Source organism: Pseudomonas sp. 8 R 14, from assembly GCF_900005955.1.
In the GTDB taxonomy this organism is placed as follows: Bacteria; Pseudomonadota; Gammaproteobacteria; order Pseudomonadales; family Pseudomonadaceae; genus Aquipseudomonas; species Aquipseudomonas marginalis.
Genome location: NZ_CVTH01000040.1, coordinates 1 through 54863, shown reverse-complemented (window position 1 = coordinate 54863; position 54863 = coordinate 1). Strand labels below are relative to the sequence as shown.

Genomic DNA, 54863 nt, shown 5'->3' with positions numbered 1-54863 from the left:
GTGCAACGCGATGGTCAGCTCGATGACGCCCAGGCCGGCACCGAAATGCCCACCGGTCTGGCCGACCGTGTAGAGCAATTCCAGGCGCAACTCATCGGCCAGGGTTTCCAGCTCGGCTTCACCCAGACGACGCAGGCCGTCCGGCGTGGCAGCACGGTCGAGCAGGGGCGTGGACGGGCGCTTGCGGGGAATCTCTTGAAACGTCGTGGGCATCAGGCGAATCGTTATAGGTATAGAAGAGGCGGCAGTTTACCTCAAGCATCGCAAACTGCCCACGCAGAGCGCCGAACTTGGCCGATATGCGGTTGCAATGGCCGCCGTAATCAGTGGCGGCGTTCGACGATATACCGCGCCAGGTCACGCAGTGGCTCGGCCGCCGCGTCGAAAGGTCGCAGGGCGTCCAGCGCCTGGTCGCGTAGTTCCACGGCGTAGGCCTTGGCGGCTTGCAGCCCGAGCAGCGCAGGATAAGTCGGTTTGTCCCGTGCGATATCGGCGCCCTGGCGTTTGCCCAGGGTGGCGGTATCGCTTTCCACGTCGAGAATGTCGTCCTGCACCTGAAACGCCAGGCCAATGGCCCGGGAATAGGTCTGCAGCGCCGCCAATTGCGTGGCTTCGGCATGTCCGCTGGCCAGCGCGCCCAAGTGCACGGCGGCTTCGATCAGTGCGCCGGTCTTGTGGCGGTGCATGTGCTCAAGGGCTTTTTGATCCAGCTTGACGCTGACTGAACCCATGTCGATCGCCTGCCCGCCCACCATGCCCGCAGGGCCGGCAGCCAGGGCCAGTGCGGTGACCATGCGCAGGCGGATCTCGGCGTTGACGCTGCTCAGGCGTGGGTCCAGCAACGCGCTGAACGCCAGGCTCTGCAAGCCATCACCGGCGAGGATCGCATAGGCTTCATCAAAGGCTTTATGGGTGGTGGGCTGGCCGCGACGCAGATCGTCATCGTCCATCGCCGGCAAATCGTCGTGTACCAGGGAATAGGCGTGAATCAGCTCGACCGCACAGGCGGCACCGTTGGCCTGTTCGGCCGGCGCGCCCAGCGCTTCACAGGCCGCATACGCCAGCAACGGGCGCACGCGCTTGCCGCCATTCATCACGCTGTAGCGCATGGCTTCATACAGACGCTTCATTTCCGGGCTTGGCGCAACAAACAAGGGCTCCAGCGCCGCATTCACCCGGGCTTGGCTACTGGCCTGATACGCGTCGATCATTCCGGCTGTTCCGCGTCGAAAGGTTCTTCGGCCAACTCTCCGTCACGCTCCAGCAATACCTGGACCTTCTGCTCCGCCTGCGCCAACGCGCTCTGGCAGTCACGGGTCAGGCCGATGCCTTGCTCAAACGCCGTCAGCGAGTCCTCCAGCGACAACTCGCCGTTCTCCAGACGCTCGACCAATGTTTGCAGGTCGGCGAGGGATTGTTCGAAATCGAGTGCAACTTTTTTGCGGGCCATGGCGGCTATTCCGGTAGACGGTAAACCGGCGCGACACTAGCAGACATGGGGATTCTGGGCAAATGAGTGGGGCGTCACTCGCCCCCTGTATTGACCTGATAACGCGTGCTGCGGCCGCCTCCGGGGAGACGGACCAGGCAGTTTTTTTCCAGCAGGTCCGCCAGGTGTCGCGTCGCTGTCGCCTTGGAGACCTTGGCCACCGCCTGGTACTGCGCCGCGCTGATGCCGTGTTCGAAGCCCTTCTCACCACCGTCGAGCAGTCGATTGAGGACCTTGATCTGTTCAGCCGACAAAGGGAGGTCGCGGTGTTGCTGCCAGAACCGACTCTTTTCCAGCACCCGGTCAATCCGCCCCATGGCCTGCTGCACGCTGCGTAACAGGGTTTTAAGGAACCACTCCAGCCAGGCAGTGATATCCAGGGAGGCCTTCTGGCTGGATTCCAGCGCGTTGTAGTAGCCGGTGCGGTCTTCGAGGATGCTGGCTGACATGGCATAGAAACGGATGGCCTGGTGTTCACCCTGGGCCAGTGCCAAATCGGTGATAGCGCGTGTCAGGCGACCATTGCCGTCATCGAAGGGGTGCAGTGTGACAAACCAGAAGTGCGCGACGCCGGCGCGTACCAATGGGTCCAGTTCCGGCTGATCGCGGCTGGTTTCGAACCACTCCAGGAAATCCGCCAGTGCCTGCTCCAGTCCCAGACGTGGCGGGGCCTCGAAATGCACGGTCGGCCGATCAAGCCGGCCCGACACCACTTGCATCGGCTCATCTCCCCTCAAGGATCCAATATTGAGCGCTCGAGCGGCATAGCCCGCTTCCGGGGCCGGGAACAATAAGTGATGCCAGTTCAATAGGCGGGCGAGGGTAAACGGCTGGGTGAATTGTTGAGTGGCATCCATCATCAACTCGGCGAGGCCTTCGCTGCGGCGGCTTACCTGACCGTCTTCCATCGCTTCCAGGCCCATCCGCCTTGCCAGGGACGAGCGCACCGAGCCGACATTCAACTGCTCACCCTCAATCGCCGAGGACGTCAGGATATTTTGCAGCAGCGCATCCAGTTCATTCTGTGCGCTGACTGCCTGGCTGACGGAGCCGAGCATGCCCAACAACTTGCCCTGGGCTTGTCCGCACTCGCGCAGCAAAGCCGCGAGGCGACCGGGTTGCCAGTGGAAGTGAGGCCAGTCGGCGCGTTGCCAGATCCAGTGCGGATGAGCCATGGTGGGATGCCTGGGGTGCGTGAGCCGAATAAAGAGGTTATTCGGCTCATTTGGTGAGCCGATTGTGCTGCGGATTTGGCTCAGGGTCTAGTCTGGTGATCGGTGTTTTTTGTAGTTTTTGTGATGTGAAATTTTGACTTATGCCCCTAGACCATATGGCTATCAGCAACCATTAGAAGATTACCTATCTGGCATCTAACAGTGGAAGCGTGGTCATTTGTCGTTAGAATATCAAAGGCAATATTTTGGGGTCTCAGCCCGTAATTAGCTCGTAGCTGATTTTTTTGCGAACCTTTAGTGAGTTGTAATACTCGTTGTCCTAGACACCGGACACACAAGTTAATCCCAGCGAGCCTATCTATTGTATGCGATCCATAAACCCCACCTACCCAACAGTGGGTTAACGATTTACCGTGGCATTTCTGGCGAGCAGTTCCACGGCAGCAAGGCTTCATAATCTTCAAGCGACGAAGCCTGAGGCAGCCACGTATAGGGCTCCTGGCCGTTGACCTTGGCGGTCTCGACCAAGCTGTAGATCTTTGCGCTGGCGGCGGCGCCGTTGACGGTATCGCTCGCCAGGCCAAGCAGGGTTGGGGCAGCAAGGTTATTGAACGTCTTTCCCAGGATTTACGCGCAGCCTTCCCGAACATGAAGGGTTTTTCTCCACGTAATTTGAAGTACATGCGTGCCTTTGCCGAAGCTTGGCCGGATTCGGAATTTGTGCAAGAGGTGCTTGCACAATTGCCTTGGTATCACCAACTGGCGCTGCTGGACAAACTCCCTGGCCCCGAAACCCGTCGCTGGTACGTCGGCCAGGCAATTGAACACAACTGGTCGCGCAACACGCTGGTCATGCACATCGAAAACCGTTTGCTGGAGCGCAGTGGTAAAGCTGTCAGCAACTTCGAAATCCATCTGCCCAAACCTCAATCCGATCTGGCGCGTGAATCGCTGAAAGACCCTTACCGCTTTGACTTCCTCAGTCTGACCTTGGGTGCGCAGGAGCGCGATATTGAAAACGCCTTGATCAAGCACGTCACCGACTTTTTATTAGAGCTGGGTGCGGGTTTCGCTTTCGTTGGTCAGCAGGTGTTGCTGGATGTCGGCGGTGACGAGGTCTTCGTTGACCTGCTGTTCTATCACTTGAAGCTGCGCTGCTACGTCGTGATCGAGCTCAAGGCCGGCAAGTTCAAGCCCGAGCATCTGGGCGAGTTGAGTTTCTATCTCGCCGCCGTGGATGCCCAACTTAAGCATCCACAGGATGGCCCGACAATTGGTCTGCTGCTGTGCAAGAGCAAGAACGAAGTGGTAGCCGAATATGCGCTTCGCGATAACAACCGGCCCATAGGTGTGGCGCAGTATCAGTTGGTGGAGTCCTTGCCAGCGGAGCTGCAAACCAGTTTGCCGAGCATAGAGCAGATAGAGCGCGAGCTTGCCAAATAACAACAAAGCCTGCTTTTGAAGGCAGGCTTATCGCGAATCTCGGCTCACTTACTTCTGATGCGCCGTCAACGCCGCATACCCATTCATCAGGTTGCGATAGTTGGGAATGCGCTGGGACAACAGATTGCCCAGGCCTTCGATATCGTTGCGCCAGTCGCGGTGCAGCTCACAGGCTACCGAGAACCAATTCATCAACTGTGCACCGGCCTGGGTCATCCGGCTCCACGCCGCCTGCTGCACCGTGGTATTGAACGTGCCGGAGGCATCGGTCACCACAAACACCTCAAACCCTTCCGCCAGTGCCGACAAGGTCGGGAACGCTACGCATACATCCGTGACCACGCCGGCGATGATGATCTGCTTGCGGCCGGTGGCTTTGATTGCCTTGACGAAGTCTTCGTTGTCCCAGGCATTGATCTGGCCGGGGCGGGCGATGTACGGCGCGTCCGGGAACATCTCTTTCAACTCCGGTACCAGCGGGCCGTTGGGGCCTTGTTCGAAGCTGGTGGTGAGGATGGTCGGCAGGTTGAAGAACTTGGCCAGGTCGGCCAGGGCCAGCACGTTGTTCTTGAACTCGTTGGGCGAGAAGTCCTGAACCAGGGAAATCAGGCCAGTCTGGTGGTCGACCAGCAGGACTACGGCGTCGTCTTTGTTCAAGCGGTTGTAGGTTGGAGTGCTCATGGTTGAATCCTTTTTTGTTCAGGTTGGTTGGGCGTTGCGTTCAACATGGGCACAGATTAATGGGTGGATGCTGGGGGATAAATCGGCTGGAATGGGTAATACCGTCAACTCAAAGGCGACAATTCATGGGTTGTCAGTAGGACTGATCCTTTTAGCGGTCGGGAAAGTAAGTCAAAAAATCTCACGCGTGAGCTATTGAGTGTGGCAAAAAATGCCTGTAGATTTTCTCACGCGTGAGTTTTTCACAGCGAGGTCAGTACCATGGAAAGCAGCTCTCCATCGAGTCCGCCTAACGGGCCCGATACCGATTCAGCAAGCCTCAAGGGAGAGCGCTTGAAGCCGTCCGCCAAAAAGCCATCGAGCTTTTACATGAAGCAGATGCGTGCAGGCCTGGCGGCCGCCGGCTACGTGAAACACGAGACTTGGGTGCTTCCCGAAAACCGAAGCCTGCTCAAGCAGATGGAGAAACAGCTTCGCCAGCCGATTCTGGCTGGCTCATTCATGTCGGAGAATTTCATGAGCGCAGGTACCAACTGGAATATCGATCGCCTCTTCACCGCTCTTCAGGCCCTGGACGACGTGGTGTCCAAGGACATTACGCTTTCTCTGGTTCAAGGCTCCGAGTCCAGCATCAAGCTGGAAATGAACGACTTCGGTGGCCTGCCGATTTACATCGCGGTGGTGGGCGAGCAGATCATCGTTGACACCGTGCTGGTCGATGTCGAGTCCATCAACGATGTCGCTAAATTCAATGACGCGGTGTTGCGCAGCCGGGAAATGTTCCCGCTGTCCTCCATCGGCATCGAGTCCATGCCTAACGGGCAAGTGGTCTACAACATGTTCGGTGCATTGAGCTCCGACTCCAGCCTGACCAATATCGTCACCGAGGTGAAAACCCTGGTCGACAACGTGCAGCGCGCCAGCGAAGCCTTCGAACGTTTCTTCAATTAAGTATTCGGGAGTATCCAATGACTCAGTCCATCTGGAGCAAATTGTTCACCGCGCTGCGTGGCGGTGCCAACGAAGTCGGCGAATCGATCGTCGACCAACAGGCCCTGCGCATCCTCGATCAGGAAATCCGCGATGCCGACACCGCGCTGGCCAACGCCAAGCGTGAGCTGGTGAGCATCATGGCCAAGCACAAATTGGCGACTGATCGCGTCAATGAGTACGACGCCAAGATCAAGGACCTGGAGTCCAAGGCCGTAGCTGCCCTGCAGGCCAATCGTGAAGACCTCGCCCTGGAAGTGGCCGAAGCCATCTCGACCCTGACCAACGAGCGGGATGTCGAGCATAAGCAAGCCACCGAGTTCGGTGGCTATGCGGAAGGCATGCGCAAGGACATCACCAAGGCCGAAAGCCGGATCAAAAGCCTGCGTCAGCAAGTGGACATGGCCAAGGCGCGCGACAGCGTACAGAAGGCCCAGGTCAGCGCCTCCATCGCCAGCGGCGGTGCCAACGGCAAGCTGGAAACCGCCGTCGGTACGCTGAATCGTTTGCAGGCCAAGCAGCAGCAACGCGCCGCTGAACTGCAAGCCCAGGATGAACTGGCAGATGCATCGACCGGGACCGACCTGGAGCGCAAGCTGCGCGACGCCGGCATCACGCCGAACGAAGGCAGCGCCAATGCGATTCTGGAGCGTTTGAAGCAAAAATCGGCCGAGTAAGCAACGTCGCCGCAGGAAGGGCAGTGTCTGCCCTTCTTTTTTTACGTCGAGGTCAGGATGGGCGCCCTGAAGGGTTTCAAGACAATCGCAGGCCTGGCGCTGTTCATGGTCGCGCTGCAACTGCTCAATGCAGCGACCGGTTACAGCCTGATGACGTTCGGCCTGATCCCGAGAACGCTGCAGGGGCTGCCGGGCATCCTCACCTCACCCTTTTTGCACGGCTCGTTCGCCCACCTGAGCGCGAACCTGGTTGCCTTTTTGATCCTGGGCACCCTGGTGATTATCGAAGGGCTCAATCGGTTTGTGACCGTCAGCGCGATCATCATCCTGCTGGGCGGTTCGCTGGTCTGGCTGTTCGGTTTTGCGGGTGTGCACGTGGGGGCCAGCGGCTGGGTGTTCGGGTTGTGGGCCTACCTGTTGTCTCGCGCCTGGTTCCGCAGGAGCTGGAGCAACCTGATCACTGCCGGAGTGGTGGCGGTACTGTATGGCGGACTGGTCCTTGGCTTCCTGCCTCGCCAAGGCGTTTCCTTCGAAGGGCATCTGTTTGGTGCCTTCGCCGGATTTATTGCCGCCAAGGTACTTCTCTCTCAACCACGCAGCAGGTTTAATGCCGGCTGAACGCACTTGAGCACCCAGGGAGTCAGGGACGCAATGCCGATTTTTCTTTTGTTGCGCAGGTACGCCGCTTCCCTCTTTCACCGCTTCGGCTGGGCAGGCCTGGTCATCGCCTTGGGGGTACACCTGAGCACGGCTTATCTGGGCCTGGTGGTTCTGGGCGAACAACACCTCACCGCGCCCGCCACGTTCGTTTACTTCTATCTCACCACCACGCTGACCGTCGGCTATGGCGATCTATCGCCGCAGACCTCTTTGGGACGCTTGTTCGTGGCGACCTGGGTCATGCTCGGAGGCATTGCGCTGCTGACGGCAGCCATCGGCAAAACCACCAGCACTGTCATCGATGCATGGAGAAAAGGCATGAAGGGCAAAGGCGATTTCACCGGCAAAATCGGCCATACCGTGCTCATTGGCTGGGAGGGCGCGTCCAGTGAACGGGTCATCGAGTTGTTGCTGCAAGACGAAACCTCGAACGACAACCTGATCGTCATCTGCGATTGCACCCTCGAAGAAAACCCGATGCCGGGCAAGGCGGCCTTTATCCGGGGTGAGAGCTTGTCCTCCACAGCGCTGTTGCTGCGTGCCGGTGTGCCCGGTGCCGAGCGTGTGCTGGTGCGAACCCCGTCTGACGATCTGACGCTGGCCACCGTGCTGGCGGTGAATCAATTGAATCCGGTCGGGCATGTGGTCGCCCACTTCAATGCAAGTGAGATCGCCGCACTGGCCAGTTCCTACGCCCCCAGCCTGGAATGCACCTCAAGCATGGCTATCGAAATGCTGGTGCGCGCCTCTCAGGACCCGGGCTCGTCGGTGGTCATTAATGAGCTACTGTGCGTGGGGCAGGGGGCCACCCAATACTTGATGAGATTGCCCGAGGCGTTTGAAGCCACGTTCGGCGATCTGTACACCCAGATGAAAGAACGCCACAACGCCACCCTCATCGGCTATCGCGCCAAAGGTGCCCCGCAACCGTCGATCAACCCGCCCAGTGCCACGCGCGTTGAAGGCGGCGAGCTCTTCTACATTGCCTCCACCCGCCTCAAGGAAATCTCCAATGGGATGGTTTAAACAGTTGATGGGGCTTGAGGCCCCGCAAGCGAATACACACTCGAAAGGCGCTGCCGAACCGCTGCCGACCACCGGGCCGCTTGGCCTGGCGCCGGGCAAAGGCGTGATATTCGACACGACCCTGAAGTTGTTGCTCGAAGGGAAGACCACGGTGGTTATCCCCGGCTCCCAGGAAATCTGGAGTAACGGCACCGTTGACCTCGGGCAGTCGACCTGGCTGTCGCGCTACTACATGAACGACGAAGATTACTGGCTGCAGGTGCACACCACGGGCGACATCGCCGGGCAGGTCGAGTCTGTGATCCTGTTCAACTACCTGAGCTACGTCACTATCAGCAGCGAAGCTGAATTGCGCCGGCTGGCGGGGCCGCAGAGTCCGATCGGGTTGCCGACCTACACCCATAACGGCGTCGAATACGCGCGCGTGTGGGGCAGCGAGGCTGGCCAGACAGAATTGGTGGCCATGAGCGAGCAGGTGATAAACCCCGAGGACTCCTACAGCGTCGAACACCGCTCGATGCTATATGCCCGTGACACCGGCCTGACCGATCGACGGGAGTTTCTGCTGTTCTCTGTCGAAGAAGACGCTGAAGGCACTGTCAGCCTGAGCACCTCCCTGGGCATTTCACTGTACACAACCGACCTGAATGCGCTCTAAAAAAGGAAGAAATCCATGCTAGAAGCTCTCTCCATCTCCCTGAACAAAGCCGCCGTGCTCGGGTTTGTCACCTACATCCTGGGGGCTGCCGTGCTGTTTGCGCTGTTCCAGTTCATCTATACCCGCGTCACCCCGCACAAGGAATTCGAGCTGATCCGGGCGGGCAACGTTTCCGCAGCGGTCGCCCTGGGCGGTGCCATCGTCGGTTTCGCCATTCCGGCCAGCAACGTGATTGCCTATTCGATCAGCATCCTCGACTTCGTCGTCTGGGCGGTGATCGCAGCCGTCGTCCAACTGTTGGCGTTTCTGCTCACCAGTCTCGTGCTCAAGGGCACTTCCGAGCGCATCAAGAGAGGCGAGCTCGCAGCGGGCATCTATGTGGCGGCGGTGGCCATCAGCGTCGGCATGTTGAATGCCGCCTGCATGACACCTACCCAGAACTGATTGCGCACGGAGCTCCCGATGAAACGAAGCAAGTACGTCCAGCTTTCGCTGGCAGCGTCGGTCGCCATGGCGATATCCGGTTGTGGGCCGACGGAAAAAACCTACGATTTGCAGAAGAAGTACAACTTCCAGTCGGTGCAGCAATGCGCCGATGAAAAACTGCCGGTGGACGTCTGTTCGGACGCCTACATGACGGCCCTGGCCGAGCATCGCCGCATCGCACCGGTATACGCCAGCCAGGCCGATTGCGATGCCGACTTTGTCGCCGGCTGGTGCCAGCTGGACTCCAATGGCCAGTTCATTCCCAAGCTGGGCGGTTTCGAACTGACCGCCGAAGGCCAGGTGACACAATCCCAGGTAGACGCGGCCAACGCCCAGGCGGGTAACGCTCAGGCAAGCGGCGGCTCCGGCTTCTCCACTAGCAGCCTGCTGACCGGTCTGCTGATCGGCAACATGCTGAGCAGCAATCGCAACAGCTACCGCTCTGAGCCGGTGTACCGCTATCGCGATGATCGCGGTGAGTACGGCAACTCGACGCTCAACCAGCGCGTCTCCAATGGCGCGACGTTTGGCCGCTCGAATCAAGCCCGGTACGGCAGCAGCAATTACACCAACACGCTGCGCACCTCCAGCCAGTCGAGCTCCGTGGCGTCGGCCACCTCCCGTGGCGGCTTCGGCAGCAAGGCCAGCGCACGCAGCGGCTGGGGCGGTGGCGGGTCGAGCAGTTAAGGAAACCGGGCCATGAAGAAAATCCATTGTGCAGAACGTCATGACTGGAAACAGACGGCTGAAAACCTCGGCTTTCTGTTCCATACCATCGACAACGAACCCTACTGGGACGAGCGCGCGTATTACCAGTTCACGCTCAAGCAAATCGAGCACGACCTCGAAGACCCGACCACCGAGATCCATGACATGTGCATGGACCTCGTCGCCCGCGTGGTCCAGAGCGAAGAACTGCTCGAACGCCTGAGCATTCCCGCGCCCTTCTTCGACATGATCAAAACCTCATGGCTCGAAGGCCACCCGCACCTGTACGGGCGCATGGACTTCTCCTACAACGGCACCGGGCCCGCCAAGCTGCTGGAACTCAACTACGACACACCGACCAGCCTCTACGAGGCCGCGGCGTTCCAATGGGGTTGGCTCGAGCAATGCATCGAACGCGGCCTGCTGCCCAAGCATGCCGACCAGTTCAACAGCATCGACACCAAACTGCACCAGGCCTTCGCCCAACTGCAAATCAACCAGCCGTTCTACTTCGCCTCGATGAAAGACTCGGTCGAAGACAAAGGCACCACCGACTACCTGCGCCTCGTCGCGGAAAAAGTCGGCATCGAATCACGCCACATCGACATCGAAGACATCGGCCTGACCAGCGAAGGCCGCTTCGTCGACCTCCAGGACCGCTGGATTCCCCACCTGTTCAAACTGCACGCCTGGGAATTCATCTTCCACGAACCCTTCGGCGCCGCGATTGCCGAGAGCGACACCCAGTTTTTCGAGCCTGCGTGGAAATCCATCATTTCCAACAAAGGCATCCTGCCGCTGCTGTGGGAATTCAACAAAGGCCACCCGAATCTGCTCGCGGCCCACCTGGATACCGAACCGGGTAAAGCTGTGCCGAAGGGCTGGGTGCGCAAGCCATTCTTCTCGCGGGAAGGGGCGAACATTGAGCTGCAAACGGCCGATGGGCTGATTGTTAAGGAGGACGGGCCCTATACGGATGCGCCGTTTATTCTCCAGGAGTTTGCGCCGTTGCCGCGGTTTGGGGACAGCTACACGTTGATTGGGTCTTGGGTGATTGGGGACCAGGCGGCGGGGATTGGGGTGCGGGAGGATAATAGTTTGATTACCAAGGATTCGAGCCGGTTTTTGCCGCATTTGATATTGGATTGAGGCTGGAGCTTAAAGGGCCAGCAGGGCTGATCCCTTTCATTTGCAGGACGTTTCCGAGAGAATTCCAACTGCATTGCGCCAGCGGGAATGGTTGACTAGGCTGCGGATCGTCACTGCCTATTCAGTGATCGGGTTTAGTCGCCCTTGCCTCGCTAGGCGCACGCCATCTCAAAGACAGGTGTCTTCTCATCTGCACTTTATGGTGGCTGTGCGCAGGGCACCCTCGGGTGCGCCGGTGCCTAGCGGCCGGTCGACTAACCTGCGTACAGCCGCCACCTCTGATTGTTTAGTCGCGAAAGGACGGTGGTAATCACTTACTGCTAGAGGTTTTGCTATGGATAACGTTATTTCGGATTCACAGTCTTCGCGTGCAACCAATCCATTTGTCGTAAATGAAGAGTTGAGCTTTGAGGATGCCTGGGTGCGTGTGGCTGAGTTGCTGCAGTGTGCGGTGGCGACTTCGCAAGTTCTTGGGGAGCCGGTGGCTGCACCGCAGAGGGCGGTGATGCATCTGGTGGAGATGGCGAAGATGGTGGCGGATCGGGCTGTGGAGTGCATGCGGCCCGCATAAGGCGACTGAGAGAAGGGCCGGATATGACAGCCCGCTTTTGATTACTCAATTGTCCAACAGCTGTTGGACAATTGAGTCTCGATACTTATCAGGCATTAAAAAGCCGGCTTGTGGCCGGCTTCTCTGTGACCGCCTCAGCTTGTTTTTGACAAACCTCAGCAGTCTTCAAATCGCTCAGCCCACATTGCGTCGGGCTGAATAGTAGGGGCATCTGCGGGAACTCCTCCGCATCGCCGAGCAGGGTGGATAGCGCAACGCAACCCCCTGCCAAATGTGCGGCGCATGATACCCACATTCACTTCAATTGCCCACCTCCGGATCCGATTTAGAGCCTTCCCAGCCCAATAAATGCTCATCCAGCGGCACCGGCGGCCTACGGTTATTCAACGTGGACCACCAGAACACCCACCCCACAATCTGGAAGTTCTGCTCAAACCGTTGCTCGTGGGTCAGGTATTCGTCCGGATGTTCACCGGCATTGTGGCTGCGCATGCGCAAGCCACCTCCAGGGCGGTTGTAGAGGTATTTGATGCGGAGCATTCCGTCGTGTTCGACCGCGTAGATTTCGCCGTCGATGATTTGGGTGCGGCCTTTGTCGATGGCGAGGGTGGCGCCTTGTTGGATGATGTCGATCATGCTGTTGTCGACCATGTAGGCGCCCAGCGCGCGGTCGGGGTTGACGTTGAGGGTTTCGAGGGTGTGCAGGGAGACGCGGATGCGTTCGGTTGAGGTGAAGGTGGGGTGGAGGGGGATTTCCACGTCGATTTTTTCCGGGCGGCAGGCGGGGCCTGTGAGGTATTTGCCAGTTTCTTCGCGGGCGGGGAGTCCTTTCCTGGTGCCGGGGCCTTCCAGCAGGAAGTTGGCCGGTGGGTGTTTGGGGCCTTCGCCGGTGCGTAGCCAACGGCTGGAGATGCACAGCAGTTCTGCGATCTCGTTGAGTCGGCCCATGGGTACACCGCGTTTGAACCAGTTGTTCACGTGTTGAGGCGTGACACCACGGTTCTTGGCGAAGTCGGAGGCGGAAAGATGAACTTCCCGTAATAGCGCTTTTAAGCGATCACCTGATGTATTCATAAACGCAGAGTTTACTGGCCGAGAAAACACATCAAATAAACCATGCGTTGAGTTAGGCCTGTAGGTTTTTGCTTAGTTGTGGCTTATTACTTCGGAATTCACAGATGATTAAACTAAGTTTATAAGATGTTGAACTTGTCGTTTAATTTTTCCCACAAAAAAAGCCCCGAGTAATCGGGGCTTTTTCAATTGCCGAGGCAATGAGTAGCCGGTATCAGCCTTTGTAGGCAGCGACCGACTTCATGATTTCGGCGCGGGCGGCGTCTGCGTTGCCCCAACCGTCGATCTTCACCCATTTGCCTTTTTCGAGGTCTTTGTAGTTCTCGAAGAAGTGCTTGATCTGTTCCAGCAGCAGTGGCGGCAGGTCGGTGTATTCCTTCACGTCCACGTACAGCTGGGACAGCTTGTCGTGTGGCACGGCGATCACTTTGGCATCACCACCGCCGTCGTCGGTCATGTGCAGGATGCCGACCGGGCGAGCGCGGATGACCGAGCCTGGGGTAACCGGGTAAGGGGTTACGACCAGCACGTCGAGGGGGTCACCGTCGTCGGCCAGGGTGTTCGGGATAAAACCGTAGTTGGCCGGGTAGAACATCGGGGTGGCCATGAAACGGTCAACGAACAGGCAGTCGCTGTCTTTGTCGATTTCGTATTTGATCGGCGCGTGGTTGGCCGGAATCTCGATGGCGACGTAGATGTCGTTCGGCAGGTCTTTGCCAGCCGGAATCTTGCTGTAGCTCATTGGGCGTTGCCCCCGTAGTTGGCCATATGACATGGCCGGATTGGCCTAAAAGTGGCGGCGATTATAGGCATATTCTGCCGGCGATGCCATGCGCCAGACGTCGTACGGTCATTCGCCTTGTGGCTGATAACGCGGGTCGTGCGCTTGCAGTTGGGTCAGGCGGGCCAAGGGATCCTGGCGGTAAAAGCGGCTGAGTTGGGCGTACACCTGTGGATAACTATTGACGAGTAAATCCGGGGCGCTGAAAAAATATTCGCTGGTGACCGCAAAGAACTCCGCCGGGTTTTCCGCCGCGTACGGGTCTATCTCCGTCTCGGCGTCGGGGTTGGCGTCCAGCTGGCGATTGAGGTCGTCATAAGCGCCCTGCATTACGCTGGCCCACTCCTGCACGCGCATGTCGTGGTGCAGTGGCGGCAGGCCATTGGCGTCGCCGTTGAGCATGTCGAGTTTGTGGGCCAGTTCGTGGATCACCAGGTTGTAGCCTTCCCACTGACCGCTGGCCAGTACGCCGGGCCAGGCAAGAATCACCGGGCCTTGCTGCCAGGCTTCGCCGCTGTGTTCGCCGTCCCACTCGTGTTCGATGCCGCTGCTGTCGCGATGGCGCTGGGGGCTGAGGAAGTCGTCGGGGTACAGCACGATTTCATGGAAACCCTGGTACCAGTCGAGGTCGCCCAGGTTCATCAGCGGCAGTTGCGCCTGGGCGGCGAGCAGCAGGCGTTGTTCCTGGTGCAGCTCGACGCCGGGCAGGGCGGTGAGGTGTTTTTCGGCGAGGAACACCACGCAGGCTTCGCGCAGCCACTGGTCCTGCTCGGCACTGATGCCGTCGAGGAAGGTCAGGTGGTGGCGCACCCGCTGCCAGGTGTCATCGGCAATCGGGTGCTTGGCCAGCAGGCGTCGGCGCCGCCAGGCGCTGAGGGACCACATGCCGGGTTACTGCGATTTGGCTTCTGAAGACGTGCGACCAAAGCGGCTGCGGAACACGCCAATGATCATCGGCACCAGCGACAGCAGGATGATGAACACCACCAGCAGCGAAAGGTTTTTCTTGATAAATGGCACGTTGCCGAAGAAGTAGCCCAGGGTCACCAGGCCGCCGACCCAGAGAATGGTGCCCAGCACGCTGAAACCGAAGAAGCGTGCATAGGGCATTTTCGCGATGCCGGCAACGAACGGCGCAAAGGTGCGCAGGATCGGCAGGAAACGCGCGAGGGTCACGGTTTTGCCGCCGTGCCTGTCGTAGAAATCGTGGGTCTTTTGCAGGTAGTCGCGGCGGAAGATTTTCGAGTTCGGGTTGCTGAACAGGCGTTCTCCCGCCGTTCGCCCGATCACATAATTGGTACTGTCGCCGAGGATTGCCGCCAGCATCAGCAGCCCGCCCAGCAATACCGGGTCCATGCCACCGCCTGCTGCCACGGCGCCGGCGATAAACAGCAACGAATCACCTGGTAGGAACGGCATGACCACCAGGCCGGTTTCGCAAAAGATGACCAGGAACAGAATGGCGTATATCCACGGACCATAATTGGTTACCAGCATGTCGAGGTACACGTCGAGATGCAGGATAAGGTCGAGCGGGTTGAAATCCATGGATGGCACCTGTGTGAACGGCCCGACTCGGCAGGCCTGTGCGGAAGCTCGGGTAATAAGGCTACACGTGTATGTAGTGTTTCTTACAACCCTGAAAGGTCCGCATTATACGGATTGAGAGGTGAAAAGCGTGTTGGTTTTGTAGCGGGGGATGTCGCGGGGGGACGGTCCACAGATCGCCAGAAAGGCACTGTGGGAGCGAGTTTGCTCGCGAAAGCATTCGGTCAGTTATAAATAGTCTGACTGAACAGCCGCCATCGGGGTGTAGCCCCCTCCCACAAGGTGTCCATGGTGTCAGGGCGTCAGTCTTCGCTGATCGGCAAGGTGTAGTTCTTGAACTCGGTGTCTTCACGAAACCCGATGGACTCGTACGTCTTCTGCGCCACCTGGTTATCACTGCTGGTCGATACCCGCAGCCGCACTGCGTGGGTTTCCTTGGCCATTTTCTTCGCCGTGCGCATCAGGTTATCCGCCACCAGTTGCCGGCGCGCGTCTTCGGCCACATAGATGTCGTTGAGGATCCACACGCGTTTAAGCGACAGCGAGGAAAAGCTCGGGTAAAGCTGGCAAAACCCGAGCACGCGTTTGTCGTCGTCATCGGCTAGGGCCAGGTAGATCACCGACTCCTTGCGGCGCAGGCGCTTTTCCAGGAAGGCCCGTGACGAATCCGGAAAGGGCAGGGCCCCGTAGAACTCGCGGTACTTGACGAACAACGGGGTCAACAGGTCCAGGTGTTCCAGGGTCGCTTGAGTAATCCGCATGCCAGGCCTCAACTTCCAAATGGGGTATGACCACACGAGCGGCCGTGACTTGATGCTGCCTAAAGGCGCGAAAAAGCGCAATCGTGCCGGGATCAGTCGGTGGATGGGCTGAGCAGGAAATTGCCCTTCATCAGGTCCGGGTCGTCGGATTCAAGGGTCTGAACCTGCGCCTCGTCCTTCAGGTTGACCCCCGACAGCTGCCGGCGACACGCCTCTCGCATCAAGTACAGCAGGCGATGGGCCGCCATGCCATAGCTCAGGCCTTCCAAGCGCACATTGGAGATGCAGTTGCGATAGGCATCGGTGAGGCCGACCTTGGGGTTGTAGGTGAAGTACAGCCCCAAACTGTCCGGCGAACTGAGCCCCGGCCGTTCGCCGATGAGGATCACCACCATCTTGGCGCCGAGCAGTTGCCCGATTTCATCCGCGACCGCCACGCGGCCCTGTTCCACCAGGATCACCGGCGACAAGGACCACCCTTCAGCGTGGGTCTGCTCTTCCATGCGCGTCAGAAACGGCAACGTATGTTTATGTACTGCCAGCGCCGACAGACCGTCCGCCACCACGACCGCCAGGTCCATGCCGCCCGGATGCTCAGCCGCGTAATCCCGCAGGCTTTGGGCCGATTCGTCACTCAAGCGCCGCCCCAAATCCGGGCGTTGCAGGTAGCTGTGCCGGTCGGTTGCCGCGCTGTGCAGCAACAGGCTATCGCGCCCACGCTCGGCCAACTGACTGCTCAGGCCTGCATGGTCGAAGGGCAGGTGCACCGCGTCCCGTGCCTGGGCGTGGGCAAATTGGAAATCAAGTTGGGCGTTGGTGGGAATGCTGGTGCCGGTGCGGCCCAGGGCAATTCGCGCCGGGGTCAGGCGGCGCAGTTCCAGCCACGGGTTTTCAGGCAGGTCGAGTTGCACGGGCGGCTCCTTCATCCCAATTGCGCCAGGGCGTGGCGAAACGCCGGTGGCAGGCTGTTGCCGAAGCGCACCTTGCCGTCGGCTTGCGTAAAGATGCCCATTTTGGCCAGCCACTGTTCAAACTCCGGCGCCGGTTTTAAACCCAATGTCTGGCGAGCGTACAAGGCGTCGTGGAACGAGGTGGTCTGGTAGTTGAGCATGATGTCGTCGGAGCCGGGGATGCCCATGATGAAGTTGATCCCGGCGACGCCCAGCAGGGTCAGCAGGGTGTCCATGTCGTCCTGGTCGGCTTCGGCGTGGTTGGTGTAGCAGATGTCGCAGCCCATGGGCACGCCCAGCAGCTTGCCGCAGAAGTGGTCTTCAAGGCCGGCGCGGATGATCTGCTTGCCGTTGTACAGGTACTCGGGGCCGATAAAGCCGACCACGGTGTTGACCAGAAACGGCTTGAAATGCCGGGCCACCGCATAGGCGCGGGTTTCGCAGGTTTGCTGGTCGACGCCAAAATGCGCGTTGGCCGACAAGGCACTGCCCTGGCCGGTTTCGAAATACATCAGGTTCTGGCCCAAGGTGCCCCGGTTCAGGCTCAAGCCCGCCTCGTAACCTTCCTGCAGCACGCTCAGGCTGATGCCGAAACTGGCATTGGCCGCCTCGGTGCCGGCAATCGACTGGAACACCAGGTCCAGCGGCACGCCGCGGTTGATGGCTTCGATGGAAGTGGTGACGTGGGTCAGCACACAGGCCTGGGTGGGGATTTCGTAGCGCTGAATGATTGCGTCGAGCATCTCCAGCATGGCGCAGATCGAGGCGATGCTGTCGGTGGCCGGGTTGATGCCGATCATGGCGTCGCCGTTGCCGTAGAGCAGGCCGTCGAGAATGCTCGCGGCGATACCCGCCGGCTCGTCGGTCGGGTGGTTGGGTTGCAGGCGGGTCGACAGGCGTCCGCGCAGGCCCATGGTGCCGCGAAACCGGGTGACCACACGGATCTTCTGCGCCACCAGTACCAGGTCCTGCACGCGCATGATCTTCGACACCGCCGCTGCCATTTCCGGTGTCAGCCCCGGCGCCAATGCGCGTAGGGATTGTTCATCGGCGGCGTCGCTGAGCAGCCAGTCGCGCAGGCCGCCGACGGTCAGGTGGCTGACCACGGCGAAAGCCTGCTTGTCGTGGGTGTCGATGATCAGCCGCGTGACTTCATCGCTTTCATAGGGGATCAGCGCTTCTTCGAGGAAGTGTTTCAGCGGGATATTTGCCAGCGCCATTTGCGCCGCCACCCGCTCACCGTCGTTCTGCGCGGCGACGCCGGCCAGAAAGTCCCCGGAACGCGCGGGACTGGCCTTGGCCATCACGTCCTTGAGGCTGTCGAAGCGGTAGGTCTGTGCACCGACCGCGTGGGAAAAGCTTGCCATACAGTGTCTCCTTGACGACGCGGGCAGGAGAGGAACCCGCGTCGAGGTTTACGGCAGTTAGTGCAAGGCGGCCTCTGCGGCCTGGATCGCGGCGAATTCTTCTTCGGGCGTGCCTGCTACCAAGTGATGCCGGCTGTAGAAAGCAAAGTAAGCAATTAATACTCCATAGATGATCGCGGCGCCAATCACCACCCGTGGATCCACCAGAAAGCCCGCAACGACGGCCACGCAGGCCAGTACCAAGGCGACGCCGGACGTGAAGATGCCGCCCGGCGTGCGATAAGGACGGTCCATTTTGGGGCGACGGATACGCAGGGTGATGTGCGCGGCCATCATCAGCACGTAGGAAATGGTCGCGCCAAACACCGCCACCAGGATCAACAGATCCCCCTGGCCGGTCAGCGACAGGCCGAAGCCGATAATCCCGGGGATCACCAGGGCCAGTACCGGGGCCTTGCTCTTGTTGGTCTGGGACAGTTTGCGCGGCAGGTAGCCGGCACGGGACAAGGCAAAGATCTGCCGCGAATAGGCGTAGATAATCGAGAAAAAGCTCGCGATCAAGCCTGCCAGACCGACCAGGTTGACGAAGCTGCCCATCCAGGTCGAACCGCCATAGGACAGCGCCAGCGCTTCCACCAGCGGGTTACCGGATTTGACCAGTGCGTAGGTGCCCGCGCCGCCCGGTGCGATCACCAGGATCAACAGGGCAAAGCTGGTCAGCACCACAATGGCGCCGATCAGGCCCCGGGGCAGGTCGCGCTTGGGGTTCTTGGTTTCTTCGGCGGCCAGGGGCACGCCCTCTACGGCGAGGAAAAACCAGATCGCATAGGGGATCGCCGCCCACACGCCGACATAGCCGAATGGCAGGAAGGTGCTGGCGCCCTTGGCCTCGGTCACCGGAATATCCAGCAGGTTGGCGACATTGAAGTGCGGCACCATCGACACCAGGAACACGCCCAGCGCAATCGCGGCGATGGCGGTGATCACGAACATCAGCTTCAAGGCTTCGCCGACGCCAAAGATATGGATGCCGATAAAGATGATGTAGAACGCCAGGTAAATCATCCAGCCGCCGATGCCGAACAGCGACTCGCAATAGGCGCCGATAAACACCGCGATGGCGGCGGGGGCGATGGCGTATTCGATCAGGATGGCGGTGCCCGTCAGGAACCCGCCCCAGGGCCCGAAGGCACTGCGGGCAAAACCGTAGCCACCGCCGGCGGTGGGGATCATGGAAGACAGTTCGGCCAGGGAAAAGCACATGCACAGGTACATGGTGGCCATCAGCAATGTGGCGAGGAACATCCCGCCCCAGCCACCCTGGGCCAGGCCGAAGTTCCAGCCGGCGTAGTCGCCGGAGATGACGTAGGCAACGCCAAGACCAACCAGCAGGACCCAGCCGGCGGCGCCTTTTTTCAGTTCGCGTTGTTGGAAGTATTGGGAGTCGACTTTTTCGAAGTCGACAGAAGATCCAGTCGGTTCGCTAGGCATGGGAAAGTACCTTTCATTGTTATTGTTTTTTAACTCGGCCTCTGTGTGCCGAATGCAATTGGCAAGTACTTGTGGAGAGCTAAGTGTGGGAGAGGGCAAGCCCCTCCCACATTTGAGTGCATTTCAACTGTGGGAGGGGTTAGTTAGAAGAAGCCCAACGGATTAATGTCGTAGCTCACCAGCAGGTTCTTGGTCTGCTGGTAGTGATCCAACATCATCTTGTGGGTCTCACGGCCCACGCCGGACTTCTTGTAACCGCCAAACGCGGCATGCGCCGGGTACAGGTGGTAGCAGTTGGTCCACACGCGGCCCGCCTTGATCGCGCGGCCCATGCGGTAGGCGCGGTTGATGTCGCGGGTCCACACACCGGCGCCCAGGCCGAACTCGGTGTCGTTGGCAATCGCCAGGGCTTCGGCTTCGTCCTTGAAGGTGGTGATGCTCACTACCGGGCCGAAGATTTCTTCCTGGAACACGCGCATTTCATTGGTGCCCTTGAGCAGGGTCGGCTGGATGTAATAGCCGCCGGCCATATCGCCGGTGAGCTGCTCGACCTTACCGCCAGTGAGCAATTGCGCGCCTTCGCCCTTGGCAATTTCCAGGTAGGACAGGATCTTGTCGAACTGCTGCTCGGACGCCTGGGCGCCGACCATGGTGTCGGTGTCCAGCGGGTCGCCGCGCTTGATCTGCTCGACCTTCTTCATCACCACTTTCATGAAGTCGTCGTAGATCGACTCTTCCACCAGCGCGCGGGATGGGCAGGTGCACACTTCGCCCTGGTTGAAGAACGCCAGCACCAGCCCTTCGGCGGCTTTCTCGATGAACGACGGTTCGGCTTTCATGATGTCGGCGAAGAAGATGTTCGGCGACTTGCCGCCCAGCTCGACGGTGGACGGAATGATGTTCTCGGCCGCCGCATGCATGATGTGCGAGCCCACCGGGGTGGAGCCGGTGAAGGCGATCTTGGCGATGCGTTTGCTGGTGGCCAGGGCTTCGCCGGCCTCCTTGCCGAAGCCGTGCACCACGTTCAGCACGCCCGGTGGCAGCAGGTCGCCGATGACTTCCAGCAGCACGTTGATGCCCAGCGGTGTTTGCTCGGCAGGCTTGAGCACCACGCAGTTGCCGGCGGCCAGGGCCGGGGCGAGTTTCCACGCGGCCATCAGCAGCGGGAAGTTCCACGGGATGATCTGGCCGACCACGCCCAGTGGCTCGTGGAAGTGATAGGACGCGGTGTGTTCGTTGATCTCGGCGCTGGTGCCTTCCTGGGCGCGGATGCAACCGGCGAAGTAGCGGAAGTGGTCGGCGGCCAGCGGGATGTCGGCGTTGAGGGTTTCACGCACCGCCTTGCCGTTGTCCCAGGTTTCGGTGATGGCCAGCAGTTCGAGATTCTGTTCGATGCGGTCGGCGATTTTCAGCAGCACCAGCGAGCGGTCCTGGGCCGAGGTCTTGCCCCAGGCGTCAGCGGCAGCGTGGGCGGCGTCCAGCGCCTTGTCGATGTCTTTGGCAGTGGAGCGCGGGAATTCGGCGATAGGCTTGCCGTTGACCGGCGAGGTGTTGGTGAAATAGTTGCCATCGACCGGGGCAACGAATTCGCCACCAATGTAGTTGCCGTACTTGGCCTTGAACGAAACGATCGCGCCTTCAGTACCGGGGTGTGCGTAACGCATGGTGGGTATCTCCTGGCTTTTATGTTTATTGGAGTGCAGCGCGCAAGCGCTTGATAAAGCGTAGAGCAAAGGTTGGGCCACTGCTTTGCAGGCCAGGAAAATCAAGGGCTTGGGGTTTGTTGCAAGGCGTTGCTGTGACACGGGTGGTACAGGCGCTGTGACAGTTTGTGCCATAAACGGTACAGGCCGTGACCGGCGAGTCGGTCCGGGATTGCATTGGCTGGGTGCCTGGGGGATGCTGGTGGCTCTCACGCAGGGAGAATAATAAGAACATGCACAACGATCATTTCAGTCGCCATGCCCAGCAAGTCCTTACTGTGGCGCGTGGGCGCGACCCGTCGAGCGACCCGTCCATCGCCCGCTCCTGGCTGCGCTGCCTGGAGGACTACCACCTCGATCCTGCCCAGACCATCGCCCCTACGGTGCTTGAGCACGGCCGCCTGCTGGAAAGCCGCGAGCGCCTGCAACAGGTGCTGCATATCGCCGGCAGCGAGATGAACAGCCTGCACCAGCAGCTGTCGGGCGCTGGCCACGCGGTGCTGCTGACCGATGCCCGTGGGGTGATCCTCAACTGTGTCACAGCACCGTCCGAGCGCAAGATTTTCGAACGCTCCGGGCTGTGGCTCGGTGCCGATTGGAGCGAAGCGTGCGAGGGCACCAATGGCATCGGCACCTGCCTGGTGGAGCGCCAGTCGTTGACCATTCATCGCGATGAACATTTTCGTGGGCGCCACACCGGGCTGACCTGTTCGGCGAGCCCGGTGTTCGACCCCCACGGCGACCTGTTGGCGGTGCTGGACGTGTCGTCGGCCCGGGAGGAGGTGTCGCGGCAGAGCCAGTTCCACACCATGGCGCTGGTTAACCTGTCGGCGAAGATGATCGAGAGTTGCTACTTCCTGCGTCACTTCGAAAACCATTGGCTGCTGCGCTTTCACCTGCAGGCCGAGTCGGTGGGCCTGTTCAGCGAAGGGTTGTTGGCGTTTGACGGCGAAGGGCGGATATGTGCCGTCAACCAGAGCGCACTCAACCTGCTGGGGCAGGTGCGTGGTGGGTTGCTGGGGCAACCGGTGGAGGCGTTGTTCGAGTGTTCCCTGGACCAACTGCTCGGTCGCGCCAGTGCCAATGCCACCGCCAGTTGGCCATTGCGCACGCGGGATGGTCGGCACTTGTTCGCGGCCTTGCGTGGTCAATCGCGCAGTGTACCTGCGCCCATCGCCAAGCCTGAACCCGTGCGCCTGGCCGGTATCTGCCTGGGCGACCCGGCGCTGCAGATTGACTTCCGTAAAGCGCTGCGGGTATTCGAGCGCGATGTGCCCTTGCTGATCAACGGCGAAACCGGCTCCGGCAAAGAGGCTTTCGCCAAGGCGGTGCATCACGCCAGCCAGCGTGCCGACAAGGCGTTCGTTGCCCTCAACTGCGCCGCCATCCCGGAAAGCCTGATCGAAAGCGAATTGTTCGGCTATCGCGGCGGCAGCTTTACCGGCGCGCGCAAGGACGGCATGCAGGGCAAGTTGCAACAGGCCGACGGCGGTACGCTGTTCCTCGATGAAATCGGCGATATGCCGTTGGCGCTGCAGACGCGCCTGTTAAGGGTGCTGGAGGACCGCATGGTGGTGCCCATCGGCGGTGAGCCCCAGGCGGTTGATGTCAGAATTATCAGCGCGACTCACCGGAATTTGCTGGAGCGCGTGCAGGACGGAAGTTTTCGGGAAGACCTGTATTACCGCCTCAACGGCCTGGAAGTCGTTTTGCCAGCGTTGCGTGAACGCAGCGATAAGCCTCAGTTGCTGGATTTCCTGCTGGCGCAGGAGGCGGGCGGCCAGAGCATAAGACTCGACCCGGCGGTGCGTTCGGCGCTGCTGTCCTACCCCTGGCCGGGCAACGTTCGGCAACTGCGCACGGTGTTGCGAACGCTGGCGGCGCTGTGTGACGACGGGCGGGTCGGCCTTGAGGATTTGCCAGCGTTGATTCGCCAGGCACGGCCGCAAGCAGTGGCCGAGGCCAGGCTTGCAGAGTCGCCCCTGGGCGACGCCGAGCGACTCGCCCTGCTCACGGCCCTGGAGCAACAACGCTGGCACATGACCCATACGGCGGAGCAGCTGGGTGTCAGCCGTAACACGCTGTATAGAAAGCTGCGCCGGCACGGTATTGCACGGGCTGCGCCATAGATCGGTCCTACAGCTAAAGAGTGCGATTTTCGCCCCCCTGCGCTAACCTGCCTCGATGTTTACGAGGTCGACTATGCACATTCATATTCTTGGTATCTGCGGCACCTTCATGGGTTCGATGGCGGTTCTGGCCAAAGAACTGGGCCATCACGTAACGGGCTCCGATGCCAATGTTTACCCACCCATGAGCACGCAACTCGAGGCCCAGGGCATTGAACTGACCCAGGGTTACGATCCGGCGCAATTCGACCCGGTACCGGACCTGGTGGTGATCGGCAATGCCATGTCCCGGGGTAATCCGGCGGTCGAATACGTCCTCAACAAAGGCTTGCCTTACGTGTCCGGCCCGCAATGGCTGGCCGACCATGTGCTGCAAGGTCGCTGGGTATTGGCCGTTGCCGGCACCCACGGCAAGACCACCACCAGCAGCATGCTCGCCTGGGTGCTGGAACACGCGGGCATGAGCCCGGGCTTCCTGATCGGCGGCGTGCCGCAGAACTTCTCGGTGTCGGCGCGCCTGGGCGATACGCCGTTCTTCGTGATCGAAGCCGACGAGTACGACAGTGCGTTCTTCGACAAGCGCTCCAAGTTCGTCCACTACCGTCCACGCACCGCGATCCTCAACAACCTTGAGTTCGATCACGCCGACATCTTCCCCGACCTGGCGGCGATCGAGCGGCAGTTCCACCATTTGGTGCGCACCATTGCGAGCGAAGGCCTGGTCATCCACCCGACCACCGAGCCGGCCTTGCAGCGCGTGATCCAGATGGGCTGCTGGACCCCGGTGCAAACCACCGGTGCGGGTGGGCAATGGCAGGTCAAGTTGCTCAGTGAAGACGGTTCCCGGTTTGAAGTGCTGTTTGAAGGCGAGGCCCAAGGCATCGTCGAGTGGGACATGACTGGCCAGCACAACGTCGCCAATGCCTTGGTCACCTTGGCGGCCGCGCGGCATGTGGGCGTGGTGCCGTCCATGGGCATTGCTGCGTTGAGCGCATTCAAGAGCGTGAAGCGCCGTATGGAAAAGGTCGCCGACGTGAATGGGATTACCATCTACGACGACTTTGCCCACCACCCAACGGCCATTGCCACCACCCTCGACGGCCTGCGCAAACGTGTTGGCGATGCCCCGATCATTGCGATTGTCGAGCCGCGCTCAAACTCCATGAAGCTCGGCGCACACCGCGACGGCCTGCCGGAAAGCGTTAACGATGCCGACCAGGTGGTGTGGTATGCCCCGGCCAATCTCGGCTGGGACCTGCCGGCGATTGCGGCGCAATGCACGGTGCCGTCGAAAGTCTGTGATTCCATCGAGGGCATCATTGCGTTCGTCAAGCACCAGGCCAAGCCTGGCACCCATGTGGTGGTGATGAGCAACGGCGGCTTCGGCGGCTTGCACGGCAAACTGGCCGAGGCCTTGAAATGAGTGGCCCGGAGCGCGTCACCCTGGCGATGACCGGCGCATCCGGCGCGCCCTATGGCTTGCGCCTGCTCGATTGCCTGGTGCGTGAAGACCGTGAGGTGCACTTTCTGATCTCCAAGGCCGCGCAGTTGGTGATGGCCACCGAGACTGATGTCGCGCTGCCAGCCAAGGTGCAGATGATGCAAGCCTTCCTCACCGAGTACACCGGTGCGGCGGCGGGACAGATCAAGGTCTACGGCAAGGAAGACTGGATGTCGCCGGTGGCTTCGGGCTCCGGTGCGCCGGCGGCAATGGTCGTGGTGCCGTGCTCCACGGGAACGTTGTCGGCGATTGCCACCGGCGCTTGCAATAACCTGATCGAGCGCGCCGCCGACGTGACGTTGAAGGAGCGCCGCCAGTTGATCCTGGTGCCGCGTGAGGCGCCGTACTCGAGCATTCATCTGGAGCACATGCTCAAGCTGTCGAACCTGGGGGTGACCATCCTGCCGGCGTCGCCCGGCTTCTATCACCAGCCGCAGACCATCGATGACCTGGTGGATTTCGTGGTGGCGCGCATTCTCAACCTGTTGAATATCCCCCAGGACATGCTGCCGCGTTGGGGCGAACACCATTTGAGCAGCGATGAATAAGGCGCTGTTGGTGATACTGGCGCTGCAATTGGCCGGCTGCGCCACCGCGCGTACCCTGGACGCCGCGCAGCCCGGCGCGCCGGTGGTGTATGCCGGCACGCGATTGGATTTGTATGCAATGAACGGAGGTTGCTGCGCCAAGGACCGGTTCGGTGCCGAGGCGCCCAGCTACCCCGGTGTCGACCTGCCGGCCAGCGCGTTGCTCGACACGCTTTTATTGCCGCTGTCAGTGTTGACGGTGCTCGGTGTGGGATTTAACGCCACGGGCGGGCTCTAGCCTGGATTTTAAAAGCACCACAAAACCAATGTGGGTGGGCAAGCCCCTCCCACATTCTGCTTTGTGTTCGGCTTTATTTACCGAGCTTGCGCAGTTCATCCGACTCCACCACCCGCACCCCGTCCTGCTCTTCCAGCGCCAGGCGCCACATGGCCCGGGCCAGTTCGCAGACTTCAATGCCGTGGTATTTCCCCGGAATCAACCGTGACAGCGGCCCGGCCAGTTGCTCGGCCAAACGGGGCTCCAGCCGTTCCCCCAGCAGCAACGAAGGCCGCACGATGGTCAGTTGCGGCCAGTCCTGGGCCTTGAGTGCCTGTTCCATTTCCCCTTTGACCCGGTTGTAGAACACCGAGGATTTCGGGTCGGCGCCAATCGCGCTGATCACGATCAGGTGCCGCGCGCCCATCTCCCGCGCGCGCTTGGCAAAGGCTACGACCATATCCAGGTCGACGGCACGAAAAGCTTCTTCCGAACCGGCTTTCTTGATGGTGGTACCCAGGCAGCAGAAGGCAATATCTACCTGGCCGCTCAGTTGCGGCAGGAACACCGCCGGGTCGCCCACCGGGTTTTCCAGGTGCGGATGCTCGGCCAGCGGCTTGCGGCTGGGTGCCAACACACGGGTCACGGTAGGTTCGTTGAGCAGGCGGTCGAGCAGGTGTTCGCCGGTCAGGCCAGAGGCGCCAGCGAGCAGGATATGCTGAGGTGTCAGGTACATGGTGTTTCCCCCTTGTTACACGTTACAGCTTAGTTGCCTTTGGCTTCCTTGCTATTCATTGAGACGCTTTCCAGCGCCTTTCGTGCCTGCTGCTTGCGTAATAATTGCCAGTGGGCGATCACGCCTTTGGGGGCCCAGATCTGCGGTTCGGACGCTTCGAAGTTGTCTGCCTGTTCGCGTTCGCTCACATGCAGCTGCGCCAGCTTGAAGGCTTGCTGCAGATCGTCGGTCTGGTTGAAGGCTTGGGCGAAGAGGGCATCGCCGAAGTAGGTGAAGTCGGCCTCTTCGGAACAGCCGAAGGACACGCGGTCGGCGCGTGAGGCGGTCATGATCAGGGTGCGTTCGTCTTTGAGCGCCGGGATGAATCCACCGGAGTAGCAGGCTGAAATCACCACGATCTTGTCGCGGTTTTTCAGCGGCGCGAGCACGGCGGCCAATTCATCGGCGGGCAGGTCGGCCAGTTCCATGCGCGGTTGGTCCAGCACCAGTTCGTGTTCGTGGGTGCCGTGGCTGGTCATGTAGATAAACACCAGGTCTTCCGGTCCGGTGCGCTCGGCCAGGGTTTGCACGGCCCGGCGCAGGCTTTCGCGGGTGGCCAGTGGTCGGTCAGCGATATGGTCGCGGTGGTTGACCAGGCGGATCTGCCCCCGTGCGCCGAAGCGAGTGGTGAGCATATTGCTGACGTAATCGGCTTCGCGCAGGAACACGCTTTGTTTGCCGTCGCCGGCCACGGCCAGGGTGTACAGCTCCACTGCGGGGGTGGACGCAGGCACGGCAGCGAGGGCGGCATCGAGCAAATGGCCCTGGGCCAGTACGCCGATCTCCAGTGGGTCGGGCAACAATGCGCCGTCAGCATCACGTACGCGCATGCCGTTGACCCAGGTACCGGCCTGCACGGTGCCGTCGGTGAGTACCAGGGTGCCGCGGCCTTGATAGTTGTCGCTGTCAAAGCCGCCGATATAGAAGCTGCCGTCGGTCAGGTTCAGGCGGCCTTCGCCGGTAAAGCGCCAGTCGCTGAACTGGCCGACGTAGTGGCTGCCATCCACGCCGATCAGTTCGCCCTTGCCGCTGAGTGCGCCTTCCTTGAACTGGCCGATCCACACGTCGCCATCGGCGTTTTCATAGCGGCCCTTGCCGTTGAGCTGGTTCTGCTTGAACTGGCCGACATAGATGTCGCCGTCGGCGCTGTTGAACGTACCGTTGCCCTCCAGTTGGCCGTCGACGAAGTGGCCGCTGAACTGGTTGCCGCTGTCGTCATTGCGCTGGCCTTCGCCGTTCGGCTTGCCGTGGGCGAACTGGCCCTGATACTGGCTGCCGTCGGCCAGTTCCAGGCGGCCAAGGCCGGAATACTGGTCGTCCTTGAATTCGCCGCGATAGGTCATCTGCCCTTCTTTGAGGGTGCCTTCGCCGTTGCGCCGACCGTTCTTGAACCCGCCCACATAGTGGCTGCCGGCCGTGGTGAGGCTGCCCTGTCCATCGAACAGGCCTTGCTGGAACTGGCCTTTATAGACTTCGCCGTTGCTGCCATGCCATTCGCCCTGGCCGTGCCACTGGCCTTTGTCGAACTGCCCGGCGTACCAGCTGCCGTTGGGATAATCCACGCGGCCCTGGCCTTGCAGCAGACCATTGACCACATCGCCCCGGTAACGGCCGCCATCGGGCAGGCGCGCATCGGGCGGCAACAGCGATTCGCCGTCTCCGCAAGCGGTGAGCAACAGGGCAAGGGCAAGGGGAGCGAGTGGGCGCATAGCGGGATCCGGATAATTGAGCGCCGAGTATGCCGCAGCTGCGAGATTCATACATAAATTTACATACCCTGTGGCGAGTTTCAGTGGCTCGCCACAGGAATGGGCTTACACGAAGTACAGCGACAACGACTCGGCGACGTAAGCGGGTTTTTCCTGGCCATCGATTTCCAGGGTGGCGGTGGCCTTGAGCAGCCATTGGCCGGGCTTTTTCTCGGTGACGTCGGTGAGGGTCACGTTCAGGCGCACCTTGGAATTGACTTTCACCGGCTGGATAAAGCGCACGCTGTCCAGGCCATAGTTGACGGCCATCTTCAGGCCTTCGGGCACGATCAGGATGTCTTCCATCAGCTTGGGCATCAGCGACAGCGACAGGAAGCCGTGGGCGATGGTGCTGCCGAACGGGGTTTGTGCGGCCTTGACCGGATCGACGTGGATGAACTGATGATCGCCAGTGGCCTCGGCGAACAGGTTGATACGTGCCTGGTCGATGGTGAGCCATTCGGAACGTCCCAGTTCCTTGCCGACATAATCTTTGAGCTGCGCTACGGGTACATAGGGCATTGCGTCTCTCCTTGGTTCATCGGTGCTGTTGTTATGGGTTACAGAGAACCAATGTAGATCATCATGGCCAACCAGCCCGGTCAACCCACCATGCTTTTGGCGAATGCCGGAGCATAGGGCGGGCATGCTTATAATGCGGGCGGGTCTTGAGGGGGAAAAAACGGATGCTGTTACGCGGTCTGACATGGCTGGTGCTGTTTCAATTGATCGGCACGGCGATCAATCATTTGCTGGTGCCGGTACTGCCGGGGCCGATCATCGGCCTGCTGTTGATGCTCGGGTTCCTGATCTGGCGTGGCGAAGTCGGCGAGCCCCTGAGCCTGGCGGCCAGCAGCCTGCTGCGCTACTTGCCGTTGCTGCTGGTGCCGCCGGCGGTGGGGGTGATGGTGTATGCCAGGGATATTGCCGCCGATTTCTGGGCTATCGTCGGTGCACTGGTGTTGTCGCTGGTGATCGCCATGGGCTTTGTCGGGCTGTTGATGGAACGCATGGTCAAGCGCAAGGAGCAGGATCAATGATCTTCGACTGGCACGGCGCATGGACGGCGGTGATTCATCACCCGCTGTTCGGTATCGGGATCACCCTGGGCGCCTATCAGCTGGTGCTGGCGGGTTTCGAGAAAACCCGCTGGATTTTCCTGCAACCGGTGCTGGTCTCCATGCTGCTGGTGATCGGCGTGTTGCTCACGTGCGGCCTGAGCTATGCCGAGTACCGCAAGAGCACGGAGATCATGGGGATCCTGCTGGGCCCGGCGACGGTGGCCCTGGCGGTGCCGCTCTATCTGAACCTGCGGCGGATTCGGCAATTGTTCTGGCCGATTTTTACTACGCTGGTGATAGGCGGCGTGTTGGCCACCAGCCTGTGCGTGCTGCTGGGCTGGTGGTTCGGCGCTGAACACAGGATGTTGATGACCATGGCGCCGAAGTCGGTGACATCGCCGATTGCCATGCTGGTGGCCGAGCAGATCGGCGGCGTGGCGGCGTTGGCGGCGGTGTTTGTGCTGATTACCGGGGTGGTGGGCGCGATGGTTGGCCCGGCGTTACTCTCGCGTCTTGGGGTGCACAGCCCCGAGGCGCGCGGCATGGCCTTGGGCATGACCGCCCACGCCGTCGGCACCTCGGTGGCCCTGCAGGAAAGCGAAGAGTGTGGCGCCTTTGCGGCGCTGGCCATGAGTCTGATGGGCGTAGCCACAGCGGTATTCCTGCCGCTGGCCGTGTCAGTGATTGTTTAAACCGGGTTTAAGGAAGCCTTTATGAGTCTGGCGCTGTTCCCCCTCAATACCGTGCTGTTCCCTGGCTGCATCCTCGACCTGCAACTGTTCGAGGCGCGCTACCTGGACATGATCAGCCGCTGCATGAAAAAGGGCGAAAGCTTCGGCGTGGTGTGCATCCTCGATGGCAAGGAGGTGGGCATGGCTCCGGATGGCTATGCCTTGATCGGCTGTGAAGCGTTGATTCGCGACTTCAAGCAGCAGGACAACGGCCTGCTGGGGATTCGCGTCGAAGGCGGGCGGCGCTTCCGCGTGCGAGACGCCGGTGTGCAGAAGGACCAGTTGCTGGTGGCCGAGGTGCAATGGCTGGAAGAACTGCCGGACCAGGCGCTGGAAGAAGAGGATGCCGACCTGCTGGCCTTGCTCCAGGCCCTGGCCGAACACCCGATGGTCGCGTCGCTGGACATGGACACTCACGCCGATGGCCAGCGAGCCTTGGGCAATCAACTGGCTTATCTCTTGCCGTTCACTGAGGCCGACAAGATCGACCTGCTGCAACTCGACGACCCGCAGCAGCGGCTGGATGCGATCCAGATGCTGCTCGATGAGCTTCAGGGTGAGTTGTTTGCCTGAGCCTCGGATCTGTCCTGCGCGGTTTTCAGAGGTTTCCTCGTTGTTCCCTGTGCGTCGCCTGAAATAGTCACCGATCACACAACAATGATTGGGGGTGAACATGATTCGGCTAGCGCCATCGGAACAGGCTGCCTGGGACGTTTTTTTTGTCAGTATTGCCGTGCAGCTGCTGCCGGCGGATGCCAAGCGGGGCCCGGAATACATCGCTGAACGCGCCGCGGAAATCGCCGATGAGATGATGCTGGAGCGACGTGAGCGTTGTGTTGAACGCCGCGCCGCGCCAATCCATTGGCTCGGCCCGACCCAGGGTCAGTAGGCATACCTGAGCAGCGCGTGTGGGGTGCCGGTAAAGGCAATGAAGCCGAGCACCGCCACCACAGCGGGTAATACCAGCCACCAGGCCTTCTGCGGCATCGGCGGCAAAGGGCTGCGGTACTGGCAGACGGTGAGGCTGAATGCACACACGGTCATTGCCAGCAGCGTGCCAGCCAGGATGTCGGTGGGCCAATGGGCGCCAAGGTAGACCCGTGACAGCGCGATGAAGGCCGCAGGAATACAGCCCAGCAACATCCAGGTCAGGCGCAGGCGCGTGGGTTGTCCGCGACCGGCCAGCACCGACAACGCCAGGAAAAACGCAAACGCACCGGAGGCGTGGCCGCTGGGCATGCTGAAGCTGGTCAATGGGTCGGTGAGGATTTCCGGGCGGCCACGGGCGAAAAACAGTTTGGTCCCGGTATTGATCACCGCCGCCCCGGCCAGTGTTGCACCGACAAACACGGCATGACGCCATTGCCGCGCCAGTAGCAGCAGCGCGGTGAATACGGCGCTGGCGAAGAACATCTTCTTGAACTCACCCAGTTGGGTCACCATCACCATGGTGTGGTCCAGCCAGGGGCTGCGATGTTCCTGTACCAGCGCGCTCAGGCCCTGGTCAAAGTCATCCAGGTGCGGATAGCCGATAAACAGGGCGATCAACAACGCCAGGCTGGCACACCCTATCCATAGGGTCGCGCGACGATGGCCACGCAGGCTGGTGTTCAGGCTCAGTCCCAGCACGACCGCCAGGCACGCTGTGACAACCCCCGCCTCAGGCCAGAACCCCTCCGGCAATGGCAGGCGGAACGCGGCGCCGGTGGCCCAGCCCGGCAGCAGGTAGGCCAACGACCAACCGGCTGCCGCCAGAAGGCTGACCAGGGCGAAACGCGGGAACGGCATGTCGCACATTCCGGCCACCATCGGCAGCATCGGCCGCAATGGCCCGATGAAACGTCCCACCAGCAGACTGGCGATGCCGTATTTGTGGAAGTAGGTTTCCGCGCCATTCATCCATTCCGGATGGTGGCGCAGGCCGGGCAGGCGGCGGATATTCTGATGGAAGTGTCGGCCGAGGAAGTAGGAAATCCCGTCGCCCAGCAAGCCTCCCAGGAACCCCATCAGCAGGGTTTCACTCAGGGACAAGGCGCCGCTGCCAGCCAGTGCCGCAATGGCAAACAGCAGCACCGTGCCTGGCACGATCAGCCCGGCAATGGCCAGGCATTCCACGCACGCGACGATAAACACCGCCGCCGCCAGCCATTGCGGGTTGAGGGTCAGCCAGCCGGTAATGCCATCGAGCCATTGGCCCATAAATCGTTACTCCATCGCCACAGATTCAAATCAGGAAATAGTCGCGGCCTTCGACCTGGCCCCGGCGCAGCGGGTTCCGCGTGCAGTAGGGCGCATAGCCGGCATCGACGAAGCGGTACATCAAGTGCTCGTCACGGCCGCTGGGGATGCCCAGGCGGGTGGTCTGGATGATCTGTATCGGTGTCTGGCCGACGTCTTCGACAAAGAGCAATTCTTGATCAAAGCGCTTGGCATCCCACATCGGCACCTTCAGGCCCAGCGCCTTGCACAGCAACGTCTGGCCGGCACACAGCTTTTGCGACGCGCGCGGGCTGCCGTCGGCATTCGGGTTGTTCAGCAGCATCTGCGCCAGGCTGGCGGGCCCGGAGGTTTCATCGACCCAGGGATAGGCTGATTTGATCAGCACGGCATTGCCCGGCCCCTGCGCGCTGAAGTTCAGCGAATCGCCGCCACGGGCGTAGTACATATAGATATGTCCGCCATCCAGAAACAAAGCCTTACGCTTTTCTGTGTACCCGAGTGAGGCGTGGCTGCCTTTTTCGGCCACGTAATAGGCTTCGGTTTCAATAATTCGCGCCGAAAGCCAGCTATCGCCGACGCGATGGCGGATGACTTTTCCAAGCAAATCCCGCGCAAGTATTTGCGCGTCACGGTCGAAGAAGCTGTCGGGCAGCGTGCTGGCGGGGAGTTGGGGTGAAGAACTGGGCATGGTGGTCTGGGGTTAATACGGCTAAATGTGACGGAATAATAACAACTCCCACCTTAATTACGGCTGAACCCCAGGTTTTTACAGTTCATTTCGACCATCCGCCCCTCACCGCTGTCAGTCGGGCGGCGTCACAGCTATAATCTGCCGCTTTCCTCTTTGCCAAGACTCCCTGACCATGACTGAGTCCGTTCTTGACTACATGACCCGCCTGGGTCGCGCTGCCCGTCAGGCCTCGCGGTTGATCGCCCGTGCGAGCACTGCGCAGAAGAACCGTGCCCTGCTGGCCGCCGCCGATGCTCTGGACGCTTCGCGCTCCGAGCTGACTGCCGCCAACGAACTGGACCTGGCCAACGGCCGCGCCAATGGCCTTGAGCCCGCCTTGCTGGACCGCCTGGCGCTGACGCCGACACGTATCGACGACATGATCGAAGGGTTGCGTCAGGTGGCCAAGCTGCCTGACCCCATCGGTGAAATTCGCGATATGCGTTACCTGCCGTCCGGCATCCAGGTCGGCAAGATGCGCGTGCCCCTGGGCGTGATCGGCATCATCTATGAGTCGCGCCCGAACGTGACCATCGACGCCGCGAGCCTGTGCCTCAAGTCGGGCAACGCCACCATCCTGCGTGGCGGTTCCGAGGCGATCAATTCCAACCGCGCCATCGCCGCCTGCATCCAGCAGGGCCTGGCCGTGGCCGAGTTGCCGGCCGAAGTGGTGCAAGTGGTGGAAACTACCGACCGCGCCGCTGTCGGCGCGCTGATCACCATGCCGGAATTCATCGACGTGATCGTGCCGCGCGGTGGTAAGAGCCTGATCGAGCGCGTCAGCCGCGATGCCAAGGTGCCAGTGATCAAGCACCTGGACGGCGTGTGCCACGTGTATATCGACATCGCCGCCGACATCGACAAGGCGATCCGCATCGCCGACAACGCCAAGACCCACCGCTACGCGCCGTGCAACACCATGGAAACCCTGCTGGTGCACGTCGGCATTGCCGAGCGCGTGCTGCCGCCGCTGGCTGCCATCTACCGTGACAAGGGCGTGGAGCTGCGCGGTTGCGAACGCACCCGTGCGCTGTTGGGCGCGGACGTGATCGAAGCCACCGAGCAGGACTGGTACACCGAGTACACGGCGCCGATCCTGTCGATCCGCATCGTCGACGACCTGGACCAGGCCATCGAACACATCAACACGTACGGCTCCAAGCACACCGACGCCATTGTCTCCGAGCATTTCAGCGATGCCCGGCGTTTCCTCACCGAAGTGGACTCCGCTTCGGTGATGATCAACGCCTCGACGCGCTTTGCCGACGGCTTCGAGTACGGCCTGGGGGCGGAGATCGGCATCTCCACCGACAAGCTCCACGCACGCGGCCCGGTTGGCCTGGAAGGCCTGACCAGCGAGAAGTACGTGGTGTTCGGCGACGGTCACGTGCGCACTTGATGGCTAAACGCATCGGGCTGCTCGGCGGTACCTTCGACCCCGTGCACATCGGCCATTTGCGCAGTGCCCTGGAAGTCGCGGATGCCTTGGCGCTGGATGAGCTGCGCCTGATCCCTAATTTCCGGCCGCCTCATCGCGATACCCCGCAGGTGTCGCCGCAGCAGCGCCTGGAAATGGTGCGCCTGGCCGTAGAAGGCATACCGCCGCTGGTGGTGGACGATCGTGAGCTCAAGCGCGATAAACCGTCCTACACTGTCGACACCCTGGAGCTGATGCGCGCCGAGTTGGCCGCGGATGACCAGTTGTTTCTGCTTTTGGGCTGGGACGCATTTTGCGGCCTGCCCTCTTGGCATCGCTGGGAGGAACTCCTCCAGCACTGCCACATCCTGGTTTTGCAACGCCCGGATGCCGACAGCGAACCGCCGGATGCCTTGCGCAACCTGCTGGCCGCGCGGTCGGTAAGTGACCCCTTGGCCCTGACCGGGCCGAACGGGAATATTGCATTCGTCTGGCAGACCCCGCTCGCGGTGTCTGCCACCCAGATCCGTCAACTGCTGGCCAGCGGGAAGTCGGTACGTTTCCTGGTGCCTGACGCGGTCCTGGCCTACATCGATGCGCACGGGCTTTACCGTGCGTCGAACTGAAAAGGCGCGCTTGAACGCACGAACACTCGTGCAGCGAGCGCCCGAACATACGAGCAAAACGAGTTTTTTATGACGAACAAAGACGTAAGCAAAGTAAAACGCAAAGGCACGTTCAAAAGCGCCCCGCTGCCGGTTGAAGCCCACGTTGGCCCGGAACTGGCTGGCGAAGCGCTGGTGAAAGTCGCCGTTGCCGCCCTGGAAGACGTGAAGGCCCAGGACATCCAGGTCCTGGACGTACGCGACAAGCAGAGCATCACCGACTTCATGATCATCGCCACCGGTACCTCCAACCGCCAGATCGGCGCGATGCTGGACAAGGTTCGCGAAGCCGTCAAAGCCCAGGGCGTGAAGCCGCTGGGTGAAGAAGGCAAGGGCGACAGCGACTGGGTGCTGCTGGATATGGACGACGTGATCGTTCACATGATGACCAGCAATGCCCGTCAGTTCTACGACCTGGAGCGTCTGTGGAAAGGCGCCGAGCAGAGCCGTGCCGCCGATGGCAAGCACCACAGCCCGGAAGTGGGCCACGCGCACTTCGACAAGCTCAACAAAGACCAGGAATAAGGAACGGCTGTGCGCCTGCGTCTGATTGCTGTCGGTTCACGCATGCCCAAGTGGGTGGAAGAAGGCTGGCACGAGTATGCCAAGCGTCTGCCCGCCGAGCTGTCGCTGGAACTGGTGGAGATACCGCTCAACACCCGGGGCAAGAATGCCGACGTGGCGCGCTTTATCCGTCAGGAAGGCGAAGCGATGCTGGCCAAGGTCGGCCCCAACGAGCGCATCGTCACCCTCGAAGTGCACGGCAAACCCTGGAGCACCGAGCAATTGGCGGTGGAACTGGATCGCTGGCGCCTGGACTCGCGCACCGTCAACTTCATGGTCGGCGGCCCCGAAGGGCTGGCGCCGGAAGTCTGCGCGCGGGCGGACCAGCGCTGGTCGCTGTCGGCGCTGACGCTGCCGCACCCGTTGGTAAGGATCCTGATCGGTGAACAGCTGTATCGCGCCTGGACAGTTCTGTCCGGGCACCCTTATCACAAATAATCTGCGCCCCTCCCGATGACCCAGCCGATCCGCATCAAGGACCACGAGAAAGACGCACGTCTGGTACGCGCGCGGGTGGTGTTTGGCGCGATCATGGTGGTGGCGCTGATCGGGGTGCTGATTGCGCGCCTGTATTTCCTGCAGGTGATCCAGTACGACTACCACTCCACGTTGTCGGAAAACAACCGCGTGCATGTGCAACCGATTCCGCCGACCCGTGGGCTGATCTTCGACCGCAATGGCGTGGTGGTGGCGGATAACCGGCCCAGTTTCAGCCTTAGCATGACCCGCGAGCGTTCCGGCGACTGGCAACAGGTCCTCGATGTCATCGTCGAGGTGCTGCAGTTGACCCCGGAAGACCGGGTGATCTTCGAGAAACGCATGAAACAGGGGCGCCGGCCGTTCGAACCGGTGCCGATCCTGTTCGAGCTGACCGAAGAGCAGATTGCGCGGATTGCGGTGAACCAGTTCCGCCTGCCGGGTGTGGAAGTGGTGGCGCAGTTGGTGCGCCACTATCCCCAAGGGCCGCACTTTGCTCACTCCGTCGGCTATATGGGGCGGATCAACGAGAAAGAGCTGAAAAGCCTCGATCCCGTCAATTACAGCGGCACCCACCATATCGGCAAGACCGGCATCGAGCGTTTCTACGAGCCCGAGCTGCACGGCCAGGTGGGTTACGAAGAAGTCGAGACCAACGCTCGCGGCCGCGTGCTGCGGGTGCTCAAGCGTACCGACCCGGTACCGGGCAAGGACATTGTGCTGAGCCTGGACATCAAGCTGCAGGAAGCGGCCGAGATGGCCCTCGGTGGCCGGCGTGGCGCGGTGGTGGCGCTGGACCCGAAGACCGGCGAAGTGCTGGCCATGGTCAGCCAGCCGAGCTTCGACCCCAACCTGTTCGTGACCGGGATCAGCTTCAAGGCCTACGCCGAGTTGCGCGACTCCATCGACCGGCCGCTGTTCAACCGTGTGTTGCGCGGCCTGTACCCGCCGGGTTCGACCATCAAGCCGGCGGTGGCGATTGCCGGTTTAGACGCGGGCGTGGTCACGGCTTCCAGCCGGGTATTCGACCCGGGCTACTACATGCTGCCGAACTACGACCACAAATACCGCAACTGGAACCGTACCGGTGACGGCTATGTCGATCTGGATACCGCGATCATGCGTTCCAACGACACCTATTTTTACGACCTGGCCCACAAGCTGGGGATCGACCGCTTGTCCGCCTACATGGGCAAGTTCGGCCTCGGTCAGAAAGTCTCCCTGGATATGTTCGAAGAATCCCCTGGCCTGATGCCATCGCGGGAGTGGAAGCGTGCGACCCGCCGCCAGGCATGGTTCCCGGGCGAAACCCTGATCCTCGGCATCGGCCAGGGCTATATGCAGGCCACGCCTTTGCAACTGGCCCAGGCCACGGCGCTGGTGGCCAACAAAGGCATCTGGAACCGCCCGCACCTGGCCCGGACCATCGAAGGCGAAAAGCCTGTGGATGAAAACCCGATCCCCGACATCGTACTGCGCGACCCGTCCGACTGGACCAAGGTCAACCACGGCATGCAGCAGGTGATGCACGGTGCACGCGGGACCGCGCGCAAGGCGGCGATCGGTGCGCAATACCGTATCGCCGGCAAGAGTGGTACCGCCCAGGTGGTGGCGATCAAGCAGGGCGAGAAGTACGACCGTTCCAAGGTCCAGGAGCGCCACCGCGACCACGCCTTGTTTGTGGGCTTTGCCCCGGCCGACGACCCGAAAATCGTGGTGGCGGTGATGGTCGAGAACGGCGAGTCCGGCTCCGGTGTGGCGGCGCCTGTGGTGCGCCAGGTGATGGACGCCTGGTTGCTGGCCGACGACGGCAGGCTCAAGCCCGAATATGGCGGCCCCCCTTCAACCCCCGAGGTTACGGCCAGTGAAGAGTAATTTTGACCGCATCCTCTCCAGCGAGGATGTGATGCGTCGCCGCGCGACTTTGTTGCAGCGCATGCACATTGACGGCCCGTTGCTGATCCTGCTGCTGACCCTGGCGGCCGGCAGCCTGTTCGTGCTGTATTCGGCCAGCGGCAAGAACTGGGACTTGCTGATCAAGCAGGCTTCGTCGTTTGGCCTGGGCCTGCTGTCCATGGTGGTGATCGCCCAGCTGGAGCCGCGTTTCATGGCGCGCTGGGTGCCGCTCGGTTATGTGGCCGGGGTGTTGCTGCTGGTGGTGGTGGACGTCATGGGCCACAACGCCATGGGCGCGACCCGCTGGATCAACATTCCGGGGGTGATTCGCTTCCAACCGTCGGAATTCATGAAGATCCTGATGCCGGCGACGATCGCCTGGTACCTGTCAAAGCGCACCTTGCCGCCGCAGCTCAAGCATGTGGGCATCAGCCTGATCCTGATCGGCATCCCCTTCGTGCTGATCGTGCGCCAGCCGGACCTCGGCACCTCGCTGCTGATCCTGGCCGGCGGTGCGTTCGTGCTGTTCATGGGCGGGTTGCGCTGGCGCTGGATCCTTAGCGTGCTGGCGGCGGCAGTGCCGGTGGCCGTGGCCATGTGGTTCTTCTTTATGCACGACTACCAGAAGCAGCGGATCCTGACGTTCCTCGATCCCGAAAGCGACCCGCTCGGCACCGGCTGGAACATTATCCAGTCGAAGGCGGCCATCGGTTCCGGCGGTGTATTTGGCAAGGGCTGGCTGCTCGGCACCCAGTCGCATTTGGACTTTCTGCCCGAGAGCCACACCGACTTCATTATTGCGGTGATGGGCGAAGAGTTCGGCCTGGTGGGCATTTGCGCGCTGTTGCTGATCTATTTGCTATTGATTGGTCGTGGCCTGGTGATTACCGCACAGGCGCAGACGCTGTTCGGCAAATTGCTCGCCGGCAGCCTGACCATGACTTTTTTTGTTTACGTTTTCGTCAACATCGGTATGGTCAGTGGCCTGCTGCCGGTGGTTGGGGTGCCTTTGCCGTTCATTAGCTACGGCGGAACTTCGCTGGTGACATTGCTGTCAGCGTTTGGGGTTTTGATGTCGATTCATACGCATCGCAAGTGGATCGCACAGGTTTGAATAAGGTGAAGATGTCAATGCAAGTAATGCGCGGCTGGGCGACTCGGCATGCGTCCTGGATGGGCCTGATCGGGCTGCTGGGGGCAACGCACGAGGCGCAGGCCGGTGACTACGATGGCTCACCCCAGGTCGCCGAATTCGTCGGTGAAATGACCCGCGACTACGGCTTCGCCGGTGAACAACTGATGGGCGTGTTCCGCGAAGCCCAGCGCAAGCAGGCGATCCTCGACGCTATCTCTCGCCCCGCCGAGCGCGTGAAACAGTGGAAGGAATACCGTCCGATGTTCCTCACCGACGCCCGGGTGGCCCGGGGGGTGGACTTCTGGCGCCAGCACGAGGCCGTGTTGGCCCGCGCCGAGCAGGAATACGGCGTGCCGGCCCAGGTCATCGTTGCGATCATTGGCATTGAAACCTTCTACGGGCGCAATACCGGCAGTTACCGGGTGATCGACGCCTTGTCGACCCTGGGCTTCGATTACCCGCCGCGCGCCGACTTCTTCCGCAAGGAACTGCGTGAGTTCCTGCTGCTGGCCCGCGAAGAGCAGGTCGACCCGCTGACCCTCAAGGGCTCCTACGCCGGGGCGATGGGCTTGCCGCAGTTCATGCCGAGCAGCTTTCGCGCCTACGCGGTGGATTTTGACGGCGACGGTCATATCAATATCTGGAGCAACCCGGACGATGCCATCGGCAGTGTGGCCAGTTACTTCAAGCGCCATGGCTGGGTCGGTGGCGAGCCGGTGGTGATCCGTGCCGATGTCAGCGGGGAGCGTGCCGATGAAGGCCTGACCCAGGGCATCGAGCCGGCCAAGACCGTCGGGGAGTTGCGGGCGCTGGGCTGGTCGAGTCAGAATGCGCCACGCGACGATATGCCGGTGACGGCATTCCGCCTCGAAGGTGAAAACGGCCCTGAATACTGGATGGGCCTGAAGAATTTCTACGCAATCACGCGTTATAACCGCAGTGTGATGTACGCCATGGCCGTGCATCAGCTGTCAGACATGCTGGTCCAAGCACGGGGCAACAAGTAATGCGGGCATCGCCGTTCAATCAACCGCTCAAGCTGGTGGCGTTCGCCGCGTTGTCCCTGCTCGTCGTCAGTTGTTCCACCAGCCGTGGCCCGGTACCGAAGTCCGGCGGCACCGCGGTGCGTTCACAGCCAGGCCTGGACATCAACCGCGCACACAAAGATGGCGCCCCGTGGTGGGATGTCGACGTGTCGAAGATCCCGGATGCCACGCCGACCCTGCACACCGGCCCGTACAAGGCCAACCCCTATACCGTGCTGGGCAAGTCCTACTTCCCGTTGCAGGACTCCAAGACCTACGTGCAATCGGGCACGGCGTCCTGGTATGGCACCAAGTTCCACGGCCAGAACACCGCCAACGGCGAAGTCTATGACCTGTACGGCATGAGCGCGGCCCACAAGACCCTGCCGCTGCCCAGCTATGTCCGCGTGACCAACCTGGACAACAACCGCACGGTGATCCTGCGGGTCAACGACCGTGGGCCGTTCTATTCGGATCGCATCATCGACTTGTCCTACGCCGCCGCGAAAAAACTCGGCTATGCCGAAACCGGTACCGCGCGGGTCAAGGTCGAAGGCATCGATCCCGCGCAGTACTGGGCCCAGCGTGGCAAGCCCGCGCCGTTGATGCTCAACGAGCCGCAGAGTGCGCAGCCGCAAGTGACGGCATCCACCGGCAAGATCGAACAATGGACACCGCCACCGCAGCAGCACGCACCGGATACGGTGGTCGTGCCCCATGCGGCACCGGGCGCCGCGGTCGCGGGCGGGCAATACCTGCAAGTGGGCGCTTTCGCCAACCCGGATGCGGCAGAACTGTTAAGGTCCAAGCTCAGCAGCATGGTCAGCGCGCCGGTATTCATCAGCTCCATCGTGCGTAACCAGCAAACGTTGCACCGTGTGCGCATGGGCCCGATCGGTTCGCCGAGCGAGGTTGCGCAAGTGCAGAACAGCGTGCGCCTGGCCAACCTGGGGCAACCCAGCGTGGTCACTGCCGAATAATAAATTGATGGTTGAGGCTCGCATGCGGGCCTGGACCCTGGTTGTTGGCTCGTTGAACAATAAAACCCAGGGGCAAGGGGTGAGCGGGCAACCGAACACGTGACAGTCTGGTAGCGGGCTGTCTGAATAAGTTTTGCCCGCGAGGGCAAGTTTCCATAAGCAATTTCGAGAGACGGATGAACATCACCACCTTAGCCAAACGCACGTGCCTGCTTCTTTCGCTGATCATCACCCCGGCCGCCTGGGCGGTTGAAATGGTACCGGCTTCACCGCAACTGGCCGCCAAGTCCTGGGTCCTCATGGATGCCGCCAGTGGCAACGTGCTGGTCGAGAGCAACGGTGACCAGCGCCTGCCACCGGCCAGCCTGACCAAGCTGATGACCGCCTACATCGCGACCCTGGAAATCCGTCGCGGCCAGATCGGCGAAAACGACCCGGTGACCGTCAGCGAAAACGCCTGGCGTACCGGCGGTTCGCGGATGTTCATCAAGGTGGGCTCGCAAGTCACTGTGAGCGACCTGCTGCATGGCATCATCATCCAGTCCGGTAACGACGCCAGCGTCGCCCTGGCCGAGCACATCGCCGGCAGCGAAGACGCATTCGCCGACATGATGAACAAAACCGTGGCCGACCTGGGCATGACCAACAGCCACTTCATGAACCCGACCGGCCTGCCAAACCCTGAGCACTACTCGTCGGCTCACGACATGGCGATCCTGGCGCGCGCGATCATTCGTGTCGACCCGGTGCACTACGCGATCTACTCCCAGAAGGAATTCTTCTGGAACAACATCAAGCAGCCTAACCGCAACCTGCTGCTGTGGCGCGACAAGACTGTCGATGGCCTGAAAACCGGCCACACCGACGAAGCCGGCTACTGCATGGTGTCGTCCGCGGTACGTGATGGCCAGCGCCTGATCGCGGTGGTCTTCGGCACCAACAGCGAGCAGGCCCGTGCGGCCGAGACGCAAAAACTGCTGACCTACGGTTTCCGCTTCTTCGAAACCCAGACCTTCTACCAGAAGGGTGCTGAACTGGCGACCGCGCCGGTATGGAAAGGCGCGACCTCGCAAGTCAAGGCCGGCCTGGCTGAAGACCTGACCCTGACCATGCCTAAAGGCCAACTGAAAAAGCTCGCCGCCAGCATGACCATGAACCCGCAATTGGTTGCGCCAATCGCCAAGGGCGACGTGATCGGTAAAGTCGAAGTGAAGCTGGACGACAAGGTGGTGCACAGCGCCGACCTGATCGCGCTGGACGCCGTCGACGAAGGTGGTATCTTCCGCCGCGTGTGGGATAGCATCCGTCTATTCTTCTACGGCTTGTTCAACTGATTGTGTGCACCTGCAAAGCCCCGCGTTGATCCGACGCGGGGCTTTGCCGTCGCCACGGCTTACCGCTTACGAGGCCGTTCTGCCATGACCGATAAAGAAGTAAAGGCGCCAAAGATCGAATTCCCGGTGACGGATTATCCCGTCAAGGTGATCAGCGATACCGGTGTAGGCAACAAAGACAGAATCCTGGATATCGTGCGTAAACACGCGACGATCAATGACAACCGGGTGGACGAGCGTTCGAGCACCAACGGTAAGTACACCACGATCCAGTTGCACATCGTTGCGACCGGTCAAGACCAGCTCTACGACATCAATAGCGAACTGCGGGCCACCGGCTTCGTGCATATGGTGCTGTGATGTCACAGGTCCTGGGCTTTCGCGAGCTCGGCCGGATGGACTACGAGCCCGTCTGGCACGCCATGCAGCGGTTCACGAATGAACGCGGTACTTCGGCGCCCGACGAAATCTGGTTGGTGGAACATCCACCGGTGTTCACCCAGGGCCAGGCCGGCAAGGCCGAACATCTGCTGCTGCCGGGGGATATTCCGGTGGTGCAGGTCGACCGAGGTGGCCAAGTGACTTACCATGGGCCCGGTCAACTGGTGGCGTACCTGCTGCTGGACGTGCGCAAGCTGGGTTTTGGCGTGCGCGACCTGGTGAGCCGCATGGAGGCTTGCCTGATCGAGCTGTTGGCCAGTTATGGCGTGAGCGCCGCGGCCAAGCCCGATGCACCCGGTGTGTATGTGGACGGCGCGAAAATCGCCTCCCTCGGTTTGCGCATTCGCCACGGTTGTTCCTTTCATGGCCTGGCCCTGAACGTGGACATGGACCTGGCACCGTTCCGGCGCATCAACCCGTGTGGTTATGCCGGGCTGGCGATGACCCAACTGAGCGACCACGCCACACCGATTAAATTTGCCGAGGTAAGTGCCCGGCTGCGTGCGCAGCTCGTCAAACACCTCGACTATGCTGAGCAGACGACCCTCACGGGCGGAATCGACTGATTATGACTACTGATGCAGTGCAAACCATGATCCCGACGCTGGACATCACCGAGCGTCCGGCCCCGGCCCCGCGTGCCAAGGTGGAAGCCGGCGTCAAGCTGCGCGGCGCCGAGAAGGTTGCACGCATCCCGGTCAAGATCATCCCGACCACCGAGTTGCCGAAAAAGCCTGACTGGATCCGCGTGCGCATCCCGGTTTCGCCGGAAGTCGACCGTATCAAGGCCCTGCTGCGCAAGCACAAGCTGCACAGCGTGTGCGAAGAAGCGTCCTGCCCGAACCTGGGCGAATGCTTCTCCGGCGGCACCGCCACCTTCATGATCATGGGTGACATCTGCACCCGTCGTTGCCCGTTCTGCGACGTCGGCCATGGCCGGCCGAAGCCACTGGACGTCAACGAACCGGAAAGCCTGGCCATCGCCATCGCCGACCTGAAACTCAAATACGTGGTCATCACCTCGGTTGACCGTGACGACCTGCGCGACGGCGGTGCCCAGCACTTTGCCGACTGCATCCGCGAAATCCGCAAACTGTCGCCGAACGTGATGCTCGAGACCCTGGTGCCGGACTACCGTGGCCGCATGGACGTCGCGCTGGAAATCACCGCTGCCGAGCCGCCGGATGTGTTCAACCACAACCTGGAAACCGTGCCTCGCCTGTACAAGGCCGCGCGTCCAGGTTCGGACTACCAGTGGTCGCTGACCCTGCTGCAGAAATTCAAGCAGATGATGCCGCACATCCCGACCAAATCCGGCTTGATGCTCGGCCTGGGCGAGACCGATGAAGAAGTCATCGAAGTCATGAAGCGCATGCGCGAACACGACATCGACATGCTGACCCTGGGCCAATACCTGCAACCGTCGCGCAGCCACTTGCCGGTGCAGCGTTTCGTGCACCCGGACACCTTCGCCTGGTTCGCCGAGGAAGGTTACAAGATGGGCTTCAAGAACGTCGCCTCGGGCCCGCTGGTACGCTCTTCGTACCACGCCGACGAACAGGCCAAGCTGGTCAAGGCTAGCCTGGTTTCCTGATCGGGGTTCAGACCCGGTGTGGGAGTGGGCTTATGTGGGAGGGGGCTTGCCCCCGATTGCCATAGGTATCTACACAACTCTTAAAGGCTGACACATAACTCTGTGGTGAGCGGGCTTGCCCCGCGCTGGGCTGCGAAGCGGCCCCAATAAGGTCAACGCAGAGTGCCAGAATCAATCGAGGTGAAGGTTTTGGGGCTGCTTCGCAACCCAGCGCGGGCGGTGCGACGATTCGACAAGCCCGCTCACCACAGAAGCCTAATTGCCATAGATTCCGTATTCACTGGAAGTTGTGTGGATACCAATGCCCCGATTGCGGTATGTCAGTCGCTACATGTGCTGGCTGATCCACCGCTATCGGGGGCAAGCCCCCTCCCACATTGGTTTCAGCGTTAGATAGGGAGATTCTCAGATGACCGCCGCCGTTCCAGCCCTTCGTTCTGAAGGTACCATCGCCCTGATCGCCCCCGCCGGCCCCGCCGTGCTGGACGTTGAAAAGGCTGGCCAATGGATGCGTACGCGCGGCTACGATCTGCGGATTTCCCCCGGTGTCTATGAACGCGACGGCTACCTCGCCGGCAGCGATGCCGTGCGCCTGCGTGACCTGCATGCCGCCTTCGCCGATCCGCACATCGACGCTATCTTCTGTCTGCGCGGTGGTTACGGCACACCGCGGCTGCTCGACGCGCTGGACTTTGACCTGCTGCGTGCCAATCCCAAGCCGTTCGTCGGCTATAGCGACATCAGCGCCCTGCACCTGGCGATCAACCGTTACGCCGGTTTCGTGACCTTCCACGGCCCGATGCTCAATGCCGACCTGCTCGGCGACAAGCAACAACCTACCGAGTCGTCATTGTTCAGCCTTCTGCGCGGCCAGTTGGGCGCTGGCAGTGTGCTTGCGCACCCGGTAGCGTACCCGCTGACCACGATCGAGCCTGGCATTGCCTGTGGGCGCTTGTTGGGGGGTAACCTGTCGATGATTGCGGCGGTCATGGGCACGCCTTACGAAATCGACGCTGAAGGCATCATCCTGTTTATCGAAGACGTCAACGAACCGATCTACCGCATCGACCGCCTGTTGACCCATCTGCGTCTGGCGGGCAAGTTGGCCCAGGTCGCCGGTGTACTGGTCGGGGATGTGGCGGGTGTGGATAACGTGGCGCTGGAGCGCTTGCTGACGCAGACGTTCGAGCCATTGCGCATACCGGTGCTGGCCGGCTGGCGCAGCGGGCATTGCGATCCGAACCTGACGCTGCCCATGGGCGCCTTGGTACGGCTGGATGCGGGGGAGCAGCGGGTGGTGTTGGAGCAGGAAGTGGTCTTCAGGTCTTGAATCTGCTGGCGTTTGCTAAACCGCAATCGGGGGCTTGCCCCCGATTGCGGTAGTCGCCATACGCGGATCTATCGGTTTTGCAGCGACTCCAGCAACTTCACCGTCGGATACCCGTCCGCCGGCCAGCCCAGCGCCTGCTGTGCCGCCCGAATCGCCTTGCGCGTGTTGGCGCCGATAATCCCATCCGGGTTGCCCGCGTCATAACCGTTGGCGCTCAACGCCGTCTGCAGATCAATGCGCTGGGAGCGACTCAGCGGCAGCTCATCCTTGGGCCAGTCACCACGGATCACACCGCCGCCGCCAAAGCGCTCCGACAACAGGCCCACCGCCAGTGCGTAGGACGACGAGTTGTTGTACTTGAGGATCGCGCGGAAGTTATCCAGCACCAGGAACGCCGGGCCACGGTAGCCTGCCGGCAGCAGCAGGGCGGCGGACAGTTGGTCGACATTCGGCGGCATGCTCGCGCCCGGTGGCAGTTGAATGCCCAGTTTCATCCACTCGGCAATGCTCTTGCGCACGCCGCCGTCAGCCAGGGCGTAGTCGAAGTTCGCCGGCAATTGCTTGACTTCAAAGCCCCACGGCTGGCCTTTCTGCCAGCCGGAGCTTTGCAGGTAGTGCGCGGTTGATGCGAGGGCGTCGGCCGGGCTGTTCCAGATGTCGCGGCGACCGTCGCCATCGAAGTCCACCGCGTGGGTGTTGTAAGTGGTTGGAATGAACTGGGTCTGGCCCATGGCCCCGGCCCAGGAGCCCTTCATCTGGTCGGCGGCGATGTCGCCGTGCTGGATGATCTGCAATGCCGCCAGCAATTGCGCCTGGGCAAAGGCCGGGCGACGGCCTTCATAGGCCAGGGTCGCCAGGGAGCGGATCACCGAGTTGTTGCCCTGGAACTGGCCGAAGTTGCTCTCCATGCCCCACACCGAGACCAGTGCCTGACGGTCGACGCCATAACGCTGCTCGATGCTTTGCAGGATGTCGGCGTACTTGATCAGCAGCGCCTGGCCATTGCGTACGCGTACGGGTGACAGGGCGCCGTCGAGGTATTCCCATACAGGGCGGGAAAACTCCGGCTGGCTGCGGTCGGCGCGGATCACCGCCATATCGGGGGTGACATTGGCGAATGCGGTGTCGAAAACGTCGGCCGTGATGCCGGCTTGGAGGGCTTGCGCGCGAAAGCCGGCCTGCCATTCAGCAAAGGTCTGGGTTGGTTGGATGTCGAGATTGTCCACGGCCAGCGGGGCCACGACGGCAGGGGCCACTACGGGTGCGGTCTGGAGCTTCGGCAAGGGTTGGGCATCGGCGGCGGTGGGTTTTTCCGCGCAGGCGACAAGCAGAATGAGGCTGGAGGCAGCGATCAATTGGCGAAGGTGCCAACGACGGGAAAGACAAGAGGGCATGCACAGGTCCAGGAATTACAAATCAGGTACAGACCTTATCATGCCAGAGGGGCGCTTGCCTTCAGGCAGCCAGAAAGTAAGAAGCCTCCCAGCTATTAGACTGGAAGGCTTCGCGGCGGTAGCTGCCTTTGCCCTTGCCGGCGCGTTCCTGACGGCTGCGGAACAGTGGCTGGGCGATGATGGATTTGGCCTTGTTGGGGCCATGCTTGGATGGCTTTTTGCTCATGGTCGATGCTCTTGATGGGGGGAGATGCGGTGCAAATAATCTGCCGAAGTCAGGCCGCTGTAAAGCCCATGAATTGTAAACGCAATCAAAAATGTGGAAGGGGCGGTGCGACGATTCGACTTGCCCCTCCCACATTGGTTCTGTGGTGTTTGGAAACCAGGGTTATTCCGCTGGTAATGTCAGGCGCTGACCGGCCATCAACAGCGATAAACGGCTCAGGCTCATCCACGGCGAACCCGCCGCCTGGCCCTTGATCTGTGCATCAATGCGCTGCGCTTCCAGCAACAGCTGCGCCCAGCGTTGCGCCGAGTGCCGTTGCAGGGCTTTGCTCATCAGGGGTTTGCGCTTGTCCCACACCGGTGGCCGCGCCTGGCTGAAGCACTTGTCCAGCGGCGTGCCCTGGCTGTATTGCAGGGCAATATTGGCCAATACCCGTAGTTCCCGGGCCAGGGCCCAGAGAATCACCGGCGGCTCCACCCCTTCGCCACGCAGGCCTTCGAGCATGCGCAGGGCATGGGCGGGCTCGCCGTTGAGGATCGCATCCACCAGCCCGAACACGTCAAAACGTGCACTGTCTGCCACTGCGCCCTGGACGGTCTCGACGGTAATCTGCCCGTCTTCGGCCATCAGCTTGAGCTTTTCGATCTCCTGGGCGGCGGCAAGCAAGTTGCCTTCGACCCGCGCGGCGATCAGCTCCACTGCATCCTGTGTCGCGGATAGCCCTGCCTGGGACAGGCGCTGGCGAATCCATTGCGGCAACTGATTGCTGTCCACTGGCCAGATCTGGATGAACTGGGTCTGCGCCCCTTCCACCAGGGCCTTGCCCCACTTGGTCTTCTGCGCGCTGCCGTCGAGCTTGGGCAAGCTGATCAGCAACACCGTGTCTTCGGCGGGTCGCGAGCAGTATTCCATCAGTGCAGCCGCGCCCTTATCACCGGGCTTGCCCGACGGCAGGCGCAGCTCCAGCAGGCGTTTTTCGGCGAACAGCGACATGCTTGCACCGGCTTGCAGCAGCGTGCCCCAGTCGAAACTGGCGTCGGCGCTGAATACCTGGCGTTCATCGAAGCCCTGCTGGCGTGCGGCGCTGCGGATGGCGTCGGCGGCTTCCTGGCACAACAGCGGGTCATCACCGCTGACGATGTAGACAGGCGCGAGGCCACCTTGCAGGTGTTTGGCGAGTTGGGCGGGTGCGAGTTTCATAGGCAGGGCGAACGGGGCGCCAGGGGCGCCCCGTCTGGCTTACTCGACAGGGACTTCAACAGGCGATTGTTTCGGCGTGTTGTCTTCGTACTCTTTCGCGGCTTTCAGCGCGTCGGCATCGGCCTTGGCCTTGTCGTCAGCGCGTTGCTGCAAGGTTTCGAGCTGTTGTGGGGTGAGCAGCGACAGGCGCAGGACCATGCGTTGCACCAGCTCGCGACGCATCTCCTTGCGCACCTGGATGATTTCGGAGTCCGAACCCACCAGGTTGTTACCATCGTGGCTGACAATCTTCTGCACCTGGATGTTGTCATTCATCAACGGCAGGTGATCGCGGCCCTGGATTTCAAAGCTGAGCACGGTGCTCAGTTCGATATCGGACGCACGTCCGGCGCTGGCGTAGCTCAGGTTGCGCTGGGTTTCTTTCTCGTTAGCCAGGAACAGTTTGTAGGTCGCGCCGGTGTAGACGTGCACGCCGCTGTTTTCCAGGACCTGGCGCAGCTGGGTCACTGTCTCGCTGTAGGCGTCGCGAGCGCTGACGTCCAGTTCCTTGATCGTCAGGTCATTGGTGCCGGTGCCGCGCAGCTGGAAGCCGCAAGCGCTCAGCAGTACGGCAAGGCCCATAACCAGCAGATTGCGTTTGATCATTTTGTTGCTCCCCTTGAAACCATGTGGGCCTTATCGAGGCCCTGAAGGCTTTGTTCGGCGCAGGGCTCGAGCCCCACGCCCGATCCGATTAGCTAGCGACGATATTGACCAGTTTGCCAGGCACCACGATCACTTTGCGGATCGTCAGGCCTTCGGTAAAGCGCAGCACGTTCTCGTTGACCCGTGCGGCCGCTTCGACTTCTTCACGGCTGGCACTGGCGGGCATGTCGATCTGGCTGCGCAGTTTACCGTTGACCTGGATCACCAGTTGCAGCGTGTCCTGTACCAGGGCGCTGTCATCCTGTACCGGCCAGCGCGCATCGATGACCGCGTCGCTATGGCCCAGGCGGCTCCACAGTTCGTGGCTGATGTGCGGTGTAATCGGCGCCAGCAGCAGGGTGACCGTCTCCAGGCCTTCCTGTACCAGTGCGCGATCCTGTGCGGTGGCTTGCGGGGCTTTTTCCAGCACGTTCATCAGCGTCATCACCTGGGCGATGGCGGTGTTGAACTTGTGGTTCTGGCCCACGTCCTGGCTGGCCTGCTTGATGGCCAGGTGGGTGCTGCGACGAATGAGTTTCTGCTCGTCGCTCAACGACGCCACGTCCAGCTTGGCCGGCAGGCCCTGGCTGACATGGGCGTGCGCCAGGCGCCAGACGCGCTTGAGGAAACGGTGCGACCCTTCGACACCGGAGTCGGACCATTCGGCGCTCATGTCAGGCGGCGAGGCGAACATCATGAACAGGCGGCAGGTGTCGGCGCCGAACTGGTCGATCATCGACTGAGGGTCGACGCCGTTGTTCTTCGACTTGGCCATCTTCTCGGTGCCGCCGATTTCCACCGGCAGGCCGTCGGCGATCAGTCTGGCGCTGATGACCTTGGCTTTGCTGTCGCGCTCGAGCTCGACGTCCGCCGGGTTGAACCAGGTGTAGGCGCCATTGGCTTCGCGACGATAGTAGGTCTCGGCGATCACCATGCCCTGGGTCAGCAGGTTCTTGAACGGTTCGTTGGAACTCACCAGGCCTTCGTCGCGCATCAGCTTGTGGAAGAAGCGCGCGTACAGCAGGTGAAGGATGGCGTGTTCGATACCGCCGATGTACTGATCCACCGGCAACCAGTGGTCGGCTGCGGATTTCTCTACCAGGCCGCCCTCGTAGTGCGGCGAGGCGTAGCGGGCGTAGTACCACGAGGACTCGACGAAGGTGTCCATGGTGTCGGTTTCACGCTTGGCCGGCTGGCCGCATTTCGGGCAGCTGCATTCGTAGAACTCGGGCATGCGCGCCAATGGCGAACCGGCACCGTCCGGCACCACGTCTTCCGGCAGGACGACCGGCAACTGGTCTTCCGGAACCGGTACGTCACCGCAGGTCTGGCAGTGGATGATCGGGATCGGGCAGCCCCAGTAGCGCTGGCGGCTGATGCCCCAGTCGCGCAGGCGGAACTGGGTGCGCGAGGCGCCGAGGTTCTTCTTGATCAGTGCGACTTCGATGGCGTCGAAGGCGCCGGCGAAGTCCAGGCCGTCGAACTCACCGGAGTTGATCAGCGTACCGTGCTCGCCATAGGCGTCTTGCCACGGGGCCGGGTTGGTGTCGCCGGAACTGGTGCGCACCACTGACTTGATCGGCAGGTTGTATTGGGTGGCGAATTCGAAATCGCGCTCGTCGTGGGCCGGCACAGCCATTACTGCGCCATCGCCGTAGTGCATCAGCACGTAGTTGGCGACCCATACCGGCAACTTCTCGCCGGTCAGCGGGTGCTCGACGAACAGGCCGGTCGGCAGGCCTTTTTTCTCCTGGGTGGCGACGTCGGCTTCGGCCACGCTGCCGCCTTTGCATTCGGCGATGAATGCCTGCAGCTCAGGATTGTTCTGTGCGGCCTGGGTGGCCAGCGGGTGCTCGGCGGCCACGGCGACGTAGGTCGCGCCCATCAAGGTGTCCGGACGGGTGGTGAAGACTTTGAGTGCGCCAGCTTCGCCGATGGAGTCGACGTTGTAGGGGAACTGCACTTCCATGCCCTTGGACTTGCCGATCCAGTTGCGCTGCATGGTCTTGACCTGTTCAGGCCAGCCCGGCAAATCGTCGAGGCTCGACAACAGTTCATCCGCGTAGGCGGTGATCTTGAAGTAGTACATCGGGATTTCGCGCTTTTCGATCAGCGCGCCGGAGCGCCAGCCGCGACCGTCGATCACCTGTTCGTTGGCGAGGACGGTCTGGTCGACAGGGTCCCAGTTCACGGTGCCGCTTTTTTTGTAGATCACCCCTTTTTCGAACAGGCGGGTGAACAGCCATTGTTCCCAACGGTAGTAATCCGGCTTGCAGGTGGTGACTTCGCGGGACCAGTCCACCGCCAGGCCCAGGCTGCGCAGCTGGGTCTTCATGTAGGCGATGTTTTCGTAGGTCCACTTGGCGGGGGCCACGTTGTTTTTCATCGCGGCGTTTTCCGCCGGCATGCCGAAGGCGTCCCAACCCATGGGTTGCAGGACGTTCTTGCCTTGCATGCGCTGGTAGCGGGAGATGACGTCGCCGATGGTGTAGTTGCGCACATGCCCCATGTGTAGCTTGCCGCTGGGGTAAGGGAACATCGACAGGCAATAGAATGTCTCCTTGCCTGGCTGTTCACTGACTTCAAAGGACTTTTGCTCGTCCCAGAAGGTTTGGGCGGCATTTTCTATTTCACGGGGCTGATATTGTTCGTGCATGGCTACTTTTGAACTGAATAGGGGTGGCCTAATCCTCTTCGGTGCAACGTTCAGGTTGTTCGACACCAAAAAGCGGCGCGTCCGTGCCCAAACCCTGCGGGAAGTGGAGTTACAGGAAGCGCCGTAGCATACATGACCCCACTCTATCGAGGGAAACCCTGATTGCGCGGCGAGGGCCGTCTGTCGCGGCGCCGGGCAGGCGCAGCCATGGGGACTACGCTGTTTATTGGGGAGCAAGTCTTTCTTCAATGAGGTGAGGGGATGGTCGAATCGCAGCGAATCGCAACGAAACCGGAAATCTACGAAGGACTGATCGACCGATTGGGTCGCGCATTGGATGCAGCGAGGACCGCGGGCCGATTGCGTGATGAACGGCCCGTAGAGTTGGAACTGCGCGGTTTGAGCCGTGCGGAGCTGGAACTGATCAAAGCTTACCTGGAACGTAATAAGCGCAGTGCGCCTTCTTGGGTGGCAACCCCGCCAGCCAAAGAGCCTACGCACTCAGCCAAGGTGGTGTGGCTCAAGGACTTGTCGGCCGGTCGTGGCCCGGAAAGGCTCCGGTCCGCCCGCTTCAAGTAGTTCACTCCCCTGAATCACGTCATCGTGCCATGTCACTGTAAAGATTGTCGCTAAACCCCGTTACACCTTAGGCTTCGGGCATCTATGGAGATGCCCGATGCCTATTCGTTATTTCATCAAACAGCTGCTCCTGCCACCCGGCATTCTCTTGCTGCTGCTGGCCCTTGCCTGGTGGTTTCGTCGCAGCCGCCCCCGTTTGGCCGGCTGCTGCTTTGCCCTCGGATTTGGCGGCATGTGGTTGATCAGCCTGCCGGTGGCGGTGGAGTGGGGCGCACGTGCCCTGGAGACCGAGCCACCGTTGGCCCGTGAAGACTGGTCGACCCTGGCCCAGCGCGCCGATGCCATTGTGGTGCTGGGCTCGGGACGCGAGCGCGGCGACCCGGCATGGGGTTCTGATCAGCCGACCGGCATCGGCCTGGAGCGCCAGCGGTATGCCGCGCGACTGGCCAAGGCCTCAGGGCTGCCGGTGCTGACCACCGGTGGCCTGCATTACGGCACGCCGCCCAGCGAGGCGCAGTTGATGGCGGTATCGATGCAGGATGACTTCGGCGTTGCTGTGCGCTGGAAGGAAGAACGCAGCCGCACCACCTGGGAAAACGCGCAGATGAGTGCCGGGATTCTATTGCCCGAGGGCATCAAGCGTGTGGTGGTCGTGACCCAGGCCTGGCACATGCCGCGTTCGGTGTGGAGTTTTGAAAAGGCCGGCTTCACCGTGGTACCGGCGCCGGTGGGGTTCCTCGGCGTGGACAACGCCCGGCCGCTGGGCGGCTGGATGCCAGAGTTCAAGTCGGTGTGGCAGAGCGGGCAGTTGATCAATGAAGCGGTGGGGCAGCTAGGCTACCGGTTGTTCTATCGATAACCCTGCTGATTAAAATGCAGATCAAAGTGTGGGAGGGGTGTAGAACCGTAGACATCGTTTACATCTGAAACCGGGGACATCGTTTACACATTTGAGGCCTGGACGCGGGTCATACCTCGTCCAAGCCTCCCCAAGGGATAATCACACAGGTACAAATCCCAAGCTTCATCTTCAGCTTCTTTGAGCCCTATCCTTTCCCCGGACAGCGCCTCGCTGATAAATACCAACTTGCCGTTCCACTTGATCGATCCGTCCTGCCTGACGCTTCGAACTTTCATTTCTGCCGGATATTCCACATCGGGCAAGCATCCTGGATAAATTCGGGTGGACGGCACATACAAGTCTCCCGGACGTTTCATGCCGAGCGCTTCGTGAGGGCGTACGTAATTAAACTCATGCCTGAAATGCTCCAGCAAAAGCTGCTGCTCGACTAAGTTTTTCCCTAAGGGCAACTCAAGTTTCAAGCTACGGTGCATTCGTTCATGGCGACCATTCTGGGCGGGTCTTCCCGGCATGGTTCGCTCGGGATAAATACCCAGCCGAATCCACCAAACTGCCAGTGTGGATATTCTTGCCAGGCCAGGAGAGGCGAACGGTACCCCGTTGTCCGAACGGATAACTTCCGGCATGCCGTACTCCTGAAAAAGCCTCTCAAAGGCCTGTTTTACAGGCTGGGTCATGATCTTGGGATGGGCCCTGCACGCTAAAATCAGCCGCGACGCATGGTCTGTGACGGTCAAAGGGAAGCACATCTGAGCATTAAGCATCTTGAACTGCCCTTTGTAGTCAGCACACCACGTCTTGTTAGGTTCGTCGGCCTTTCGCATTTGTGCGTGGGAAATGCTGTGTCGGCGTTTGAAGCGCCGCTTTTTGACGAGCCCAAGTCGGTCAAGCCATTGACCGGCCGTACTTGGAGAGGGCCAGGTGACGGAGGGATCTTCCAGCCGTAATAGCTCGAGAAGCTTTTTCGGCCCCCATTTATCGTGAGCCTCCTTCATCGCGACTACACGGGCCAAAATCTCGTCGTCGGTTTTATTTGGGCTGTTGTGAGGTCGCCGGGACAGTTCGGATAAAGACCTCAAATCGCCGTCGTGCCGGGCAATCCACTTATCGACGGTAGGTCGGCTAACGTCAAAGCGGCGTGCCAACTGGCTTTTGGTGAAGTTGCCAGAAAGCCAATCAGCTACCAGCTTGATTCTTTGATTCATGGGGGACTCTTGGTTCCAGGGCATGATCAGTTACCTCCTGATCATGCGTATTAGCCTGTAAACCATGTCCCCGGTTAGAAATGTAAACGATGTCCCCGGTTTGTACCGGGGC

58 protein-coding genes and 2 pseudogenes (1 of these 60 running past the window's edge) are annotated in these 54863 nt (G+C 61.0%); 34 read left to right on the top strand and 26 right to left on the bottom strand.

All coding sequences use genetic code 11. The features are described from left to right. The 5 genes and pseudogenes from dxs to BFQ01_RS32185 form a co-directional block, all read right to left on the bottom strand. Nucleotides 1-213: the 5' portion of a 1-deoxy-D-xylulose-5-phosphate synthase gene (gene dxs, locus BFQ01_RS08300; protein WP_065924901.1), read on the bottom strand. The gene continues 1686 nt to the left of window position 1, outside the view; the window shows 213 of its 1899 coding nt (coding positions 1-213); the start codon lies at nt 211-213; the stop codon falls past the left edge of the window. Nucleotides 214-323: 110 nt separating this feature from the next. Further along, nucleotides 324-1211 carry a (2E,6E)-farnesyl diphosphate synthase gene (gene ispA, locus BFQ01_RS08295; RefSeq protein ID WP_065924900.1) on the bottom strand — a complete coding sequence of 296 codons (888 nt, stop codon included), beginning with the start codon at nt 1209-1211 and terminating at the stop codon, nt 324-326. Continuing rightward, a complete protein-coding gene (locus BFQ01_RS08290; RefSeq protein ID WP_003176346.1) occupies nt 1208-1450 on the bottom strand; it encodes an exodeoxyribonuclease VII small subunit in 243 nt (80 codons plus the stop codon). Before BFQ01_RS08290 ends, ispA begins: the two co-directional genes overlap by 4 nt. Nucleotides 1451-1524: 74 nt before the next feature. Further along, nucleotides 1525-2664 carry a Fic family protein gene (locus tag BFQ01_RS08285; protein ID WP_065924899.1) on the bottom strand — a complete coding sequence of 380 codons (1140 nt, stop codon included), beginning with the start codon at nt 2662-2664 and terminating at the stop codon, nt 1525-1527. 408 nt (nt 2665-3072) lie between these two features. After that, a pseudogene (locus BFQ01_RS32185) lies at nt 3073-3243 on the bottom strand (transposase domain-containing protein); the annotation flags it as partial. On the opposite strand from BFQ01_RS32185, the pseudogene BFQ01_RS08280 reads away from it, so the two are divergent. Beyond that, nucleotides 3226-4107, top strand: a pseudogene (locus tag BFQ01_RS08280) (YhcG family protein); the annotation flags it as partial. The pseudogenes BFQ01_RS32185 and BFQ01_RS08280 sit on opposite strands and share 18 nt — an antisense overlap. Before the next feature lie 48 nt (nt 4108-4155). On the opposite strand, the gene ycaC reads toward BFQ01_RS08280, so the two are convergent. After that, a complete protein-coding gene (gene ycaC / locus BFQ01_RS08275; protein WP_027605204.1) occupies nt 4156-4788 on the bottom strand; it encodes an isochorismate family cysteine hydrolase YcaC in 633 nt (210 codons plus the stop codon). Here ycaC and BFQ01_RS32180 point away from each other — a divergent pair. From BFQ01_RS32180 to BFQ01_RS08230, 10 genes are all read left to right on the top strand, one after another. Continuing rightward, a complete protein-coding gene (locus BFQ01_RS32180) occupies nt 4787-4987 on the top strand; it encodes a hypothetical protein (RefSeq protein WP_137211982.1) in 201 nt (66 codons plus the stop codon). The two genes, ycaC and BFQ01_RS32180, sit on opposite strands and share 2 nt — an antisense overlap. Nucleotides 4988-5157: 170 nt before the next feature. Continuing rightward, on the top strand, nt 5158-5739 hold the full coding sequence (locus tag BFQ01_RS08270) for a YjfI family protein (RefSeq protein ID WP_027605205.1): 582 nt from the start codon (nt 5158-5160) through the stop codon (nt 5737-5739). A 17-nt stretch (nt 5740-5756) separates the two neighbouring features. After that, nucleotides 5757-6455: a PspA/IM30 family protein gene (locus tag BFQ01_RS08265; RefSeq protein WP_027605206.1), complete on the top strand. Its 699-nt coding sequence runs from the start codon at nt 5757-5759 to the stop codon at nt 6453-6455. A 57-nt stretch (nt 6456-6512) separates the two neighbouring features. Further along, on the top strand, nt 6513-7073 hold the full coding sequence (locus tag BFQ01_RS08260) for a rhomboid family intramembrane serine protease (RefSeq protein ID WP_065924898.1): 561 nt from the start codon (nt 6513-6515) through the stop codon (nt 7071-7073). 33 nt (nt 7074-7106) lie between these two features. Continuing rightward, nucleotides 7107-8141, top strand: a complete 1035-nt coding sequence (locus BFQ01_RS08255) for an ion channel (RefSeq protein WP_065924897.1) — start codon at nt 7107-7109, stop codon at nt 8139-8141. Further along, complete coding sequence (locus BFQ01_RS08250; RefSeq protein ID WP_065924896.1) at nt 8128-8799, top strand: DUF2491 family protein; 672 nt, start codon at nt 8128-8130, stop codon at nt 8797-8799. The genes BFQ01_RS08255 and BFQ01_RS08250 overlap by 14 nt, the downstream gene beginning before the upstream one ends. Before the next feature lie 15 nt (nt 8800-8814). Next, entirely contained in the window at nt 8815-9243 is a 429-nt protein-coding gene (locus tag BFQ01_RS08245; protein WP_027605210.1) for a DUF350 domain-containing protein, read from the top strand. An 18-nt stretch (nt 9244-9261) separates the two neighbouring features. Then, nucleotides 9262-9972: a DUF1190 domain-containing protein gene (locus BFQ01_RS08240; protein ID WP_065924895.1), complete on the top strand. Its 711-nt coding sequence runs from the start codon at nt 9262-9264 to the stop codon at nt 9970-9972. 12 nt (nt 9973-9984) lie between these two features. Continuing rightward, nucleotides 9985-11142: a glutathionylspermidine synthase family protein gene (locus tag BFQ01_RS08235; protein ID WP_065924894.1), complete on the top strand. Its 1158-nt coding sequence runs from the start codon at nt 9985-9987 to the stop codon at nt 11140-11142. Between the two features lie 334 nt (nt 11143-11476). Beyond that, a complete protein-coding gene (locus tag BFQ01_RS08230; protein WP_065924893.1) occupies nt 11477-11713 on the top strand; it encodes a hypothetical protein in 237 nt (78 codons plus the stop codon). A 300-nt stretch (nt 11714-12013) separates the two neighbouring features. Here the strand turns inward: BFQ01_RS08230 and BFQ01_RS08225 are convergent, their stop codons facing one another. The 9 genes from BFQ01_RS08225 to BFQ01_RS08185 form a co-directional block, all read right to left on the bottom strand. Further along, nucleotides 12014-12787, bottom strand: coding sequence for a LexA family transcriptional regulator (locus tag BFQ01_RS08225; RefSeq protein WP_027605213.1), 774 nt, complete (start codon nt 12785-12787; stop codon nt 12014-12016). Between the two features lie 214 nt (nt 12788-13001). Beyond that, nucleotides 13002-13529 (bottom strand): inorganic diphosphatase, encoded by a 528-nt coding sequence (gene ppa / locus BFQ01_RS08220; protein ID WP_065924892.1) that lies wholly within the window; start codon nt 13527-13529, stop codon nt 13002-13004. A gap of 108 nt (nt 13530-13637) precedes the next feature. Beyond that, nucleotides 13638-14453, bottom strand: coding sequence for a M90 family metallopeptidase (locus tag BFQ01_RS08215; protein ID WP_065924891.1), 816 nt, complete (start codon nt 14451-14453; stop codon nt 13638-13640). A gap of 6 nt (nt 14454-14459) precedes the next feature. After that, nucleotides 14460-15116 carry a DedA family protein gene (locus tag BFQ01_RS08210; protein WP_027605215.1) on the bottom strand — a complete coding sequence of 219 codons (657 nt, stop codon included), beginning with the start codon at nt 15114-15116 and terminating at the stop codon, nt 14460-14462. 302 nt (nt 15117-15418) lie between these two features. After that, nucleotides 15419-15877, bottom strand: a complete 459-nt coding sequence (locus BFQ01_RS08205) for a GNAT family N-acetyltransferase (protein WP_027605216.1) — start codon at nt 15875-15877, stop codon at nt 15419-15421. Nucleotides 15878-15969: 92 nt separating this feature from the next. Beyond that, complete coding sequence (eutC, locus tag BFQ01_RS08200; RefSeq protein ID WP_065924890.1) at nt 15970-16803, bottom strand: ethanolamine ammonia-lyase subunit EutC; 834 nt, start codon at nt 16801-16803, stop codon at nt 15970-15972. Next, nucleotides 16800-18194: an ethanolamine ammonia-lyase subunit EutB gene (locus tag BFQ01_RS08195; protein ID WP_065924889.1), complete on the bottom strand. Its 1395-nt coding sequence runs from the start codon at nt 18192-18194 to the stop codon at nt 16800-16802. Before BFQ01_RS08195 ends, eutC begins: the two co-directional genes overlap by 4 nt. Before the next feature lie 57 nt (nt 18195-18251). After that, nucleotides 18252-19685 (bottom strand): ethanolamine permease, encoded by a 1434-nt coding sequence (gene eat / locus BFQ01_RS08190; RefSeq protein WP_024077594.1) that lies wholly within the window; start codon nt 19683-19685, stop codon nt 18252-18254. Between the two features lie 143 nt (nt 19686-19828). Continuing rightward, on the bottom strand, nt 19829-21349 hold the full coding sequence (locus BFQ01_RS08185; RefSeq protein WP_027605219.1) for an acetaldehyde dehydrogenase ExaC: 1521 nt from the start codon (nt 21347-21349) through the stop codon (nt 19829-19831). Nucleotides 21350-21621: 272 nt separating this feature from the next. Here BFQ01_RS08185 and BFQ01_RS08180 point away from each other — a divergent pair, with 272 nt between their 5' ends. The 4 genes from BFQ01_RS08180 (at nt 21622) to BFQ01_RS08165 (ending at nt 25843) form a co-directional block, all read left to right on the top strand. Next, a complete protein-coding gene (locus BFQ01_RS08180) occupies nt 21622-23517 on the top strand; it encodes a sigma-54-dependent Fis family transcriptional regulator (protein WP_065924888.1) in 1896 nt (631 codons plus the stop codon). A gap of 73 nt (nt 23518-23590) precedes the next feature. Continuing rightward, nucleotides 23591-24940 carry a UDP-N-acetylmuramate:L-alanyl-gamma-D-glutamyl-meso-diaminopimelate ligase gene (gene mpl / locus BFQ01_RS08175; protein ID WP_065924887.1) on the top strand — a complete coding sequence of 450 codons (1350 nt, stop codon included), beginning with the start codon at nt 23591-23593 and terminating at the stop codon, nt 24938-24940. Then, nucleotides 24937-25566 carry a flavin prenyltransferase UbiX gene (ubiX, locus tag BFQ01_RS08170; RefSeq protein ID WP_027605222.1) on the top strand — a complete coding sequence of 210 codons (630 nt, stop codon included), beginning with the start codon at nt 24937-24939 and terminating at the stop codon, nt 25564-25566. Before mpl ends, ubiX begins: the two co-directional genes overlap by 4 nt. After that, complete coding sequence (locus BFQ01_RS08165; protein ID WP_027605223.1) at nt 25559-25843, top strand: YceK/YidQ family lipoprotein; 285 nt, start codon at nt 25559-25561, stop codon at nt 25841-25843. The genes ubiX and BFQ01_RS08165 overlap by 8 nt, the downstream gene beginning before the upstream one ends. A gap of 73 nt (nt 25844-25916) precedes the next feature. Here the strand turns inward: BFQ01_RS08165 and BFQ01_RS08160 are convergent, their stop codons facing one another. From BFQ01_RS08160 to BFQ01_RS08150, 3 genes are all read right to left on the bottom strand, one after another. After that, entirely contained in the window at nt 25917-26558 is a 642-nt protein-coding gene (locus BFQ01_RS08160) for an oxidoreductase (protein WP_027605224.1), read from the bottom strand. Between the two features lie 29 nt (nt 26559-26587). Beyond that, the gene (locus BFQ01_RS08155; RefSeq protein WP_065924886.1) at nt 26588-28306 is read right to left on the bottom strand and encodes a C13 family peptidase; all 1719 of its coding nucleotides are present in this window, start codon (nt 28304-28306) and stop codon (nt 26588-26590) included. A gap of 105 nt (nt 28307-28411) precedes the next feature. After that, a complete protein-coding gene (locus BFQ01_RS08150) occupies nt 28412-28867 on the bottom strand; it encodes a MaoC family dehydratase (protein WP_027605226.1) in 456 nt (151 codons plus the stop codon). Nucleotides 28868-29031: 164 nt separating this feature from the next. Here BFQ01_RS08150 and BFQ01_RS08145 point away from each other — a divergent pair, with 164 nt between their 5' ends. The 4 genes from BFQ01_RS08145 (at nt 29032) to BFQ01_RS08130 (ending at nt 31026) form a co-directional block, all read left to right on the top strand. After that, entirely contained in the window at nt 29032-29385 is a 354-nt protein-coding gene (locus tag BFQ01_RS08145) for a CidA/LrgA family protein (protein ID WP_065924885.1), read from the top strand. Next, on the top strand, nt 29382-30098 hold the full coding sequence (locus BFQ01_RS08140; RefSeq protein WP_065924884.1) for an LrgB family protein: 717 nt from the start codon (nt 29382-29384) through the stop codon (nt 30096-30098). The genes BFQ01_RS08145 and BFQ01_RS08140 overlap by 4 nt, the downstream gene beginning before the upstream one ends. A gap of 21 nt (nt 30099-30119) precedes the next feature. After that, complete coding sequence (locus BFQ01_RS08135; RefSeq protein WP_065924883.1) at nt 30120-30710, top strand: LON peptidase substrate-binding domain-containing protein; 591 nt, start codon at nt 30120-30122, stop codon at nt 30708-30710. A 100-nt stretch (nt 30711-30810) separates the two neighbouring features. Further along, on the top strand, nt 30811-31026 hold the full coding sequence (locus BFQ01_RS08130; protein ID WP_065924882.1) for a hypothetical protein: 216 nt from the start codon (nt 30811-30813) through the stop codon (nt 31024-31026). Here the strand turns inward: BFQ01_RS08130 and BFQ01_RS08125 are convergent. After that, complete coding sequence (locus tag BFQ01_RS08125; protein ID WP_065924881.1) at nt 31020-32336, bottom strand: bifunctional DedA family/phosphatase PAP2 family protein; 1317 nt, start codon at nt 32334-32336, stop codon at nt 31020-31022. The two genes, BFQ01_RS08130 and BFQ01_RS08125, sit on opposite strands and share 7 nt — an antisense overlap. A 25-nt stretch (nt 32337-32361) precedes the next feature. Next, on the bottom strand, nt 32362-33045 hold the full coding sequence (locus BFQ01_RS08120; protein ID WP_065924880.1) for a DNA-3-methyladenine glycosylase: 684 nt from the start codon (nt 33043-33045) through the stop codon (nt 32362-32364). A gap of 175 nt (nt 33046-33220) precedes the next feature. On the opposite strand from BFQ01_RS08120, the gene BFQ01_RS08115 reads away from it, so the two are divergent. The 13 genes from BFQ01_RS08115 to BFQ01_RS08055 all read left to right on the top strand — a co-directional run bounded on the left by BFQ01_RS08115 (nt 33221) and on the right by BFQ01_RS08055 (nt 45945). Beyond that, on the top strand, nt 33221-34486 hold the full coding sequence (locus tag BFQ01_RS08115; RefSeq protein ID WP_065924879.1) for a glutamate-5-semialdehyde dehydrogenase: 1266 nt from the start codon (nt 33221-33223) through the stop codon (nt 34484-34486). Next, nucleotides 34486-35130: a nicotinate-nucleotide adenylyltransferase gene (gene nadD, locus BFQ01_RS08110; protein WP_065910068.1), complete on the top strand. Its 645-nt coding sequence runs from the start codon at nt 34486-34488 to the stop codon at nt 35128-35130. The genes BFQ01_RS08115 and nadD overlap by 1 nt, the downstream gene beginning before the upstream one ends. 69 nt (nt 35131-35199) lie before the next feature. Beyond that, nucleotides 35200-35694 carry a ribosome silencing factor gene (gene rsfS / locus BFQ01_RS08105; RefSeq protein WP_065924878.1) on the top strand — a complete coding sequence of 165 codons (495 nt, stop codon included), beginning with the start codon at nt 35200-35202 and terminating at the stop codon, nt 35692-35694. Between the two features lie 9 nt (nt 35695-35703). Next, entirely contained in the window at nt 35704-36171 is a 468-nt protein-coding gene (gene rlmH, locus BFQ01_RS08100) for a 23S rRNA (pseudouridine(1915)-N(3))-methyltransferase RlmH (protein ID WP_003176297.1), read from the top strand. Between the two features lie 15 nt (nt 36172-36186). Continuing rightward, nucleotides 36187-38085: a penicillin-binding protein 2 gene (gene mrdA, locus BFQ01_RS08095; RefSeq protein WP_027605235.1), complete on the top strand. Its 1899-nt coding sequence runs from the start codon at nt 36187-36189 to the stop codon at nt 38083-38085. 31 nt (nt 38086-38116) lie between these two features. Beyond that, nucleotides 38117-39220, top strand: coding sequence for a rod shape-determining protein RodA (gene rodA / locus BFQ01_RS08090; RefSeq protein ID WP_051429342.1), 1104 nt, complete (start codon nt 38117-38119; stop codon nt 39218-39220). Nucleotides 39221-39237: 17 nt separating this feature from the next. Further along, nucleotides 39238-40248 carry a lytic murein transglycosylase B gene (mltB, locus tag BFQ01_RS08085; RefSeq protein WP_027605237.1) on the top strand — a complete coding sequence of 337 codons (1011 nt, stop codon included), beginning with the start codon at nt 39238-39240 and terminating at the stop codon, nt 40246-40248. Then, nucleotides 40248-41246, top strand: coding sequence for a septal ring lytic transglycosylase RlpA family protein (locus BFQ01_RS08080; protein ID WP_027605238.1), 999 nt, complete (start codon nt 40248-40250; stop codon nt 41244-41246). The genes mltB and BFQ01_RS08080 overlap by 1 nt, the downstream gene beginning before the upstream one ends. A gap of 176 nt (nt 41247-41422) precedes the next feature. Then, nucleotides 41423-42580: a D-alanyl-D-alanine carboxypeptidase family protein gene (locus BFQ01_RS08075; protein WP_027605239.1), complete on the top strand. Its 1158-nt coding sequence runs from the start codon at nt 41423-41425 to the stop codon at nt 42578-42580. Nucleotides 42581-42664: 84 nt separating this feature from the next. Continuing rightward, a complete protein-coding gene (locus BFQ01_RS08070; protein WP_027605240.1) occupies nt 42665-42940 on the top strand; it encodes a DUF493 domain-containing protein in 276 nt (91 codons plus the stop codon). Beyond that, the gene (lipB, locus tag BFQ01_RS08065; protein ID WP_027605241.1) at nt 42940-43587 is read left to right on the top strand and encodes a lipoyl(octanoyl) transferase LipB; all 648 of its coding nucleotides are present in this window, start codon (nt 42940-42942) and stop codon (nt 43585-43587) included. The genes BFQ01_RS08070 and lipB overlap by 1 nt, the downstream gene beginning before the upstream one ends. A gap of 26 nt (nt 43588-43613) precedes the next feature. After that, nucleotides 43614-44615, top strand: coding sequence for a lipoyl synthase (gene lipA, locus BFQ01_RS08060; protein ID WP_057444888.1), 1002 nt, complete (start codon nt 43614-43616; stop codon nt 44613-44615). 409 nt (nt 44616-45024) lie between these two features. Beyond that, complete coding sequence (locus BFQ01_RS08055; protein ID WP_065924877.1) at nt 45025-45945, top strand: S66 peptidase family protein; 921 nt, start codon at nt 45025-45027, stop codon at nt 45943-45945. Between the two features lie 68 nt (nt 45946-46013). On the opposite strand, the gene BFQ01_RS08050 is transcribed toward BFQ01_RS08055, so the two are convergent. The 5 genes from BFQ01_RS08050 to leuS all read right to left on the bottom strand — a co-directional run bounded on the left by BFQ01_RS08050 (nt 46014) and on the right by leuS (nt 52105). Continuing rightward, complete coding sequence (locus BFQ01_RS08050; protein WP_027605243.1) at nt 46014-47339, bottom strand: lytic murein transglycosylase; 1326 nt, start codon at nt 47337-47339, stop codon at nt 46014-46016. A gap of 61 nt (nt 47340-47400) precedes the next feature. Further along, entirely contained in the window at nt 47401-47565 is a 165-nt protein-coding gene (arfA, locus tag BFQ01_RS08045; protein WP_003176285.1) for an alternative ribosome rescue factor ArfA, read from the bottom strand. Nucleotides 47566-47727: 162 nt separating this feature from the next. After that, on the bottom strand, nt 47728-48765 hold the full coding sequence (gene holA / locus BFQ01_RS08040; protein WP_065924876.1) for a DNA polymerase III subunit delta: 1038 nt from the start codon (nt 48763-48765) through the stop codon (nt 47728-47730). 39 nt (nt 48766-48804) lie between these two features. Then, complete coding sequence (lptE, locus tag BFQ01_RS08035) at nt 48805-49410, bottom strand: LPS-assembly lipoprotein LptE (protein WP_027605245.1); 606 nt, start codon at nt 49408-49410, stop codon at nt 48805-48807. Between the two features lie 88 nt (nt 49411-49498). Beyond that, the gene (gene leuS, locus BFQ01_RS08030) at nt 49499-52105 is read right to left on the bottom strand and encodes a leucine--tRNA ligase (protein WP_065924875.1); all 2607 of its coding nucleotides are present in this window, start codon (nt 52103-52105) and stop codon (nt 49499-49501) included. A gap of 261 nt (nt 52106-52366) precedes the next feature. On the opposite strand from leuS, the gene BFQ01_RS08025 reads away from it, so the two are divergent. Further along, complete coding sequence (locus BFQ01_RS08025) at nt 52367-52684, top strand: hypothetical protein (protein ID WP_065924874.1); 318 nt, start codon at nt 52367-52369, stop codon at nt 52682-52684. Between the two features lie 97 nt (nt 52685-52781). After that, nucleotides 52782-53543, top strand: a complete 762-nt coding sequence (locus BFQ01_RS08020) for a YdcF family protein (protein WP_027605248.1) — start codon at nt 52782-52784, stop codon at nt 53541-53543. Nucleotides 53544-53626: 83 nt separating this feature from the next. Here the strand turns inward: BFQ01_RS08020 and BFQ01_RS08015 are convergent, their stop codons facing one another. Then, a complete protein-coding gene (locus BFQ01_RS08015) occupies nt 53627-54751 on the bottom strand; it encodes an integrase core domain-containing protein (protein WP_249226998.1) in 1125 nt (374 codons plus the stop codon). Nucleotides 54752-54863: the final 112 nt, after the last annotated feature.

What these genes read in the sequence shown, in the direction of transcription:
- ispA (WP_065924900.1), bottom strand. Translation starts at nt 1,211, where the DNA reads ATGATCGACGCGTATCAGGCCAGTAGCCAAGCCCGGGTGAATGCGGCG.
- BFQ01_RS08290 (WP_003176346.1), bottom strand. Translation starts at nt 1,450, where the DNA reads ATGGCCCGCAAAAAAGTTGCACTCGATTTCGAACAATCCCTCGCCGAC.
- BFQ01_RS08285 (WP_065924899.1), bottom strand. Translation starts at nt 2,664, where the DNA reads ATGGCTCATCCGCACTGGATCTGGCAACGCGCCGACTGGCCTCACTTC.
- BFQ01_RS32180 (WP_137211982.1), top strand. Translation starts at nt 4,787, where the DNA reads ATGGTTGAATCCTTTTTTGTTCAGGTTGGTTGGGCGTTGCGTTCAACA.
- ycaC (WP_027605204.1), bottom strand. Translation starts at nt 4,788, where the DNA reads ATGAGCACTCCAACCTACAACCGCTTGAACAAAGACGACGCCGTAGTC.
- BFQ01_RS08270 (WP_027605205.1), top strand. Translation starts at nt 5,158, where the DNA reads ATGAAGCAGATGCGTGCAGGCCTGGCGGCCGCCGGCTACGTGAAACAC.
- BFQ01_RS08265 (WP_027605206.1), top strand. Translation starts at nt 5,757, where the DNA reads ATGACTCAGTCCATCTGGAGCAAATTGTTCACCGCGCTGCGTGGCGGT.
- BFQ01_RS08260 (WP_065924898.1), top strand. Translation starts at nt 6,513, where the DNA reads ATGGGCGCCCTGAAGGGTTTCAAGACAATCGCAGGCCTGGCGCTGTTC.
- BFQ01_RS08255 (WP_065924897.1), top strand. Translation starts at nt 7,107, where the DNA reads ATGCCGATTTTTCTTTTGTTGCGCAGGTACGCCGCTTCCCTCTTTCAC.
- BFQ01_RS08250 (WP_065924896.1), top strand. Translation starts at nt 8,128, where the DNA reads ATGGGATGGTTTAAACAGTTGATGGGGCTTGAGGCCCCGCAAGCGAAT.
- BFQ01_RS08245 (WP_027605210.1), top strand. Translation starts at nt 8,815, where the DNA reads ATGCTAGAAGCTCTCTCCATCTCCCTGAACAAAGCCGCCGTGCTCGGG.
- BFQ01_RS08240 (WP_065924895.1), top strand. Translation starts at nt 9,262, where the DNA reads ATGAAACGAAGCAAGTACGTCCAGCTTTCGCTGGCAGCGTCGGTCGCC.
- BFQ01_RS08235 (WP_065924894.1), top strand. Translation starts at nt 9,985, where the DNA reads ATGAAGAAAATCCATTGTGCAGAACGTCATGACTGGAAACAGACGGCT.
- BFQ01_RS08230 (WP_065924893.1), top strand. Translation starts at nt 11,477, where the DNA reads ATGGATAACGTTATTTCGGATTCACAGTCTTCGCGTGCAACCAATCCA.
- BFQ01_RS08225 (WP_027605213.1), bottom strand. Translation starts at nt 12,787, where the DNA reads ATGAATACATCAGGTGATCGCTTAAAAGCGCTATTACGGGAAGTTCAT.
- ppa (WP_065924892.1), bottom strand. Translation starts at nt 13,529, where the DNA reads ATGAGCTACAGCAAGATTCCGGCTGGCAAAGACCTGCCGAACGACATC.
- BFQ01_RS08215 (WP_065924891.1), bottom strand. Translation starts at nt 14,453, where the DNA reads ATGTGGTCCCTCAGCGCCTGGCGGCGCCGACGCCTGCTGGCCAAGCAC.
- BFQ01_RS08210 (WP_027605215.1), bottom strand. Translation starts at nt 15,116, where the DNA reads ATGGATTTCAACCCGCTCGACCTTATCCTGCATCTCGACGTGTACCTC.
- BFQ01_RS08205 (WP_027605216.1), bottom strand. Translation starts at nt 15,877, where the DNA reads ATGCGGATTACTCAAGCGACCCTGGAACACCTGGACCTGTTGACCCCG.
- eutC (WP_065924890.1), bottom strand. Translation starts at nt 16,803, where the DNA reads ATGAAGGAGCCGCCCGTGCAACTCGACCTGCCTGAAAACCCGTGGCTG.
- BFQ01_RS08195 (WP_065924889.1), bottom strand. Translation starts at nt 18,194, where the DNA reads ATGGCAAGCTTTTCCCACGCGGTCGGTGCACAGACCTACCGCTTCGAC.
- eat (WP_024077594.1), bottom strand. Translation starts at nt 19,685, where the DNA reads ATGCCTAGCGAACCGACTGGATCTTCTGTCGACTTCGAAAAAGTCGAC.
- BFQ01_RS08185 (WP_027605219.1), bottom strand. Translation starts at nt 21,349, where the DNA reads ATGCGTTACGCACACCCCGGTACTGAAGGCGCGATCGTTTCGTTCAAG.
- BFQ01_RS08180 (WP_065924888.1), top strand. Translation starts at nt 21,622, where the DNA reads ATGCACAACGATCATTTCAGTCGCCATGCCCAGCAAGTCCTTACTGTG.
- mpl (WP_065924887.1), top strand. Translation starts at nt 23,591, where the DNA reads ATGCACATTCATATTCTTGGTATCTGCGGCACCTTCATGGGTTCGATG.
- ubiX (WP_027605222.1), top strand. Translation starts at nt 24,937, where the DNA reads ATGAGTGGCCCGGAGCGCGTCACCCTGGCGATGACCGGCGCATCCGGC.
- BFQ01_RS08165 (WP_027605223.1), top strand. Translation starts at nt 25,559, where the DNA reads ATGAATAAGGCGCTGTTGGTGATACTGGCGCTGCAATTGGCCGGCTGC.
- BFQ01_RS08160 (WP_027605224.1), bottom strand. Translation starts at nt 26,558, where the DNA reads ATGTACCTGACACCTCAGCATATCCTGCTCGCTGGCGCCTCTGGCCTG.
- BFQ01_RS08155 (WP_065924886.1), bottom strand. Translation starts at nt 28,306, where the DNA reads ATGCGCCCACTCGCTCCCCTTGCCCTTGCCCTGTTGCTCACCGCTTGC.
- BFQ01_RS08150 (WP_027605226.1), bottom strand. Translation starts at nt 28,867, where the DNA reads ATGCCCTATGTACCCGTAGCGCAGCTCAAAGATTATGTCGGCAAGGAA.
- BFQ01_RS08145 (WP_065924885.1), top strand. Translation starts at nt 29,032, where the DNA reads ATGCTGTTACGCGGTCTGACATGGCTGGTGCTGTTTCAATTGATCGGC.
- BFQ01_RS08140 (WP_065924884.1), top strand. Translation starts at nt 29,382, where the DNA reads ATGATCTTCGACTGGCACGGCGCATGGACGGCGGTGATTCATCACCCG.
- BFQ01_RS08135 (WP_065924883.1), top strand. Translation starts at nt 30,120, where the DNA reads ATGAGTCTGGCGCTGTTCCCCCTCAATACCGTGCTGTTCCCTGGCTGC.
- BFQ01_RS08130 (WP_065924882.1), top strand. Translation starts at nt 30,811, where the DNA reads ATGATTCGGCTAGCGCCATCGGAACAGGCTGCCTGGGACGTTTTTTTT.
- BFQ01_RS08125 (WP_065924881.1), bottom strand. Translation starts at nt 32,336, where the DNA reads ATGGGCCAATGGCTCGATGGCATTACCGGCTGGCTGACCCTCAACCCG.
- BFQ01_RS08120 (WP_065924880.1), bottom strand. Translation starts at nt 33,045, where the DNA reads ATGCCCAGTTCTTCACCCCAACTCCCCGCCAGCACGCTGCCCGACAGC.
- BFQ01_RS08115 (WP_065924879.1), top strand. Translation starts at nt 33,221, where the DNA reads ATGACTGAGTCCGTTCTTGACTACATGACCCGCCTGGGTCGCGCTGCC.
- nadD (WP_065910068.1), top strand. Translation starts at nt 34,486, where the DNA reads ATGGCTAAACGCATCGGGCTGCTCGGCGGTACCTTCGACCCCGTGCAC.
- rsfS (WP_065924878.1), top strand. Translation starts at nt 35,200, where the DNA reads ATGACGAACAAAGACGTAAGCAAAGTAAAACGCAAAGGCACGTTCAAA.
- mrdA (WP_027605235.1), top strand. Translation starts at nt 36,187, where the DNA reads ATGACCCAGCCGATCCGCATCAAGGACCACGAGAAAGACGCACGTCTG.
- rodA (WP_051429342.1), top strand. Translation starts at nt 38,117, where the DNA reads ATGCGTCGCCGCGCGACTTTGTTGCAGCGCATGCACATTGACGGCCCG.
- mltB (WP_027605237.1), top strand. Translation starts at nt 39,238, where the DNA reads ATGCAAGTAATGCGCGGCTGGGCGACTCGGCATGCGTCCTGGATGGGC.
- BFQ01_RS08080 (WP_027605238.1), top strand. Translation starts at nt 40,248, where the DNA reads ATGCGGGCATCGCCGTTCAATCAACCGCTCAAGCTGGTGGCGTTCGCC.
- BFQ01_RS08075 (WP_027605239.1), top strand. Translation starts at nt 41,423, where the DNA reads ATGAACATCACCACCTTAGCCAAACGCACGTGCCTGCTTCTTTCGCTG.
- BFQ01_RS08070 (WP_027605240.1), top strand. Translation starts at nt 42,665, where the DNA reads ATGACCGATAAAGAAGTAAAGGCGCCAAAGATCGAATTCCCGGTGACG.
- lipB (WP_027605241.1), top strand. Translation starts at nt 42,940, where the DNA reads ATGTCACAGGTCCTGGGCTTTCGCGAGCTCGGCCGGATGGACTACGAG.
- lipA (WP_057444888.1), top strand. Translation starts at nt 43,614, where the DNA reads ATGATCCCGACGCTGGACATCACCGAGCGTCCGGCCCCGGCCCCGCGT.
- BFQ01_RS08055 (WP_065924877.1), top strand. Translation starts at nt 45,025, where the DNA reads ATGACCGCCGCCGTTCCAGCCCTTCGTTCTGAAGGTACCATCGCCCTG.
- BFQ01_RS08050 (WP_027605243.1), bottom strand. Translation starts at nt 47,339, where the DNA reads ATGCCCTCTTGTCTTTCCCGTCGTTGGCACCTTCGCCAATTGATCGCT.
- arfA (WP_003176285.1), bottom strand. Translation starts at nt 47,565, where the DNA reads ATGAGCAAAAAGCCATCCAAGCATGGCCCCAACAAGGCCAAATCCATC.
- holA (WP_065924876.1), bottom strand. Translation starts at nt 48,765, where the DNA reads ATGAAACTCGCACCCGCCCAACTCGCCAAACACCTGCAAGGTGGCCTC.
- lptE (WP_027605245.1), bottom strand. Translation starts at nt 49,410, where the DNA reads ATGATCAAACGCAATCTGCTGGTTATGGGCCTTGCCGTACTGCTGAGC.
- leuS (WP_065924875.1), bottom strand. Translation starts at nt 52,105, where the DNA reads ATGCACGAACAATATCAGCCCCGTGAAATAGAAAATGCCGCCCAAACC.
- BFQ01_RS08025 (WP_065924874.1), top strand. Translation starts at nt 52,367, where the DNA reads ATGGTCGAATCGCAGCGAATCGCAACGAAACCGGAAATCTACGAAGGA.
- BFQ01_RS08020 (WP_027605248.1), top strand. Translation starts at nt 52,782, where the DNA reads ATGCCTATTCGTTATTTCATCAAACAGCTGCTCCTGCCACCCGGCATT.
- BFQ01_RS08015 (WP_249226998.1), bottom strand. Translation starts at nt 54,751, where the DNA reads ATGAATCAAAGAATCAAGCTGGTAGCTGATTGGCTTTCTGGCAACTTC.